At 62.0% G+C, this 56,489-nt stretch carries 50 protein-coding genes, 1 tRNA gene and 1 riboswitch (2 of these 52 only partly in view); of the genes, 21 read left to right on the top strand and 30 right to left on the bottom strand.

All coding sequences use genetic code 11. The features are described 5' to 3' along the window. Both ABD837_RS16835 and ABD837_RS16830 read left to right on the top strand, forming a co-directional pair. Positions 1-891: the 3' end of an alpha-amylase family glycosyl hydrolase gene (locus tag ABD837_RS16835; RefSeq protein ID WP_345056778.1), read on the top strand. Its footprint begins 933 nt before the window's first position; only the last 891 of its 1,824 coding nucleotides appear in the window; its start codon lies off the left edge, out of view; it ends in the stop codon at positions 889-891. A 96-nt stretch (positions 892-987) separates the two neighbouring features. Beyond that, entirely contained in the window at positions 988-2,616 is a 1,629-nt protein-coding gene (locus tag ABD837_RS16830) for an MFS transporter (protein WP_345056776.1), read from the top strand. Positions 2,617-2,698: 82 nt separating this feature from the next. On the opposite strand, the gene ABD837_RS16825 is transcribed toward ABD837_RS16830, so the two are convergent. From ABD837_RS16825 to ABD837_RS16790, 8 genes are all read right to left on the bottom strand, one after another. Continuing rightward, positions 2,699-4,009 (bottom strand): protoporphyrinogen/coproporphyrinogen oxidase, encoded by a 1,311-nt coding sequence (locus tag ABD837_RS16825; RefSeq protein ID WP_345056774.1) that lies wholly within the window; start codon positions 4,007-4,009, stop codon positions 2,699-2,701. 49 nt (positions 4,010-4,058) lie between these two features. Further along, on the bottom strand, positions 4,059-5,219 hold the full coding sequence (locus ABD837_RS16820) for a toxin-antitoxin system YwqK family antitoxin (RefSeq protein WP_345056772.1): 1,161 nt from the start codon (positions 5,217-5,219) through the stop codon (positions 4,059-4,061). Between the two features lie 78 nt (positions 5,220-5,297). Continuing rightward, positions 5,298-6,020 carry a c-type heme family protein gene (locus ABD837_RS16815; protein ID WP_345056770.1) on the bottom strand — a complete coding sequence of 241 codons (723 nt, stop codon included), beginning with the start codon at positions 6,018-6,020 and terminating at the stop codon, positions 5,298-5,300. Then, positions 6,013-7,443, bottom strand: coding sequence for a WGR domain-containing protein (locus ABD837_RS16810; RefSeq protein WP_345056768.1), 1,431 nt, complete (start codon positions 7,441-7,443; stop codon positions 6,013-6,015). The genes ABD837_RS16815 and ABD837_RS16810 overlap by 8 nt, the downstream gene beginning before the upstream one ends. A gap of 90 nt (positions 7,444-7,533) precedes the next feature. Then, entirely contained in the window at positions 7,534-8,829 is a 1,296-nt protein-coding gene (gene thrC, locus ABD837_RS16805) for a threonine synthase (protein WP_345056766.1), read from the bottom strand. Between the two features lie 139 nt (positions 8,830-8,968). Then, positions 8,969-9,904, bottom strand: a complete 936-nt coding sequence (locus ABD837_RS16800) for a homoserine kinase (RefSeq protein ID WP_345056764.1) — start codon at positions 9,902-9,904, stop codon at positions 8,969-8,971. Between the two features lie 92 nt (positions 9,905-9,996). Further along, on the bottom strand, positions 9,997-12,441 hold the full coding sequence (thrA, locus tag ABD837_RS16795; RefSeq protein ID WP_345056762.1) for a bifunctional aspartate kinase/homoserine dehydrogenase I: 2,445 nt from the start codon (positions 12,439-12,441) through the stop codon (positions 9,997-9,999). Positions 12,442-12,807: 366 nt separating this feature from the next. After that, a tRNA-Gly gene (locus ABD837_RS16790) sits at positions 12,808-12,880 on the bottom strand. A gap of 97 nt (positions 12,881-12,977) precedes the next feature. On the opposite strand from ABD837_RS16790, the gene ABD837_RS16785 reads away from it, so the two are divergent. Genes ABD837_RS16785 through ABD837_RS16775 form a run of 3 tightly spaced genes read left to right on the top strand, consistent with a single transcriptional unit; the run spans position 12,978 to position 14,876 of the window. Then, a complete protein-coding gene (locus ABD837_RS16785; protein ID WP_345056760.1) occupies positions 12,978-13,244 on the top strand; it encodes a hypothetical protein in 267 nt (88 codons plus the stop codon). Positions 13,245-13,273: 29 nt separating this feature from the next. Continuing rightward, positions 13,274-13,819: a GNAT family N-acetyltransferase gene (locus ABD837_RS16780; RefSeq protein WP_345056758.1), complete on the top strand. Its 546-nt coding sequence runs from the start codon at positions 13,274-13,276 to the stop codon at positions 13,817-13,819. Between the two features lie 34 nt (positions 13,820-13,853). Continuing rightward, on the top strand, positions 13,854-14,876 hold the full coding sequence (locus tag ABD837_RS16775) for a hypothetical protein (protein ID WP_345056756.1): 1,023 nt from the start codon (positions 13,854-13,856) through the stop codon (positions 14,874-14,876). A gap of 41 nt (positions 14,877-14,917) precedes the next feature. On the opposite strand, the gene ABD837_RS16770 is transcribed toward ABD837_RS16775, so the two are convergent. Then, positions 14,918-17,221, bottom strand: coding sequence for a B12-binding domain-containing radical SAM protein (locus ABD837_RS16770; RefSeq protein ID WP_345056754.1), 2,304 nt, complete (start codon positions 17,219-17,221; stop codon positions 14,918-14,920). 116 nt (positions 17,222-17,337) lie between these two features. Here ABD837_RS16770 and ABD837_RS16765 point away from each other — a divergent pair, with 116 nt between their 5' ends. Then, positions 17,338-17,844, top strand: coding sequence for a DUF1440 domain-containing protein (locus ABD837_RS16765; RefSeq protein WP_345056752.1), 507 nt, complete (start codon positions 17,338-17,340; stop codon positions 17,842-17,844). 92 nt (positions 17,845-17,936) lie between these two features. On the opposite strand, the gene ABD837_RS16760 is transcribed toward ABD837_RS16765, so the two are convergent. Continuing rightward, on the bottom strand, positions 17,937-18,509 hold the full coding sequence (locus ABD837_RS16760) for a helix-turn-helix domain-containing protein (protein WP_345056750.1): 573 nt from the start codon (positions 18,507-18,509) through the stop codon (positions 17,937-17,939). A gap of 462 nt (positions 18,510-18,971) precedes the next feature. Further along, positions 18,972-19,559 (bottom strand): thioredoxin family protein, encoded by a 588-nt coding sequence (locus ABD837_RS16755; protein ID WP_345056748.1) that lies wholly within the window; start codon positions 19,557-19,559, stop codon positions 18,972-18,974. Between the two features lie 151 nt (positions 19,560-19,710). Here ABD837_RS16755 and ABD837_RS16750 point away from each other — a divergent pair, with 151 nt between their 5' ends. Beyond that, positions 19,711-19,983, top strand: coding sequence for a hypothetical protein (locus ABD837_RS16750; RefSeq protein WP_345056746.1), 273 nt, complete (start codon positions 19,711-19,713; stop codon positions 19,981-19,983). A 329-nt stretch (positions 19,984-20,312) separates the two neighbouring features. Then, positions 20,313-21,467, top strand: coding sequence for a hypothetical protein (locus ABD837_RS16745; RefSeq protein WP_345056744.1), 1,155 nt, complete (start codon positions 20,313-20,315; stop codon positions 21,465-21,467). A 105-nt stretch (positions 21,468-21,572) separates the two neighbouring features. On the opposite strand, the gene rlmN is transcribed toward ABD837_RS16745, so the two are convergent. Genes rlmN through ABD837_RS16730 form a run of 3 tightly spaced genes read right to left on the bottom strand, consistent with a single transcriptional unit; the run spans position 21,573 to position 24,460 of the window. Further along, positions 21,573-22,652, bottom strand: coding sequence for a dual-specificity RNA methyltransferase RlmN (rlmN, locus tag ABD837_RS16740; protein ID WP_345056742.1), 1,080 nt, complete (start codon positions 22,650-22,652; stop codon positions 21,573-21,575). Between the two features lie 48 nt (positions 22,653-22,700). Beyond that, positions 22,701-23,570, bottom strand: a complete 870-nt coding sequence (locus ABD837_RS16735) for an energy transducer TonB (protein ID WP_345056740.1) — start codon at positions 23,568-23,570, stop codon at positions 22,701-22,703. A 38-nt stretch (positions 23,571-23,608) separates the two neighbouring features. After that, positions 23,609-24,460 (bottom strand): energy transducer TonB, encoded by an 852-nt coding sequence (locus tag ABD837_RS16730; RefSeq protein WP_345056738.1) that lies wholly within the window; start codon positions 24,458-24,460, stop codon positions 23,609-23,611. A gap of 275 nt (positions 24,461-24,735) precedes the next feature. Next, positions 24,736-24,833, top strand: a riboswitch (TPP riboswitch). Positions 24,834-24,914: 81 nt separating this feature from the next. On the opposite strand from ABD837_RS16730, the gene thiS reads away from it, so the two are divergent. The 6 genes from thiS (at position 24,915) to thiH (ending at position 30,729) form a co-directional block, all read left to right on the top strand. Then, the gene (gene thiS / locus ABD837_RS16725) at positions 24,915-25,118 is read left to right on the top strand and encodes a sulfur carrier protein ThiS (RefSeq protein WP_345056736.1); all 204 of its coding nucleotides are present in this window, start codon (positions 24,915-24,917) and stop codon (positions 25,116-25,118) included. Positions 25,119-25,267: 149 nt separating this feature from the next. Further along, a complete protein-coding gene (gene thiC / locus ABD837_RS16720) occupies positions 25,268-27,145 on the top strand; it encodes a phosphomethylpyrimidine synthase ThiC (protein WP_345056734.1) in 1,878 nt (625 codons plus the stop codon). A 154-nt stretch (positions 27,146-27,299) separates the two neighbouring features. Continuing rightward, positions 27,300-28,061 carry a hydroxymethylpyrimidine/phosphomethylpyrimidine kinase gene (locus ABD837_RS16715; protein WP_345056732.1) on the top strand — a complete coding sequence of 254 codons (762 nt, stop codon included), beginning with the start codon at positions 27,300-27,302 and terminating at the stop codon, positions 28,059-28,061. A gap of 6 nt (positions 28,062-28,067) precedes the next feature. After that, positions 28,068-28,694, top strand: a complete 627-nt coding sequence (locus tag ABD837_RS16710; protein ID WP_345056730.1) for a thiamine phosphate synthase — start codon at positions 28,068-28,070, stop codon at positions 28,692-28,694. Further along, complete coding sequence (locus tag ABD837_RS16705; RefSeq protein ID WP_345056728.1) at positions 28,691-29,473, top strand: thiazole synthase; 783 nt, start codon at positions 28,691-28,693, stop codon at positions 29,471-29,473. The genes ABD837_RS16710 and ABD837_RS16705 overlap by 4 nt, the downstream gene beginning before the upstream one ends. Before the next feature lie 143 nt (positions 29,474-29,616). Further along, positions 29,617-30,729, top strand: a complete 1,113-nt coding sequence (gene thiH, locus ABD837_RS16700; protein ID WP_345056726.1) for a 2-iminoacetate synthase ThiH — start codon at positions 29,617-29,619, stop codon at positions 30,727-30,729. A gap of 3 nt (positions 30,730-30,732) precedes the next feature. Here the strand turns inward: thiH and ABD837_RS16695 are convergent, their stop codons facing one another. Beyond that, complete coding sequence (locus ABD837_RS16695) at positions 30,733-31,344, bottom strand: thiamine phosphate synthase (protein ID WP_345056724.1); 612 nt, start codon at positions 31,342-31,344, stop codon at positions 30,733-30,735. A 6-nt stretch (positions 31,345-31,350) separates the two neighbouring features. Then, on the bottom strand, positions 31,351-31,776 hold the full coding sequence (locus ABD837_RS16690; RefSeq protein ID WP_345056722.1) for a thioesterase family protein: 426 nt from the start codon (positions 31,774-31,776) through the stop codon (positions 31,351-31,353). Between the two features lie 21 nt (positions 31,777-31,797). Between ABD837_RS16690 and mnmC2 the strand changes: the two genes are divergently transcribed. Next, a complete protein-coding gene (gene mnmC2, locus ABD837_RS16685; protein WP_345056720.1) occupies positions 31,798-32,520 on the top strand; it encodes a tRNA (5-methylaminomethyl-2-thiouridine)(34)-methyltransferase MnmC2 in 723 nt (240 codons plus the stop codon). A gap of 41 nt (positions 32,521-32,561) precedes the next feature. Here mnmC2 and ABD837_RS16680 read toward each other — a convergent pair whose 3' ends face one another. The 3 genes from ABD837_RS16680 to ABD837_RS16670 are packed head-to-tail and all read right to left on the bottom strand — an operon-like array spanning position 32,562 to position 35,755. Further along, positions 32,562-33,341, bottom strand: a complete 780-nt coding sequence (locus tag ABD837_RS16680; protein WP_345056718.1) for a LytR/AlgR family response regulator transcription factor — start codon at positions 33,339-33,341, stop codon at positions 32,562-32,564. After that, the gene (locus tag ABD837_RS16675; protein ID WP_345056716.1) at positions 33,338-34,387 is read right to left on the bottom strand and encodes a sensor histidine kinase; all 1,050 of its coding nucleotides are present in this window, start codon (positions 34,385-34,387) and stop codon (positions 33,338-33,340) included. Before ABD837_RS16675 ends, ABD837_RS16680 begins: the two co-directional genes overlap by 4 nt. 45 nt (positions 34,388-34,432) lie before the next feature. Beyond that, positions 34,433-35,755 carry an erythromycin esterase family protein gene (locus ABD837_RS16670; protein ID WP_345056714.1) on the bottom strand — a complete coding sequence of 441 codons (1,323 nt, stop codon included), beginning with the start codon at positions 35,753-35,755 and terminating at the stop codon, positions 34,433-34,435. 247 nt (positions 35,756-36,002) lie between these two features. On the opposite strand from ABD837_RS16670, the gene ABD837_RS16665 reads away from it, so the two are divergent. Further along, on the top strand, positions 36,003-37,301 hold the full coding sequence (locus tag ABD837_RS16665) for a DUF2157 domain-containing protein (protein ID WP_345056712.1): 1,299 nt from the start codon (positions 36,003-36,005) through the stop codon (positions 37,299-37,301). Then, entirely contained in the window at positions 37,294-37,863 is a 570-nt protein-coding gene (locus ABD837_RS16660) for a GDYXXLXY domain-containing protein (protein ID WP_345056710.1), read from the top strand. Before ABD837_RS16665 ends, ABD837_RS16660 begins: the two co-directional genes overlap by 8 nt. Positions 37,864-37,938: 75 nt before the next feature. On the opposite strand, the gene ABD837_RS16655 is transcribed toward ABD837_RS16660, so the two are convergent. The 3 genes from ABD837_RS16655 to ABD837_RS16645 form a co-directional block, all read right to left on the bottom strand. Then, entirely contained in the window at positions 37,939-38,769 is an 831-nt protein-coding gene (locus tag ABD837_RS16655; RefSeq protein ID WP_345056708.1) for an energy transducer TonB, read from the bottom strand. 3 nt (positions 38,770-38,772) lie between these two features. After that, on the bottom strand, positions 38,773-39,297 hold the full coding sequence (locus tag ABD837_RS16650) for an ExbD/TolR family protein (RefSeq protein WP_345056706.1): 525 nt from the start codon (positions 39,295-39,297) through the stop codon (positions 38,773-38,775). 136 nt (positions 39,298-39,433) lie between these two features. Further along, complete coding sequence (locus ABD837_RS16645) at positions 39,434-40,021, bottom strand: 5-formyltetrahydrofolate cyclo-ligase (RefSeq protein WP_345056704.1); 588 nt, start codon at positions 40,019-40,021, stop codon at positions 39,434-39,436. A gap of 353 nt (positions 40,022-40,374) precedes the next feature. On the opposite strand from ABD837_RS16645, the gene ABD837_RS16640 reads away from it, so the two are divergent. After that, positions 40,375-43,227 (top strand): PAS domain-containing hybrid sensor histidine kinase/response regulator, encoded by a 2,853-nt coding sequence (locus tag ABD837_RS16640; protein ID WP_345056702.1) that lies wholly within the window; start codon positions 40,375-40,377, stop codon positions 43,225-43,227. A 33-nt stretch (positions 43,228-43,260) separates the two neighbouring features. On the opposite strand, the gene ABD837_RS16635 is transcribed toward ABD837_RS16640, so the two are convergent. The 5 genes from ABD837_RS16635 to pheS all read right to left on the bottom strand — a co-directional run bounded on the left by ABD837_RS16635 (position 43,261) and on the right by pheS (position 49,760). Continuing rightward, positions 43,261-44,148 carry an FG-GAP repeat protein gene (locus ABD837_RS16635; RefSeq protein ID WP_345056700.1) on the bottom strand — a complete coding sequence of 296 codons (888 nt, stop codon included), beginning with the start codon at positions 44,146-44,148 and terminating at the stop codon, positions 43,261-43,263. A gap of 85 nt (positions 44,149-44,233) precedes the next feature. Beyond that, on the bottom strand, positions 44,234-45,829 hold the full coding sequence (gene bshC, locus ABD837_RS16630; protein WP_345056698.1) for a bacillithiol biosynthesis cysteine-adding enzyme BshC: 1,596 nt from the start codon (positions 45,827-45,829) through the stop codon (positions 44,234-44,236). A 182-nt stretch (positions 45,830-46,011) separates the two neighbouring features. Continuing rightward, positions 46,012-47,325: a 30S ribosomal protein S12 methylthiotransferase RimO gene (rimO, locus tag ABD837_RS16625; protein ID WP_345056696.1), complete on the bottom strand. Its 1,314-nt coding sequence runs from the start codon at positions 47,323-47,325 to the stop codon at positions 46,012-46,014. A gap of 127 nt (positions 47,326-47,452) precedes the next feature. Beyond that, on the bottom strand, positions 47,453-48,610 hold the full coding sequence (locus tag ABD837_RS16620; protein WP_345056694.1) for an acyltransferase family protein: 1,158 nt from the start codon (positions 48,608-48,610) through the stop codon (positions 47,453-47,455). A gap of 79 nt (positions 48,611-48,689) precedes the next feature. Then, positions 48,690-49,760, bottom strand: coding sequence for a phenylalanine--tRNA ligase subunit alpha (gene pheS, locus ABD837_RS16615; protein WP_345056847.1), 1,071 nt, complete (start codon positions 49,758-49,760; stop codon positions 48,690-48,692). Between the two features lie 106 nt (positions 49,761-49,866). Between pheS and ABD837_RS16610 the strand changes: the two genes are divergently transcribed. The 3 genes from ABD837_RS16610 (at position 49,867) to ABD837_RS16600 (ending at position 52,222) form a co-directional block, all read left to right on the top strand. After that, on the top strand, positions 49,867-50,508 hold the full coding sequence (locus tag ABD837_RS16610) for a hypothetical protein (protein WP_345056692.1): 642 nt from the start codon (positions 49,867-49,869) through the stop codon (positions 50,506-50,508). Between the two features lie 747 nt (positions 50,509-51,255). Beyond that, the gene (locus ABD837_RS16605) at positions 51,256-51,678 is read left to right on the top strand and encodes a hypothetical protein (RefSeq protein WP_345056690.1); all 423 of its coding nucleotides are present in this window, start codon (positions 51,256-51,258) and stop codon (positions 51,676-51,678) included. A gap of 166 nt (positions 51,679-51,844) precedes the next feature. Further along, entirely contained in the window at positions 51,845-52,222 is a 378-nt protein-coding gene (locus ABD837_RS16600) for a hypothetical protein (protein WP_345056688.1), read from the top strand. A 105-nt stretch (positions 52,223-52,327) separates the two neighbouring features. On the opposite strand, the gene ABD837_RS16595 is transcribed toward ABD837_RS16600, so the two are convergent. The 3 genes from ABD837_RS16595 to ABD837_RS16585 form a co-directional block, all read right to left on the bottom strand. Beyond that, complete coding sequence (locus ABD837_RS16595) at positions 52,328-53,587, bottom strand: M16 family metallopeptidase (RefSeq protein WP_345056686.1); 1,260 nt, start codon at positions 53,585-53,587, stop codon at positions 52,328-52,330. A 57-nt stretch (positions 53,588-53,644) separates the two neighbouring features. Then, positions 53,645-54,298: a hypothetical protein gene (locus ABD837_RS16590; protein WP_345056684.1), complete on the bottom strand. Its 654-nt coding sequence runs from the start codon at positions 54,296-54,298 to the stop codon at positions 53,645-53,647. 111 nt (positions 54,299-54,409) lie between these two features. Continuing rightward, positions 54,410-56,489 carry the 3' portion of a SusC/RagA family TonB-linked outer membrane protein gene (locus tag ABD837_RS16585; RefSeq protein ID WP_345056682.1) on the bottom strand. 578 nt of this gene lie beyond the right edge of the window, so only the last 2,080 of its 2,658 coding nucleotides appear in the window; its start codon lies beyond the right edge, outside the window; its stop codon occupies positions 54,410-54,412.

Genomic DNA, 56,489 nt, shown 5'->3' with positions numbered 1-56,489 from the left:
GTGCCCGTGGAATTCTGGGCCTGGGTGATTCCGGAGCTGAAAAAGGTGAAACCTGACCTCGTGTTCATCGGCGAAGCCTACACGCCAACGGAGTACAAGACGTATCTGGAAAAAGGCCACTTCGACTTTCTCTACGACAAAGTGGGCCTCTACGACAACCTGCGCAAGCTGATGCGCCAGGAGGGCACCACCGAGGACATCACCAAAGTATGGCGGGAAGAGAGCAATGGCTTTTCGTCGAGCATGCTGCGCTTTCTCGAAAACCACGACGAGCAGCGCATCGCCAGCAAGGATTTTGCCACCGACCCCCGGCGCGCAATTCCGGCCATGACCGTGACTGCCACCCTGGGCAGCGGCCCCGTAATGCTCTACTTCGGGCAGGAAGTGGGCGAGCCCGCCAACGGCTCCGAAGGCTTCAGCAGCGAAGACGGCCGCACCAGTATTTTCGATTACTGGGGCGTGCCCGAGCACCAGAAATGGCTGAACCAGGGCAAATTCGACGGCGGCAAGCTGGTGTACGAACAGAAGAAGCTGCGCGAGTTCTACAGCCGCCTGCTGAATGCCGCAAGCCAGAACGAAGCCATTCGCAAGGGCCGTTTCTACGAGCTGCAGGATGCCAACAACCTGGGCAAAGAGTACAACCAGAAGCACCTCTACACTTACCTGCGCTACACCGACAAGCAGCAGGTGCTGGTGGTGGTCAACTTCAGCGCCGAGAAAACTTACCGGCCCGTCATCACCATTCCCGCCGATGTGATGACCAAGATGGGCCTGAACAACAAGAAGTTCTACACCTACACCAACCTGCTCACCGACGATGAGCCGCGCAACAGCCTCAACCTCACGCTGGCTCCTATGTCGGCCTACGTGTTCGAGATAAAGCCCAAGTAGCCCGGCCAGACTGCCGGGCCGACCTGTTAAATCTGAAAACTGTGCCGCAATCGTTTTAGCGGTGCCCCTCTCACTACTTTCTCCCCCCTCCCACCCATGGCTGCTCCCACCGTAGCTTCTTCAGCAGATGTTCGCGAAAAGCCCCGCCTTAGCTTTTGGCAAATCTGGAACATGAGCTTCGGCTTCCTGGGCATTCAGTTCGGCTTTGAGCTACAGAACAACAACATCAGCCGCATTTTTGAAACGCTAGGCGCCAACAAAGACGATATTCCGATTTTATGGATTGCCGCTCCGCTTACAGGTTTGGTGGTGCAACCCATAATCGGCTATTTCTCCGACCGCACCTGGCACCCGTTTTGGGGCCGGCGGCGGCCCTACTTCTTCATCGGAGCCGTGCTGGCGACCTTGGCGCTACTCATCATGCCCAACTCGTCGGCGTTGTGGATGGCCGGCAGCATGCTTTGGATTCTGGATGCCAGCATCAACATCAGCATGGAGCCGTTCCGAGCTTTTGTGGGCGACAAGCTGCCCGGCGAGCAGCGCACGGCCGGTTTTGCCATGCAAAGCTTCTTCATCGGCGTAGGCTCGGTGATTGCGGCCCTGCTACCGTGGGTATTTACCAACTGGTTCCACTTTAGCAACACGGCCCCGAGCGGCGAAATACCGCCATCGGTGAAATGGTCGTTTTACCTGGGAGCTGGCGCATTCATTTCGGCGGTGATGTACACCGTGTTTACCTCGAAAGAAACACCGCCCGAGGACATGGAAGCGTTTCGGCGTGAAAATGCCCAAGTGGGAATCTGGGGCGGCATCAAAGAGTCGTTCATGGGCATTTTTAAGATGCCCACAGCTATGCGCCAACTGGCGCTGGTGCAGTTTTTTACGTGGTTCGCGTTGTTTTCGATGTGGATTTATGCCACGAACGCCGTTACCAGCAACATCTACAACATGAAAGTGGACAACGGATTGTTTGCTAAGATGAGCAGCCTGATTGATGGCCGGGCCCGGCAAGCACCCGCGCCCAAAGAAGCGAAGGAGCTACAAGCGCTGCAGCAGGACCTGGTGGAAATCAAGCAGTTTCAGGCCGATAAGACGGAGAAGATTCTCACCATCAACCTGGCCAATTATTACCTCACCAACGGCAACCCTTTGCCGGCTGAAAAGGCGACGCTGGAGCGCGTGAAGCAGCAGTACAACGACGGGGCCGACTGGCTAAGCCTAGCCTCATCGGTGCGCAACGGCGTGGCGGCCCTGTTTGCCTTCCTCATTCCGATGATTGCCGCCCGCACCAGCCGCCGCAAAACGCACATGCTGTGCCTGATTATCGGCGGCTTGGGCCTGTTGTCGCTCCAGGTTATTTCCAACCCCAATCTTATCATCGTGTCGATGGCAATGGTGGGCATTGCCTGGGCCAGCATTCTGTCGATGCCATACGCCATTCTAGCGGGTTCCTTGCCTGCCAATCGGATGGGCTACTACATGGGGGTGTTCAACTTCTTCATTGTTATTCCGCAAATCGTGGCGGCTACAATTTTGGGTTACTGTACCATGCATCTCTTCCACGGCAATACGCTTTCCACTATTAGCTTAGGAGGAGCCTCGATGGTGCTGGCAGGCCTGTTGACCCTGCGCGTAAAAGACACTGATGATTCTCACCAGGCATTTACGGAGCCAGCCGAAACGCTTGGCTACAACACCTTAGGCCAGCATAATCCGGAGGCTTAGCCGTAGTGCTGTTTTTCCGACAACAAAACGACCACGCCCGGATGAGCGTGGTCGTTTTGTTTCAAATGGATGCCTGCTTAAATCAACCCTTAATAATCATTTCGGCCACCTCACGCCCAGTGGCCAAGGCGCCATTCAGCGAAGGGTAGGAGGCCCAGTCGCCGCAGCGGTAGAGGTTATCGCCCAGTATCAGCGGCTGACGGGGCGGCTGGCCAGCCGGATACACCGGCAGGGCCGCTGCAATGCGGTAGGAGCGCAAGTGTTCCCAGTCGCGGGCAGCGGGACCAAACCAGGTGGCCAGTTCTTCTCGCAGGCGCGGCACCAATTCGGCTTCGCCCAGGCTACGCTCGCCGTGAGTGCTCACGGAGATGAGCGACCGGCCAGCGGGTGCATACGTACCGCTCACATCGGCTGGGAAGGCCACGTTGTGGGCCAGGGCGCCGGGCATGGCATTCAGGCGCAGCAGCTTGTCGTTGCGGCCCGGCGAGTGGCCACCGGGCGTGGCAAAGTAAGTGCAGGTGGTGATGCGCGCCGCCGTAGGGAAGCTGCCCGCTTCGGTCGTGGGAGCATCGTCGGGGTTGCCGCTGCGCCCGGCCAGCAGGCGCAGGGCGGCCAGGCCGTCGGTAGCGAGCACAATGGCCGAGGCCTGGAGCACCTTCCCGGTAGTCAGGCGCACCTGGCTGCCATCGACGATGCCCGCCACGGGCGTGTTCAGGCGCACGCTGCCGAGGGGCAGGCGCCCGGCCAGCTGCTCGGGCATTTCCTGAATGCCCAGCGCCGGAACGGCCGCATCGCCCGTTACGAACTGCTGGAAGATGAACTCGAAGAAATTGCTGGCCGTGGTCAGCCCACGGTCAAGAAAAACGCCTCCGAAGAAAGGGCGGAAAAACGTGTCAATAATGAGTTCGCTGAAGCCATAGTGCCGCAGAAAAGCCACCGTGTCCTCGGATGTTGTGCGGGCCAGCAGCTCTTCGGGGGTGTGCGTGAGCACGTGGCGCACCAAGCTAAGGATGCGCAGCTTATCGGGAAGCGTACCAATGGGTGAGGTCAGCGCCGAGAACGCCGCCAACGGTTTCTGCAAGGGGTTTCGCAGGGTGGTTTCGTTGCCATTAGGCAGCCGGATAACGGCCCCGGAATGGAAGCATTTCAGGTTTAGCGCCCCGTAGTCGAAAATGCGCCGGGCTTCAGGGTAGTTGGTTTGCAGCACCTGAAAGCCCCGGTCGAGTCGGAAGCCTTCGGGGGTAACGTCGGTACGCACGCGGCCGCCCACGGCGTCGGCAGCATCGAGCACGAGCACGGCGCGGCCGGCGCGGTGCAGCCAAGTGGCGCAGGCCAGCCCGGCCATGCCCGCGCCAATGATGATGATAGGGTTAGAGTTGACAGTGAAGCTCATTGGGAAGTAAAAGAAATAACAGCCCCGGTAGCAGGCTCACAACGGCAGGTCAGCGCGCCATCAGGGCTACGGGGTCTACCCGGGTTCGGTACGACATGTTGAGCACCGAGCCGCGTTTGCTGATGACCAGTTGCACCAGCCCGGGCACGGGCTTGCTGTTGTACGTAGCCGGCCTCCAGGCGGGTAGGCCGCTCACCACCTGTGTAAGGGCCGTGATGAAGCCACCGCCGGATTGGCCGCTCAGTAAATGCAGGTACCCTTTTTCGTCGGTCATTGCTTCCACCACAAACTCCCGGCCGTCGGCAATTATTTCCCAGTCATTGGTCTGGTTCGACTCGCTGAGTTGCCGCAGCACCGTCTGGACAAAGCTGCTTGGGTCGCCGGCAGGGGTAGGCGGCAGCGCGTTGCGCATTTGTTCCGCTCGGGCGGCGTCGGCTTGGTAGGCCGCTTGGCGCATTTCGCAGGTGGCACCCAGGCGAAAGCCCTCTGCTGCTGCCACCAGGTCGCCCACCTGCGGCTCTAGCAACGGCCGGTCCTTGTAGCGTCCCCCGATGCCATCGAGCGCCTTTCCTCCCCTGAAAATCCCCTGCTCGTACACTTCGGTAGTCAGCAGCTTGTTGGTGGTAGCGGCGCGGTTTTCCCACACGCCCTGGGCCAGGCCGTTCAGCACGGGGCCACCGAAGCGGCTGTGCAACATGGGCAGCACGTCGTGCCACACACCGTTGCCGTTTGCCACGCCCTGCTGACCCGTCGAGTCCCAGTACGCGAGAATGCGCAGGCGTGGAGCTGGCAGGTCCGTCCATGCCAACGTCTGGCGCTGCTGGCCGTTGGCGTACCAAAACTGCCAGGTGCCAGCTGGTTTTCCTTGGGCAAAAGTGCCTTGCACGGCGAGCTGGCCGTTGGGAAAGTACGTTTCATAGCGTCCCTCCCGCTTGCCTGCCCGGTAGTGCAGGCGCGCGCGCAGCTTTTGGGTGCGGGCATCGTAGTCGCGCGTTTCGCCGTTGAAATCTCCAGACGCTGTGATGCGGGTGAATCGCCGAATGGGTGCGCACGCCGGCGGGGTTAGCGCATACGTGGCGTCGTAAAACAGCAATACGCTGTCGCCTTTAATTATGCGCACGCATTGGGCGAGGGTGGCTTGCCCTGCCGCGGGCGCGGCGGGCGTTTGGGCCCAGCCGTGCCGAGCAGCCCCCACCAGCAAAGTAGCCACCAATAAAAAACGAAGAACGCATCCCTTACTCATCCCGAAACAGCTTGCATGGTTGGCTGCAAATCTACCAGGCTAGGCTCAGAACAGCTTGGGCATCTTGTGCTCCTTCCATTTTTTGCGCGTCTTCATCGTCCAGAATTCGGCCACGCCGGGGCGCTGCTGGCGCACCTGCCAGGCACCCATGGGCTGGCCCAGGTGGTAGCCAGTGGCTTGGTCCTGAGGGAATTTTTGCTTGATAAGAGCGTAGTCGGCTTTTGAAATATCCTGGCCGATTTCGCCGTGGCAACGCAGGCAAAGTTGGTTATTGAGCACAATGGGCCGCTGATAGAAAAATACTTCCTGCGACGGCCGCTTGATGGTGCGCATGGTGTCAGATTGCATTTCCGCCTCCAATAGTTGGGCCTGGCTGGTAGGGTTGCGCGGGTGTACGCTCACACGCCGCGCCGTGGCCTTCAGCACGCCAGCCAGCGAATCGACAGCGCGGTAGGTTTCGGGGCGGCAAAAGCTCATGGCCCGGGCCACGCCGCCAGCCGCCAGCTCGCGGGCCAGTGTGCGGCGCAGCAGCGAGTCGGCGGTGGCCGTTAGGGAGTCGCCGGCCCAGCGGGTAGCGCGCAGCAGGTCATTAGGCATGATGCGCTTTACCTCCCAGTTGGCGGTTTCGATGCCGATGCGCTTGCTGTCCTTCAAGTGTTCGACCTGGTCGGGGCGGCAGGCTGCGAAGGCCAAGGCTAGGGCTGGTAATAGAAAACGGCGTGCAAACGTGGCCGGCTGGCCTCGCAGGATATTGATGCAGTTAGTCATTGACGGCGTAGATGTTGCCTAATACGCGGTAGAAATCGCCTTGGGCGGCTGGCTCAAGACGTTCTGCCAAGTAGAACTGTCCTTCCTGGCGAAGGTTTTTCGGGAACTGCACGTGCCAGTCGTGGTACCCGGCCTGCGCGACCCGAACGCGCAGCTTGCCTCCTTCGCGAACACAGCGCAGCAGCACGCCCGATGCATTAGCCGGGGCCGCTTCCAGTACGTCGCTCTGCACGGCGGTTACGGCTCCGTTGGGGGCCTTCACCACCTGAGCCGGGGCGGCGGTACCCTGCTCGGCCTGGGCAATAGCGGCCTCGCTCACATCGAGGCAGGCGAAGGTGCCGCTGGTAGTCACCAGGTACAGGCGCTCGTTGAAATACTGCATTGAGAGCGCCGAACCGCAGCCAGTGGCCAGCTTCCACAGGCGCTGGCCATCTTCGCCGAAGCAGTAAACCGTCGATGAGCCATCGGCCGCGAAGACGTAGCGCCCGCCCGGCGCGGTGGCGCACGACAACACAGCCCCGTCGGCCTTATAGGTTTGCAGCAACTCGCCTGCCTGGCCAAATTTCAGGACCTGGCCCGTGCCGGTGCCGGCGTAGGCGTGGGTGCCATCGAACCAGCCAAACAGCACCTGGCTGGTGGGATAGCGCCACACCAGGGTTTCCTTTTCCCAGCCGTAGTAGCAGCGCACGCCCTGCGAATCGCCGTAGAAAATGCGGCCCACAGCGTCACAGCGCACCATCCAGGCGGCGCTGCCGCCGGTTTTTACGGCCCACTGCTCCTCGTCTTCGTAGTTGACGGTGGTAAGCTGGCCAGCGGCATCCGATACCGCCAGCAGGCCATTGGCGATGTCGAGCCAGAAAATATCGATGTGCGGATTGATTTCGTAAGCCAGGCGCGGGGTTTTACCGGTGAGGTTATACACATTGCCATCGTCGCAGCCCACGTACATCCACGCCCCGTCCGACACGATGCACTTCACGCCTTCGCTCAGCTGGTACTGCATGTGCACCTCCGCCTCGTGGCTGAGCTGATACACCCGGCCGTCCTGGTTGCCCACCCAGCAGCCCTGCTCGTTCACAAACACCCCAAATGCCGACGAACCGGTTTCGAAGCGCCAGATGGTTGGGGCCGTCCGTTTCGCCGTTGAGGGCCGGCTCTCGCCCCCGCGCCGCGTAATGGTGCGTTTCTGGCGCTGGCCCTTCACGGCCTCCTGGTAGCCTTTCCGCTTTTTCTCGGCTATCTTCTTCTGCGCCAGCTTCTCGGCCTCTGTCGGCGAGCTGCATTGCTGGGTGCTGCTGGCTCCCGGGGTGCCAATGCGGCCGTAGCTGAGGGTCACCGTCGGGCCCTCAACGGTCGCTTCGTAGAATTTGTGGGCGGTCCCAGCAGCTTCATCTTCAGAAAATTCGAGGTAGTACGTCGGCATAGCAAGACAGAAGTGGTGTGAAAGTATGTGTCTGAGGCACCGTTAAAAGTAAGTTGCCAGCTGTTTTCCTGAGAATTTTGCTAAGCTTGGCTACATCAAGTAGGCTTTCAGGGCCTCGTAGTCAACTGCCAGCGGTATGCTTCGTTTGGCGCGTCCCTGCAATGCCTGCACCACGGCCGGCAGCTCGATGGCGCGACCCAGGATGGGCTCGACCACGTCGGGAAACTTCACGGGGTGCGCGGTAGCCAGCAGAAAGCCGGCCGCGCCCGCGTGCTGCGCCTGGTAGCGGCGCAGGGCCGTGTAAGCCACCGCGCCGTGCGGGTCGAGCAGGTAGCCGTGCTGCTCCCACACCCCCCGGATGGCGGCTACCGTGTCGGCATCACTCACCGTGTCGGCGCTAAGCGCGGTGCGCAACCGGCCCAGGTCGTTGCCAAACAGCTCCAGAATGCGCACGAAGTTGCTGGGGTTTCCCACGTCCATGGCGTTGGAGAAAGTGGGCACAGCCGGGCGCGGCGTGTAGGTGCCCGTGCGCAGGTACACCGGCACCGGCTCGTTGGCGTTGCAGGCCGCGATGAAATGGCCCAAGCCCAGCCCCGAAGCCTGCGCCAGCAACCCGGCGCAAATGTTGCCGAAGTTGCCGCTTGGCACCGCTACCACCGGCGCAGGCGCTTCGGCCGGCCACTGCTGCATGGCAAAGCAGTAGTAGAGCTGCTGCGGCAGCCAGCGCGCTACGTTTATGGAGTTGGCCGAGGTCAGAAACCGCCGCTGCGCCAGCTCCGGGTCGAGAAAAGCCTGTTTCACCAGTGCCTGGCAGTCGTCGAAAGTGCCGGCCACTTCCAGGGCCGTGATGTTCTGGCCCAGGGTGGTGAGCTGCTGCTCCTGCACCAGGCTCACTTTGCCGGCCGGATAGAGGATAACCACCTCCACGCCCGGCACACCCAGGAAGCCACTGGCCACGGCCCCACCGGTATCGCCCGAGGTGGCTACCAGCACCGTTACGGGCGGGGTATCGCCAGCTTTGGCGAAGTGGCCCAGGCAGCGGCTCATAAACCGCGCGCCCACGTCCTTAAAGGCCAGGGTTGGCCCGTGGAAAAGCTCCAGAGAGGAAATGCCAGCTTCCACGGGTACCAATGGAAAGTCAAAATCCACCGCCTCGGCGCAGATGCGCTGCAAGTCGCTCTCGGGAATGGTGCTGCCCACGTAGGGCCGCATCACGTTCAGGGCCACGGTGGCTTTGCTCAGGCCGCGCAGCTCGCGTAGGAACCCAGCCAAGAACTTCGGGATGGTTTCGGGAAAGTACAGGCCGCCGTCGGGTGCCTGCCCGGTGATGGTGGCCTGCCGGAAATCAACCGGCGGCGACTGGTGGCGGAGGCTGTAGTATTTCATGGTCTTGGTTGCTTATGTCCTGTAATCGGCTGTCATCCTGAGCGCAGCGAAGGACCTTGTCACGTTCGCGCCAATTGAATTACTGCATGCTGTTCAGCAGTGATAAGGTCCTTCGCTGTGCTCAGGATGACAGCCGATTTTATTCACCCACTTCCACCACATACGCTCCCGTGGTCCCCACAGGGCCCACGTACACGTTGAACGCAATGCCCAATTCTGCAAACACGGAGCCGAGTGCCGTGCCCACGGCCTGCGCTGTTTCCTCCGTCTTATTCAGCATGAAGATGGACGGCCCTGAGCCCGAGATACCGCCGCCAATGGCCCCGGCTGCCAGCGCCCGGGTGCGCGCTTCGGCCAGGCCGGGAATAAGCGGCAGCCGCGCCGGCTCCACGATGTAGTCGGCCAGCGAGCGGCCAATCAGCTCATAGTCTGCCGTGAGAAAGCCTGCGGTGAGGCCGGCCACGTTGGCCCACTGGCGCACGGCCAGGCCCAGCGGTACGGTAGTTGGCAGCACCTTGCGCGAGTCGCTGGTCTTCACCTCAATCTGGGGGTGCACCACGGCTACCCACAGCGGCGGGGCCGGCAGGGCCAGAATGTCCAGCGCCGGCTCGAGGGCCCGTACCACCGTGAAGCCGCCGAAGATGGCCGGCGCGATGTTGTCGGCGTGCCGCGCGCCCGAGGCCACGGCTTCGCCTTCCATGGCAAAATCTACCAGCTCCATTTTGCTGAAGCGGTTGCCCAGCAATGCGTTGGCTGCCACCACGGCACCCACGGCGCTGGCCGCGCTGCTGCCTACCCCGCTGCCGGGCTTGATGCCCTTGGTAATTTCCAGGTCGAAGCCCAGCGTTTCCGGCACGGCTTTCAGCAGCGCCAGCAGCGCCACGCCGGCCACGTTGCGGGTGGGGTCGGTGGGCAGGTTATACGGGTCGAGGTGGCGGATGCTAACGCCCGGCGCGGCACGGCGCGTGAGGCGAATGGTGTCGTACGGTTCGGCCAGGGCCAGGCCAAATACATCGAAGCCGCAGCCCAGATTGGAGAGCGTAGCGGGTGAGTGAACGAGAACGGAATCAGGCATGAACTGTAGCGTGGACTCTGTGAGTCCGCGTGTGGCGTAGGAAGAAATGATGCAGCCTAAAACTAAGCAGGCACGGACTCGCAGAGTCCACGCTACAACCGTGCGGCACGGATTATGTCCGCAAATACCCCCGAAGCCGTGACTTCTGCCCCGGCGCCGGCCCCCTTCACTACCAGCGGTTGGTCCACGTAGCGGTCGGTATAAAAGAGCACCACGTTGTCTTTGCCGCGCAGGTCGTAGAGGTCGTGGCCGGGCGCCACCTGCTGCAGGCCCACCGTGGCGCGGCCGTCGGCGTAGCGGGCCACGAACTTCAGGCGCTTGTCGGCCTTGGTAGCGTCATCATATAGAGCTCGGAAGTGGCTTTCGTGCGCCGCCATTTGCGTGTAAAAGGCTTCCACGTCGCCGTCCAGGCAGGCAGGGGGGAGGAAGCCGTTGATTTCGATGTCGCTCATTTCCATCACCTGGCCGGCCTCGCGGGCCAGGATGAGGATTTTGCGGGCCACGTCGGAGCCGCTCAGGTCGAGGCGCGGGTCGGGTTCGGTGTAGCCTTCGGCCTGGGCCTGGCGCACTACCTCGGCGAAGGGCCGCGAGCCGTCATAATTATTGAACACGAAGTTGAGCGTGCCCGAGAGCACCGCTTCCATGCGCCGCACCACGTCGCCGCTACGCGTGAGGTCGTTAAGCGTGCCAATGACAGGCAGAGCCGCGCCCACGTTGGTTTCGAACAAATAGCTGGTGTTGAACTCCTTCGACAGGCTTTTGAGACGGGTATAGTGGGCATAGGCCGACGATGCCGCCACCTTGTTGCAGGCCACTACGGCTATGCTTTTCTCCAGCAACCCCGCGTAGATATCGGCCGCGGCGGGGTTGGCCGTCACGTCCACAAAAATCGAGTTGCGCAGGTTGCGCTCGATGATGAGGCGGGCAAACTCCTCCAGTATCAGGGCCGGGGCCTGTGCCAACTCATCTGGCCACACCGTCAGGTCGAGGCCGTTTTCGTTCACGAGGCAGTGGCGGCTGTTGGCAATGGCCACCACGCGTACCTGCAGGCCTAGCTTGTCCAGCAGGTGGCCTTGCTGCCGCGCCAGCTGCTCGAGCAGCTTGCTGCCCACGTTGCCCGGCCCGAGAATGAACAGGTTGACCTGCTTCACGGTAGCCTCGAAAAAAGCCTCGTGCAGCACGTTGATGGCCTTTTGCACGTCGGCGGCCCGAATCACCGTCGAGATGTTCTTTTCCGAAGCCCCCTGCGCAATGGCCCTAATGTTTACCCCGTTCTGGCCCAGCGCCCCAAACAGCTTGCCGCTGATGCCAGGGTGGTCCTTCATGTTTTCGCCCACCAGGGCCACAATGGCCAGCCCACGCTCGGGCCGCAGCGGCTCAATGCGGCCCGCCGCAATTTCGGTGGCAAACTCCTCGTCCACCACGGCCTGGGCCGGTGTGGTGTCCTGCTCGTTCACGCCCACACAAATCGAGTGCTCCGACGAGCTTTGGGTGATGAGTACCACGTTGATGCGCTCGCGGGCCAACGCCGCGAATAGCCGCTGCGAGAACCCCGGCACCCCCACCATGCCGCTGCCTTCCAGGTTCAGCAATGCCAGGTTGCCGATGCTGGAAATCCCCTGCACCACGGCGGCCGTGCGCGGTGGCTCCACTTCCACCAGCGTGCCGTAGTCGGCCGGCGCGAACGTGTTTTTAATCCAAAGCGGAATGCCCCGCTGCATTACCGGTTGAATGGTGGGCGGGTACAGCACTTTGGCCCCAAAGTGCGACAGCTCCATGGCCTCCTGGTAGCTGATGTGGGCAATGGGCCGGGCGCTGCGCACCAAGCGCGGGTCGGCGGTCATCATGCCGCTCACATCGGTCCAGATTTCGAGCACTTCGGCGCCCAGCGCGGCGGCCAGCAGCGCACCCGTATAGTCCGAGCCGCCCCGGCCCAGCGTAGTCGTCACCCCGTGGGCATCGGCCCCGATAAACCCGGGCACTACCCAGATTTGGGCCGGACCGGCCTTGCGCAGGTCGGCCACCTGCCGCGTGGTGGCGGCCATGTCTACCTCCGCCGAGCCGAAGCGGGAGTTGGTGCGAATGAGTTGCCGCGCATCGGCCCAGGCAGCCGTCAGGCCCTGGGCCTGGGCCGCGGCCGTTACGAGGCGCGAGGAGAGCAACTCGCCGTAGCTCATCAGCCGGTCGAGGGTGCGGGTGGAAAGTTCGCCAAGGGCAAAGATGCCGTCGCACAGTGTCTGAATTTCGCCAAACTGGGCCGTAATAGCCGCTATTTGCTCAGCTTGCGTGGCATCGGTCAGCAGCTCGCGGGCGGCCGTGGTGTGGCGCTCGGCCAGCTGGGCCAGGGTGTTGCGGTAGGCGGCGTTGCCGGCAGCGGCGGCGCGCCCGGCCCCAATCAGCAGGTCGGTGGTGCCGCCCAGGGCCGACACCACCATCACCACAGGGCCTTTGGTGGTTGCCGTAGCCACAATGGCCAGCGAATGGCGGATATTCTCGGCGGAGGCTACCGACGTGCCTCCGAATTTCAACACTTGCATCGCGGGTTCTGGTTAGTAAAGGTGGGGTGCCGCCTGGGTGGGAATCGCGAAACCAGAATATAGGAAAGTGCAGTACAGTAGGCTGAGGACGTAAAAAAAGCTGCCCAAACGATTGGCAGCTGGCCTGGTACATTGCGCCTGCACTGGCGGGCAGCGGCTGGAGCGTGCAAACAGGCCGGCGCAATGTAGTGCCCAAAGACTCATTTACCGCATTTTGCGCCTTATGCTGCTGGCTTTGTGGCAAGTTGCCTTCGCAAACCAGCGCTTCGACCAACCGATTAGCGGGACTTCTGCGATGCAGTGCACCGGCATTGGTAAAACCAAAACAGCCCCCCAGCGCAAATGCTAGGGGGCTGTTACTCAATGAGCGAGAAACGAGGTTCGAACTCGCGACCCTCAGCTTGGGAAGCTGATGCTCTACCAACTGAGCTACTCTCGCAGGGATACCTTGGTGGCCCAAAATTACGCCAAAGAACCGGATTAGCAACTGGGCTGCTGCTCAACCCATTTCCGGAGTGGCGCGTATCAGGGGCACCATGGCTACACCTCCGCTTCCACCCGCTACCAACCGCCTTGTGGGCCTGCTCCTTCTGTTTAGTGGCTTTCTGCTGGGCTTGGGTCTGCTCCTGAAAATTGGCGTAATGCTCTACCGCTGGAACACCGGCGAGGCCGAGTTGCCGGTGGGCCTACTGGCCATCAACCTGCTGGGCCTGTTGGCGGGCGGGCTGCTCATGCGTTGGGGGCTGCGCATGCGGCGCGGTACCAGCGACCACCGCAACCCCAACGCCGACGAGATACTGTAAGTCGGGCGTTGGTGCCCGACCTTTGCCCTATGTCATCACCCCTTCGCATTTCGCTGGCTAAAGCCAATGCCCCCACGGCCGCGCAACTGGCCGACCTGGGCCGCCAAACATTTCAGGATACCTTCGCCGCTACTAATACGGCAGCCGACATGGCCGCTTACCTGGCCGAAAACTTTGGCCCCGACATTCAGCTGGCCGAACTGCAGGACCGCGAAAACACCTTTCTGCTGGCGCATATGCAGAACGAGTTGGTGGGCTATGCCAAGCTGCGCGACAACTCGGCCCTGGGCCAGCCCGAAAGCCAGAACCCGGCCGGCCGCCTCGAAATTGAACGCCTCTACGTGCGCGACGACTGGCAGGGTACCGGTTTGGGGGCAGCGCTGATGCGCGGCATTCTGGCGCTGGCCGAGCAGCTGCACTGCTCGGCCGTGGTGCTGGGCGTGTGGGAGAAAAACGACCGTGCCCGCGCCTTCTACCAGCGCTTTGGCTTTCGCGAAATCGGGAAGCACGAATTCCGCCTGGGGCAGGACGTGCAAACCGACCTGATTCTGCGCAAGGGCATGGCCGGCCGCTAAGCCCTTACATTTGGCCATGCCGATACCTGCCCGGTTGCGTTTATTCCTTGGCCGTGCCAGCTGGCCGGCCCTGCTGCTGGCCCTTGCTGGGCTCGGCGCCTGCCAACCCCAGCGCCCGCCTGCTGATACCCCGATGGCCCCGCCCGTGGGCCATTACCAAGGCAGCATCGGGGTCACTGGCAGCCCGCAACTACGCGCCGCGCTCGATATTCGCCATCCCAGCGCCGGCCATTACGATGCTGAGTTGACCGTACCCGGAGCCCCCGCCCTCAGCTTTGTGGCCGATACGCTGCTGCTCACCGCCAACCAATTGCGGCTCGTGCGCCCGGCCCGGCTCAGCCAAACCCTGACGCTGACGCTGGACGGCGACTTCTGGCGCGGCTCCCTGGCCCTCGACTCCACGTCGGTGCCGCTTATTCTGCTCAAGCGCGGCGTGCCCGACCCCAGCAGCTACTCCGTTGCAGCCGTGCCACAAGAGGTAGGTGGCCAAAGCTGGCTGTTTGCGCCCACCGATACCAGCACACCCGGCGCAGCGCTGGCGCTGCTGCCCGATGCTGCCACCGCGCCCACTGCTGCACTTTGGGCCGATGCGCTGGCCCGGGCAGGCATCATCGTGCTGCTGCTGCCACCAGCCGACTCCGCCACAAATGCCAACGAGGCCCCGCGTCTGCTAGCCGCCCTGCAGCTGCTTCGCGCCACGCCTGGGGCCGATACCGCCAGCCTTGGCGCGTGGGCCGTTGGCCCCCGGGCGGTTGCGCTGGCGGCCGCCAACCCAAGGCTGGCCTTTCTCATCGTGCAAAATGCGGTAGTAGATGCGGCTTCTCGTTCGGCTTTCCGCGAGCTGCGCAACCGTAAAATGCCGGTGCTGGGCTTGTATGGCGGGACCGATGCCACAGTGCGCGCCGCCCAGCTACGGGCGGCCGTGGGCAGCCGGCGCGGCATCGTCGTGCGCAGCTACCGCGCCACGGGCCCCGCGCTGCTTACCGGCGAGGGGTTGAATGTACAGTTCGGCCCGGGCCTGCCGGGCGATGTTGTGCAATGGGTGGGAAGCCGCTAGGTTGGTACCTGCACCATCGGCGGCTCTAGTTAAACCAGCGGCTAAATCAGCAGCAGGCCTTTCTCGCGCAGCAGCTGCCAGGCAGGTGTTAGCACAAAGGCTTCAAACGAACCTTCCGAAGGCGGGAAGGAGGCCATTGCATCGCGCAGTAGCACTTTCGTGTCGAAATCCTGGCTGAGCCGGGTGAGGAGCTGGTGCAGCCATTGGCCGGCCGCCTCGGTGGTTTTTACTTCGAAATCCTCGGCCTGCTCGTAGCAGGTGAGCACGGCGCGCGGCGATTTTTTGCCGGCTTCCATTCGGATTTCGGGTGCGTTGCCCAGCCAGAACAGGCGCTGGTTTTGCCGGGCGAAGTCAAGTTTCTCAGGGGCTTGCAGGGCCTGCTGCACCAGGTGGCGCGGCGTGCTGGGACGCGGAGTTTTAAAATCGAACCAGCGGGCCAGGGGCTCATCGAGCGCCACGCCGTGCAGGTAGTTGTAGAGCGACTTGGCCAGGCCCGGCCCAAATGCCTCGTGGTCGGTACCGAGCGGGTCGTCGTGCCACAGGTCGTTCCAGGCGAAGCCGGCCGGCTCGGGGCCAATGGCCGCCACCTGATACTTCGCTGGGTTTTTGCCCACCGGCGAGTGGGCCGTCATCGAGAAGCGGTGCCAGTAGCCGCTTTGCACCACGCCGGCCGCAAACAGCTGGCGCACCACTTCGAGGCTGTCCACGGTTTCCTGCGCGGTTTCGGTGGGGAAACCATACATGAGGTAGGCGTGCACCATAATTCCGGCCTGGGTGAAGCCGTCGGCTACGCGGGCCACCTGCGCAATGGTCACACCCTTTTCCATCAGGGCCAGCAGGCGGTCGGAGGCTACTTCCAGTCCGCCGCTCACCGCGATGCAGCCCGAGGCGGCCAGCAGCCGGCACAGGTCGGTCGAGAAGGTCTTTTCGAAGCGAATGTTGCCCCACCAGGTAATGGGCACGCGGCGCTTAAGCAGCTCCACGGCCAAATCGCGCAGGGCCAGCGGCGGCGCGGCTTCGTCCACGAAGTGAAATCCGGTTTGGCCGGTTTGCTGAATAATCTGCTCAATACGGTCGACCAGCAGCGTGCTGGGCGCCGTTTCGTAGCGGCTGATGTAATCCAGCGTGACATCACAGAACGAGCAGCGCTTCCAGTAGCAGCCGTGGGCTACCGTAAGCTTGTTCCAGCGGCCGTCGCTCCAGAGGCGGTGCATGGGGTTCAGCACTTCCAGCACCGAGAGGTACTCAGTCAGGGGCAAATCGGAATAGTCGGGCGTACCTACTTCGGCGTGCGGTACGTCGGGATGGGGGTGGTTGATGTACTCGATTTGCCCTTGCGCGTTGCGCAGGAAGGTGCGCTGGAGCTGGTCGCGGCTGGGCGGGCTGTACAGTACAGCCTGCAGCGTGCAGTGTACTTCGTCTTCGGCTTCGCTGTCTCCCCAGCCCTCATGGCCACTCAGCTCGGCATGCCGTTGTTTCTGCTCCCTGGTCGTGCTCAAATATTCCAGCAGCCGGAGCCACGGTCCTTCGCCGTCATCCAGAGTCAGGAAATCGATGTAATCGAAGAAGCGCGGTTCCTGAATGGTGCGCAGCTCGGTGTTGGGGTAGCCGCCGCCCATCACTGTCGCGGTATCGGGGCTAATTTCCTTGATGCGCCGGGCCAGCCGCAACGCACCGTAGAGGTTGCCCGGAAAGGGGACCGTGAAGCCCACCATGTCGGGCTGCACGCGCGCCAGCAGGGGTTCCAGCTCTTCCAGCAGCATGCGGTCGAGCAGGTTAGGTGCAGCCGTCAGGGCCTCGTGCAGGGGCTCGAAGCTGGTAGCCGAGAGGGCCAGCTTTTCGGCGTAGCGTGAGAAGCCAAAGTGTGGCCCCACGGTCTCCTTGATGAGGTCGGCCAGGTCTTCGAGGTAGAGCGTGGCCAAGTGGCGGGCCTGGTCGGTGAGGCCCATGGTACCAAAAGCGGTTTCCAGGTCGGCCACGTTGTCGAAGCGGCTGGCCTCGGGCAAAAAGCGGCCGTGGCAGATACGCGGCGCCAGCGTGAGGTCCTTGTTTTGCAAAAAGCGGATGACCGGCCCGATAGTAGCCACGTAGCGGCCCTGCAGGCGCAGCATCCGCCGCGCGTTGTCGCTCAGGTTAAAGCTGCCGGCTTCAATCTCAGCAAATACCCGCCGCAAACCCTCGGCCGAGAACAGCCGGAGCACCAGCTGCAGGCCCAGGTCGGCCTGCGTCACGTTGTACCCCCGTCCCGACAGAAACCCCTTGATATAGGCCGTGGCCGGGTACGGGGTATTGAGCTGCGTGAGCGGCGGCGTAATGAGCAGGATGCGGGGCGAAGAACTAGACACAGTGGAGACTAACCCGGCCGCCAGGGTCGGGGTTCAATTTCGGCTGCAAAGGTCGGGCCTGGCAGCCGGTGCACCGCCATGCAAGCAATTCTCATCGGAAACACTTGCTTTTCCTTATGGAAACGCCACAGGTACCAGGCCCCGAGGGGCACCCAGTCGGCTGGGGCCGTGCTGCTTTCGTGACGGGCTTGCTCGCGGGCACGCTCGACATCACGGCGGCCTGTACCCAGTACGTACTCACGACGCACAAATCCCCGGTCGACGTACTGGACTTTATTGCCAGCGCGCTTTTTGGGAAAGAGGCTTTTGCCGGAGGGGTTGGCATGGCTCTGACGGGCCTGGTCGCTCACTACCTCATTGCGATAATGTTCGCGGTGTTTTTTTATTGGCTTAGCCCGCGGCTAACGTGGCTCTTGGAGCACCCGGTGCTGGCCGGGGTTTTCTACGGAATGGCCGTCTGGCTATTGATGAACCTCGTGGTGCTGCCCAACTCCCGGGTAGGAGTGCGGCCCCTCGAGCCGGTGCCGTCGGCCATTGGGCTCGGCATCCTGATACTGTGCATCGGCCTGCCCATTGCCGTCCGTGCCACTCGCTACTATAATCGCCGCCGTTTAGCGTTGTAATGCAAGCATCCACAACAGTAGGGCAGAGGATGTAAACAAAAGAGGCTTTCCAATGTGGAAAGCCTCTTTTCGTTATTCAATGGTAGTGTCGTTTATGCCAACGCGTCGAGCGACATGCGCTCAGGCAGCATCAGCCGGCGGAATTCACTTACCGAGTAGCCCGTTACCTGGCGAAACTGGTTGCTCAGGTGCTGGCCCGAGCTGTAGCGCATCTGGTCGGCAATCTGGTTCAGCGTCAGCTCGCCGTAGCTGAGCATCTCCTTCACGCGCTCAATCTTGAGGCGAATGAGGTATTTCTCGATGGTGAGGTGGGCGGTGCGCGAGAAAACTTTGCTCAGGTGCGAGTAAGTAGCCGCAAACCGGTCGGTGAGAAAAGCCGAGGTGGTGAGCGGCGAGCGCGCCGTGCGCAGGTGTTCGAGGTACTCGGCCAGGGTGCCTTTGATTTGTTCGGTGAGCTGCTCGGCGCGGCCGCGCAAGAGCTCGAAGCCGGCCGCGTGCAACAGTGGGGCCAGGTCCTCGGGGTCGGCGGGGGTAGCGTCGTCGAGCTCGGCTACGCCCAGCGAAACCGCTTTGGGCCGGTAGCCCGCACGCTCTAACAAACCGTGTACTGCCTCCACGCACCGGGGGCACACCATATTTTTGATATGCAGGAGATTAGTTTTCAAGGGCTTTAACGTGTTTGAGGCCGCCGTGAGGAGGCCGGTGAGGAAACTGTACGCGCGCTTGCTGCAGTGCCGGCCGACGCCGCTGCCCGCCGAGGGCGGGGCACCGGCGTTGAGGCTTCGGCCCAGCCCCGCCCGAACCAATTGGCCGTAGCCCAGGTCACAAACGGAACAACGGCCAGGAAGGTGACCGACAGTAGCCAGACGAATACGAGAAACGCGAAAAAAAGTCGACCAAAAAAATGGTCACTCACCCCAAACAGGTAGATTATTAGCATAAGTGCCAGCAGGAAGCTAATTCCGGCCAGCAACCCCACCCGCCGCCACGGCCACCGGGCCACGTACTGTTGAAAACGACGACGCAACGGTTGAAGCATGTATGCCAAATAATTGGGAAGGTGAAAATAGGGGAAATTTCTCGTACCACAACTTTTTGGCTTTGGGGCCTGTCGTGGTTCGGCCGGTTTAGGCTAGGGCCGCGAGCAGTTCCTGCTGCACCGACTGGCCGGCATCGGCCTCGTACCATTCGTTCATGCCCCTGACTACCTGGTTGGTGTGCAGGCTGGGGTCGGTGTGCAACTGGTGGCTGAGGGCTTGCGCGGCGGCGGGGCGGGGGCCCCAGGCGCCCAGGTCGGCCCCGGTTTCGGCATCGCGCCGGATGAGCTTGGGAATGCTGTCCTTGCCATTGGTCTGATAAGCAGCCATCAACTCGGGATGGTCGGAGCGGAGGACGACGTGCAGCGCCACGCAGCCCTGGCTCTGGGCGGCCAGGTGGGCCAGGATGGGCAGCGTGTGGGCCGTGTCGCCGCACCAAGCTTCGCCCAACAGCAGCCACTGCTCGGAACGGGGCAAACTGCGCAGGCGCTCCAGCAGGGCTGGCAGCAGGGGCAGCGCCAAGGCCCGGTCGAGGTGGGCCTGGTTCTGGTCGGTGTAGCGCACGAGGCCGGGCGTCTGGTCGGGGCCAGTGGTGCGGTGCTCGGCGGCCAACTGGCCCACCAGGGCTCGGAACTCGGGATACGTGTAGGCGGGCGTGGGCAGAGCGGCGTGAGGCATGGAAGCGGTGAAATGAGAAGGGCAAGCAGAAGGGTAGCGGAGTGGCCCGACTACCGGGTACAACCGCTGGCAGGGGTACGGGTTGCGCGGCGGCGGGTTATTTCTTTACCTTGCAGCATTGCTCTTGCATCATCTCCCAATTCTGTCCTTCATGTTTTCCCAACAATTCCTCCGTTCGCTGGCCGTTGCCGGCGTGTTGCTGGCTACGGCCAGTGCTTGTAGCTCCGGTACCAAAGAAGGCGACACCAACGTCGAGCGCGGCTACACCAAAAAAGGCCCTGCCGCCAGCCAGGACGGCGTTGCGGGCGGCGACTCGGCCACGGCCGGCCTCGCCCGCGACACCGTACGCGCCGTTACCGGCAAAGACCTGTACAAAGCTGCCGGCGACGCGAAAGACCGCAACCACGACGGCCTGGCCGACTAAGCAACAATCTTTTGCGCGAAGCATAAAAAAAGCCCGGCTGCTGAGTCGGGCTTTTTTTATGCTTCAAGGAGTATGCACGGAGTTAAGGCATTGGCCGACGTTGCTTCCACTTTTGCGACTAGCTGCCTACTATTTGGCTTGCTGCCGCGCGCTGTAAAATCCTTTTATGAACAGGGAAGCAAGGCCTGCCAACTGGCTTTGGCGCATTTTGCGCGGGTTTTTGCCCGCTGCTCGTCGTTGAAAGATGGAATTGAAAAGTCGAAATAATAAAGATATTAGTTTGCAATTAGTGCCGTGTAGGGTGGCATCTTTGGAAAAAAAAATTCGCTATGTCCCTCTTCTTACGCACCTTTCTCTGCAGTTTGGCTCTGGCATCGTTCAGTAAGTCGGCCTTTGCTCAAACGCCCGCCGAGCGGGTGCTCGTCGTCAGCCCCGTTGTGGGCGAAGTCATTGACGGGGCCGAAAAGGCCCGCTTTGGCCTGTTCCCCTACTACATGGCCGACGATTTTCAGGAGGCCCGCTTCGTGCGCGTCCTGGCGCCGGACAGCAGCATTACGCTGCGAACCCGCCTGCGCGACGGCCGTTTGGTGGCGCGGCCATTCACCGCGGCCGAATTTCAGGCGGCGCACGACCTCATCGAGCGCCGCCAGCGCGAACTCGACGCGAACCCTCAGCCAGCAGCCGGCGTCTTTACCCCGGCCGGCCAAGCCACACCCGAGCAACTGGGGAGTACCTACAGTGTCGAACTTAGGTCAGGCAATACGTTTATTGGTGTATTGCAAACAGTTAGCATCGAGGAACTGGAGTTTGCTACCAAAGACCTGGGTGTGGTGCGGGTGCAACGCACTAACCTGAAGCGCATGGTGCTGCTCACGTCGGAGCAGGCTGCCAAGGGCTATGGCGACGTGGGCAATGGTACCCGCCTGTTTTTTGCGCCCACGGCCCGCAACCTTCGTCGCGGCGAAGGCTATCTGCAGGACATCGACATTTATCTTATCGGCGTTAACTACGGCGTCACCGACAATATTTCGGTGGGAGCCCTCGTGCCCATCATTCCGGGGATAGGAGGCAACGTGTTTGCAATCACGCCCAAGGTGAGTGTGGCTATCACGGAGAAATTCCACGTGGGCGGCGGTGCGCTCTACGCACGGGCTTTTGGCTACGGTGGTGGTGTGGCTTACGGCGTGGGCACCTACGGCTCTGCTGATGACAACGTGACCGCCGGCCTGGGCTACGGCTTTGCCGATGGCTTCGAGGGAAGCACCAGCCCCATCCTGCTGCTGGGCGGCGCCAAACGGCTGTCGCGCAGTTTCTCCTTCCTCACCGAAACGTACATTGCCTCGGGCGGATTTTTGGGCCTGATAGGTGGGCGGTTGCAGGGCGACCGCTACGGCGGCAGCCTGGGGTTCATTTACGGCACTGAGGTCGGTGGCATCTACCCAGCCTACCTGGAGATGACCTACCGCTTTGGTAAGCACAAGTAAAGTAGAATTAAATACCCAGGCCAAAAAAGACCACCAAGCTTGGTGGTCTTTTTTGGCCTGGGTATTTAGGTATTTCGGAACAAGTTTCCTGCCCGACGAAATAGCTTAAGCGCCGGTCTTCTCCTCCTTCACGGCCAGCTGCCCGCAGGCCGCGTCGATGTCCTTACCCCGCGAGCGGCGGATGTTGGTTTGCACGCCGCGGTCGGCCAGGTACTTGTGGAAGGCGGTGATTTTATCGGCTTCCGCGTTCTGGTAGCTCGCGTTTTCGATGGGGTTGTACTCAATCAGGTTCACCTTGCAGGGCAGCCACTTGGCAATTTTGAGCAGGTGCTCGGCATCGTCGAGGCCGTCGTTGAAACCATCGAATACGATGTACTCATACGTGACTTTGCGGCCGGTTTTCTGGTGGTAATACTGCAGGGCTTCCTTCAGCGCGGCCAGCGAATTGGCCTCGTTGATGGGCATGATTTCGTTGCGCTTGGCATCCGTTGGAGCGTGCAGCGAAAGGGCCAAGTTGGCCTTCACGTCGTCATCGGCCAGCTTTTTAATCATCTTGGCAATGCCGGCCGTGCTGATGGTGATGCGCCGCGGGGCCATGTTTAGGCCATCGGGCGCGGTGATGCGGCGCACGCTTTCCACCACGTTGGCGTAGTTGAGCAACGGCTCGCCCATGCCCATGTACACGATGTTGGTGAGCGGCGTGCCGTATTGGGCCTCGCACTGCTCCCGGATGCGCACCACCTGGTCGTAAATCTCGGCCGCGTCGAGGTTGCGCTTGCGGTCCATGTAGCCGGTGGCGCAAAACTTACACGTGAGCGAGCAGCCCACCTGGCTCGAAATGCAGGCCGTCATCCGCGTATCGTGCGGAATGAGCACGCCTTCCACGATGTTGCCATCGAACAGCTTGAACGCCGACTTAATGGTGCCGTCGTTGCTGAGCTGCTTGTTCTGAACGGTTACGCCGTTGATGACGAAGTGCTGGTCGAGCAGCTCGCGGGTGGCCACCGAGATGTTGTTCATCTCCTCAAACGTGGCGGCGGTGTTCTTCCACAGCCACTCCGTTACCTGCTTGGCACGGAAGGGCTTCTCGCCGTGCTCCACCATAAAGGCCTTGAGCTCGTCGGGCGAGGTTTTGCGGATATCACGCTTTTTAACAACGGGGGCGAGGGGCAGTTCTAGCAGCATAGTGCAAAGATACAAGCCAACAGGGGGTTGGGTTCCCATCAAACATGGTTACTTGTCAGCCCCAATCAACTGTATCGTGAAACGTACCGGTACATTCCGGCCGCCCTGTGAGCCGGGAGTAAACGGAGCCAACCGATAGGCTGCTGTCACTAATGCTACTTCGCAAGGCAAAGGCATCTTCTGCAAGCTGCTTTTTTCGGCCGGGCTGCTTTGTTTGCTTGAGGTTGCTTTTTCTTGGCTGATAGGCGGTAGGTTGTTGGTGCTCGCAACATCGGCGATGTTGCCGTCTGGCCCTACCGTCAGGGAAACGAAGACAGGGAATTTTGGCACTTTACAACCCATTGCAGCGCTGGTCTTGTGAAACTCGCGTAGAAAATCTTCTGTAAGGCTCTTGCCATGGTATACTGGGAGCCGCTCAACGGAATAGTATATCTGTTTTAGAGAATCGTATACTACTGTCTTCGGAACCTGCAGCCGGAACGTAACCGGCACGGTGAAGCGCACTGGTACCGCCTGCCCCGCCTGCATGCCGGGCCTCAAGCGCGGCAGCAGCCGCACGGCTGCCACCACCACCGAGTCGCAGTCCGGCCGGAGGCCTTTCACCACGCCCACCTCCTCGATCAGCCCACTGGCCGCCACGGTAAAGGCGACAAAGACGCGGCCTTCGGCGTGGTCGCGCAGGGCCTGCGGTGGGTAGCTGACGTGCTGCTGAATAGCGGTGACAAGGGCGGCTTGGCCGCCACCGCCGGGCAGTTGGGGCATCTGCTCCACGTAGGTGTACACTTTTTCCACCGGTGCTGGCGGTACTGATGGTACGGTTTGAGCTTCCGCCCCGAAAGCGGCCGAAGTCAGAAAAAAGAACAGTGCCAGGACGCCGAAGCAGTTAGGCAGAGTAGCGGGCAGCATGAACAGCGGCATGAGAAATAGAACAGTAAGCAATTAACAGCAGCCAGCTGCTACTGCGGCGCGAGCAGCGTGAGCTGCACCTGCATGGCCACGCGCTGGCCGTTGGCATAGGCCGGCGACAGGCGCGGCAAGTGTCGGGCAGCTTCCTGCAGCAGGGCCTCGCAAGCGGCGGGCAGCTCGGGCTCTTCGCCCACCTGCACGGCTTCGCCAAATTCGGCGCGCAGGTCCTCTCCCTCTTGCGGGTCGCGCTTCATCTTCTCTACGTGGTAGATAGTACCACCGGGCCCAATGGTAAGGAGCACGCCCAAATTGGTTTTTGGGATGAAGCAACCGGTTTCGCCGCGCAGCTTCAGGTATTCGGTTTCCAAATCGGCGGCCAGCGCCTGGTAGCCTAGTCGGCCGTGGTAGAGCGGCAGCTGTTCTACAACCCGCACCAACTGGAGCGAGTCGGCTGCTGGTACCGGCTTTTTGCGCCGCGCCAACGGCAGCTGCGAATCGAGGGCAAACGTGACCGGGGCGGTGAGAATGCAGGCCACGGGTTTGCCAAATTGCGTAGCCGGCTGCAACAGCGGCAGTTTCCGCACGGCTGCTACAATGGCCCCGTCCAGGTCCTCGTTGATGCTGCGCTTTATCTTGATGTGGGTGACCTGCCCGGTAGGCGTCACTACAAAGCTTACCTCACCCTCGCCCTGCAGACCGTAGCGCAGCGAGCGCATCGGATACTTCACGCGCAGCTGAATGGCCCGTACGAGGGCATGCTGGCCGCCGCCTTCCGGCAGCTCGGGAAGTTTGAATGAGTAGGCTGTCGTGGGCCCCTCGGGGGCCGTTGACTGGGCCTGAGCCCCGCCCAGGGCAGCCAGCACCAATGCGCCGGCAGTGGCTAAACGAATATAACCAAACATGGAGTAGACAAAAAGTAGCAGCTGGAAAATAAAAAACTGAAAAGTATAAAAGCGGAAGGTTAAAAGTACGGCTATTGTTGCTATTGGCCGACGGACAAGTTCTCCTGCGCCGCCAGTTTTTGGATAGCAAGCGTGGCCCGTAGGTATTGTGGTCGAAGCAGAGTATTCCAGTTTGGATGCTTGGTGGTTTCAATAGGGCAGCCCAGACGTGCAAGCGGGCGCAGAGCGCTGGGTTCCCCAGATGGTTGTTTAAATATAGCGTCCTATCTTCGCCACATAAACTTTAGGGGTGCTGCGCATTGCCGCGGCTGAGATGATACCCTTGGAACCTGATTCGGCTAATACCGGCGAAGGGAAAAGTACTGGTCCGTTTTGCGGCTGCCTTTGCGGGCAGGCCGTGGCCGGCACCCACTATTGTTTATGGCTTTCTCCGTCCCAACTATTCCCTGGTTGCATGGTCTGCTATATAAACAACGTGGCTCTCGAAGCCGCTGATAACCACTTGCTAATCGATTTGCTCGCCGCGCGCGGCATCAGCGAGCCGCGCGGCCTTGCCGTGGCCGTGAACGATGCCGTGGTGCCCCGCGCCGAATGGCCCACTCACGCCGTGCAGCCTCACGACCGCATCACCATCATCCGCGCCACGCAGGGCGGGTAAAGAGCCGGAACTGTCATCCTGAGCTTGCGAAGGACCTTATCACGCTTGGGCCGATTGATTTACTGCGAATCGTTCATCGGCGATAAGGTCCTTCGCTGCACTCAGGATGACAACCGATTATAAACATTCACCGTCACGCTTTTTGATTGATGAAAAAGAAAGACCAGGCCCCGCAGCAGACGCTGGTGGAACGCCAGCCGCTTACCGGCTCCCGCAAAATCTACGTGCCCGGCAAGCTGCACCCCGAACTGCGGGTGGCCATGCGCGAAATCGCCCTGGCCGACACCGAGCGTAAGTTCGACTTTGGCTTTCCTTCGGAGCAGAACCCGCCCGTGACGGTGTACGACACCAGCGGCCCCTACACCGACCCCACCGTTGAAATCGACCTGAAGAAAGGCCTGCCCCGCCTGCGCGAAAGCTGGATTATGGACCGCGACGACGTGGAGCGCCTCGCCGGCACCACTTCCGACTACGGCCAGCAGCGCGCCGCCGACACCAGCCTCGACCACCTGCGCTTCGAGCACATCGCGGCCCCGTTGCGTGCCAAGCCCGGCTACAATGTGAGTCAGATGCACTACGCCAAAAACGGCCTCATCACGCCCGAAATGGAGTACATCGCCATCCGCGAAAACCAGCGTTTTGATGAACTGCCCGCTGATGACCCGCTGCGCAGCCAGCACCGCGGCCACAGCTTCGGGGCCAACACACCCGAGGGCCACATCACGGCCGAGTTCGTGCGCCAGGAAGTAGCCGCTGGCCGCGCCGTTATTCCGAGCAACATCAACCACCCGGAGAGTGAGCCGATGATTATCGGGCGCAACTTTCTGGTGAAAATCAACACCAACATCGGCAACTCGGCCGTCACGTCCTCCATTGAGGAAGAGGTGGACAAGGCCGTATGGAGCTGCCGCTGGGGCGGCGACACGCTCATGGATTTGAGCACCGGCAAAAACATCCACGAAACCCGCGAGTGGATTATCCGCAATTGCCCGGTGCCGGTAGGTACGGTGCCCATTTACCAGGCCCTGGAAAAGGTGAACGGCAAGGCCGAGGACCTGACTTGGGAGCTGTTCCGCGACACGCTCATTGAACAGGCCGAGCAGGGCGTCGACTACTTCACCATCCACGCGGGCGTGCTGCTGCGCTACGTGCCGATGACGGCCAAGCGCGTGACCGGCATCGTGTCGCGCGGGGGCTCCATTATGGCGAAATGGTGCCTGGCGCACCATAAAGAGAGCTTCCTGTACACGCACTTCGAGGAAATCTGCGAAATCATGAAGGCCTACGACGTGGCGTTTTCGCTGGGGGACGGCCTGCGCCCCGGCTCCATTGCCGATGCCAACGACGAAGCCCAATTTGCCGAGCTGGAAACCCTGGGCGAGCTCACCAAAATTGCCTGGAAGCACGACGTGCAGGTGATGATTGAGGGCCCCGGCCACGTGCCCATGCACCTCATCAAGGAGAACATGGACAAGCAGTTGAAGGAGTGCCACGAGGCGCCGTTCTACACGCTGGGGCCGCTCACGACGGACATCGCGCCGGGCTACGACCACATCACCTCGGCAATTGGCGCGGCCATGATTGGCTGGTTTGGCACGGCCATGCTATGCTACGTAACGCCCAAGGAGCACCTCGGCCTGCCCAACAAACAGGATGTGAAGGACGGCGTGATTGCCTACAAAATTGCCGCCCACGCCGCCGATTTGGCCAAAGGCCACCCGGGCGCCCAGTACCGCGACAACGCCCTGAGCAAGGCCCGCTTCGAGTTCCGTTGGGAAGACCAGTTCAACCTCAGCCTCGACCCCGATACCGCCCGCGAGTACCACGACGAAACCCTGCCGGCCGAAGGGGCCAAAGTGGCCCACTTTTGCTCGATGTGCGGCCCACATTTCTGCTCGATGAAAATCACGCAGGAAGTGCGCGACTACGCCGCCAAGCAGGATATGACAGCCAGCGAAGTGCTGGCCAAAGGGCTAGTGGAAAAGTCGCGGGAGTTTGTGGAAAAAGGCAGTGAGATTTATCTGTAAAGCGGATGCTGGGAAACGCCCGTCATCCTGAGCGGAGCGAAGGACCTTATCACGGCTGGTCAGCTTGATATTACTGCAATTCGTTCAGCCGTGAGAAGGTCCTTCGCTCCGCTCAGGATGACAAACATTCCCAACAACAAGGTGCCAATTGTCAATGCCCCAGCCACCCCGCCCTTATGTTCTCAGCATTGCCGGCTTCGACCCCAGCGCGGGTGCGGGCCTGCTGGCCGACGTGAAAACGTTCGAGGCCAGCGGGGTGTACGGGCTGGGCGTGTGCACGGCCCTCACCGTGCAGAACGACGTGGCGTTTGAGCGGGTGCGCTGGGTGCCGGCGGATGAAATTCGGGAGCAGCTGCGGGTTTTGCTGGCGCGGTTTGCGTTCGATTTCGTGAAAATAGGCCTCGTGGAAAGCCTGCCGCAGCTGCTGGAACTGGTGGGCTGGCTGAAAGGTCAGCGGCCGCGCCTGCAGCTAGTATGGGACCCCGTGCTGAAAGCCTCGGCTGGCTACGAATTCCACCGCTCAACCGACCACCAATTGATGAAAGCCCTGTGCGCCGAAATGGCCCTAGTGACGCCCAACAAGCCCGAAATGCTGCGCATGTGGCCCGGCGAAGCCAACGAGACCATCGCCGCGCAGGTGCTGAGTGCCTACTGCCCGGTGCTGCTGAAAGGCGGCCACGACGAGGGCGAATTGGCAACCGACGTGCTGTACGCCCGGGGCGAATGGCATTCGTTTTCGCGGCCGCGCCTGCCGCATGGCGAGAAGCACGGCAGCGGCTGCGTGCTGTCGGCGGCGTTGCTGGCGGGCCTGGCAAAGGGCGAAAATTTAGTGGAAGCCTGCTGGACGGGCAAGGAATACGTGAGTGCATTTCTGGCCAGCAACGACTCGCTGCTGGGGTATCATTCGATTCGATAGTCAATCATGAAAATCAGTTCTCTTCATTACATCACCACCAGCCCCGAGGCGGCCGAGCTGGCCTGCCAGGGCGGCGTGCGGTGGGTGCAGCTGCGCGTGAAAAACCAGCCGTACGCGGCCTGGAAGCAGCTGGCGCTGGAAACCCAGGCTGTGTGTCGTCGCTACGGGGCCACGCTGCTCATCAACGACAACCCGCGCCTGGCCCAGGAAATCGGGGCCGACGGGGTGCACGTGGGCCTGGCCGACATGCCACCCGCCGAGGTCCGCGCCATGCTGGGCTCCTGCTTCATTGTGGGCGGCACGGCCAACACCTTTGCCGACGTGCAAAGGCACGTGGCGGCTGGCGTCGACTACGTGGGGCTGGGGCCCTTTCGCTTCACCAACACCAAGGAAAAGCTGAGCCCGATTCTGGGGCTGGCGGGCTACGCCGACATCATGCGTCAGTGCCAGGCGGCCGGCATTACGGTGCCAATTATTGGCATTGGCGGCGTTACGCTCGCCGATGTGGCAGCGCTACGGGCCACGGGCCTGCACGGCGTGGCGGTGTCGGGCGCCATTGGCGCGGCGGCCGAGCCCACAGCGGTAGCAGCGCAATTTGTTGAGTTGCTCGCAACACCTGCTTTGGCTGTATGAGCACGCAACCGCTGGTTATTGCCGGGCGCACGTTTTCGTCGCGGCTTTTCACGGGCACGGGCAAATTCAGCTCGTCGGCCCTGATGGAAGAAGCCCTGCTGGCCTCCGGCTCGGAGCTGGTGACAGTGGCGCTGAAACGGGTGGACGTGGCCGACGCGGAGGACAACATCCTGCGTCACCTGGCGCACCCGCAGTTCCACCTGTTGCCCAACACCTCGGGCGTGCGGACGGCCCGGGAGGCGGTTTTTGCCGCCCAGCTGGCCCGCGAGGCCTTGGAAACCAACTGGCTCAAGCTCGAAATTCACCCCGACCCCAAGTACCTGCTGCCCGACCCCATCGAAACCCTGAAAGCCGCCGAGGAGCTGGTGAAGCTGGGCTTCGTGGTGCTGCCCTATATCCACGCCGACCCGGTGCTGTGCAAGCGCTTGGAGGAAGTGGGCGTGGCGGCCGTGATGCCCCTGGGTTCGCCCATCGGCTCGAATAAGGGCCTGCTCACGCGGGAATTTCTGGAAATCATCATCGGTCAAAGCAAGGTGCCGGTGGTGGTGGACGCGGGCATTGGTGCGCCTTCGCACGCGGCGGCCGCTTTGGAAATGGGCGCCGATGCCGTGCTGGTGAATACGGCCATTGCCGTGGCCGGGCAGCCGGTGGCTATGGCCACCGCTTTCCGCATGGCGGTGGAAGCGGGACGGCTGGCCTACGAGGCGCGGCTGGCGCGGCCGGTGGTACATGCCGAGGCAGTCGCCAGCTCGCCGCTCACGGCCTTTCTGGATATGTAGCGCGCAGCCTTTGCTGCGTGGCCCGAGCGCCGCAAGTATCACGCGGTGCCACGACAAAAAACGATTCACCCATTTTTCCGGCCCGGCAGCGAACGATTGATACTCGCGGCGCTCGGGCCACGCCGCAAAGGCTGCGCACTACTATGAGCTTCCAACCCATCTTCGAAGCCCACGCCTGGGACGACGTGAAGGCCAGCATCTACGCCAAGACGGCGGCCGACGTAGCGCGCGCCCTGGCCGCACCGCAACGCACGCTGGAGGATTTCAAGGCGCTGATTTCGCCTGCGGCTGCGCCGTATCTGGAGCAAATGGCGCAGCTCAGCCAGCAGCTCACGCGCAAGCGGTTCGGCAACACCCTGCAGCTGTACGCGCCGCTCTATTTGAGCAACGAGTGCCAGAACATCTGCACCTATTGCGGCTTCAGCTTGGATAACAAGATTGCGCGGCGCACGCTCAGCAGCGTGGAAATGTTGCTGGAAGCGGCCGTACTGAAAGATTGGGGCTACGACCACGTGCTGCTCGTGACCGGCGAGGCGAACGTAACGGTGGGCGTTGATTATCTCGAAAAAGCCCTGCGCACGCTGCGGCCGCAGTTCGCGCACCTTTCGATGGAAGTGCAGCCGCTCGACCAGGCCGACTACGAGCGCCTGATTCCCGAAGGCCTGAACACGGTGCTGGTGTACCAGGAAACCTATCACCGCGACGATTACAAAAAGCACCACCCCAAGGGGAAGAAGTCGAACTTCAACTACCGCCTCGACACGCCCGACCGGCTGGGCCGGGCCGGCATCCATAAAATGGGCCTGGGCGTACTCATTGGGCTCGAAGACTGGCGAACGGACTGTTTCTACACCGCGCTGCACCTCGACTACCTCGAAAAAACCTACTGGCAAACCAAGTACAGCCTGTCGTTTCCGCGCCTGCGACCAGCCGAGGGCCTGCTGCAGCCTAAAGTAGAAATGAGCGACCGCGAATTGGTGCAGCTGATTTGCGCCTACCGCATCTGGAACGGCGAAGTGGAGCTGTCGATTTCGACCCGCGAAAGCCCGGTTTTCCGCGACCACGTCATCAAGCTAGGCATCACCAGCATCAGCGCGGGCTCGAAAACCAACCCCGGCGGCTACGCCGTGGCCCCGGAGTCGCTGGAGCAGTTCGAGATTTCGGACGAGCGCAGCCCCGCCGAAGTGGCCGCCATGCTGCGCCGCCAGGGTTACGAGCCGGTGTGGAAAGACTGGGACGCGGCCCTGGCACAGTAGCGCTTACCGGCCGGCTGCTCGCAGCTGCCCGAGCGCACCCACAGGGTCGGGGCTTTGCCAAATGGACCCCAGCACGGCCGCACCCGCAAAGCCGATGTGGCGTACCATGGGCAGGTTTTGCGCCGCCATGCCACCCAGCGCCAGTACCGGCGGCTGGTAGCCGGCCTGGGCAGCTCGCTGCGCAAAAAACGCCCGCAGTGCTGGCAACTCGAAGCGGCTGGCGTAGCCCTGCTTGCTGATGCTATCGAAAATCGGGCTCAGAAATACGTATTCGTAGCGGCGCCGGTGCCCGCTGATTTCGGCCAGCGAATGGAAGGAAGTGGAAAGCGTTTGGTTGGGCAGAAGCAGCGGGCGGCGCCCCGCGGCGGCCCGTTGCACCCCGGTGAGGTGCAGGCCCCCGAGGCGGTAGCGGCGCACCAGCTCGGGGTGCCCGTGTAGCACCAGCCGCTCATGTAGCTGCTCGGGAATGGCCTGAACCAGTGTTTCGACTTGTGCGGTGGGCCAGTCGGGCTTGCGTAGGTGCAGGGTCTCAGTGCCAGCGCCCAATACGTCTGCCAGCAGGCGCGGCTCATCGGGCAGAGCTGCGGGCGCGCTGATGATGACGAGGCGAAACATACGTGGCTACTGCAGCTGCGCGGCTACCTCCTCGGGCAGCAGGCGCAGCTTGTGGATGTTGTAGTCGAAGCAGAGCATGCCGGTTTTGGCGCGGGCTATTTCCTTGCCCGACTGGTTGTGCACGTGGTACACCACGTCGAAACCGTACTTGCTGCGGTCGGTGCCGGCCACGTCGAAGCGCAGCACGTCGCCGTGGAAGGCCTCACCTTTATACTCCACCGCCACGTCGACCATGATGAGGCCGAGCTTGGTGACCACATCGTAGTCGTTCGGCACACCGATGGAGCGCAGAAAATGCACCCGCGCCTCGTGCAGCAGGCCCAGCAGGGCGTCGTTGCCCACGTGCCCCCCGTAGTTGAGGTCGGTGATGCGCACCGGGATTTCGGTGGTGAAGGAGAAGGTGTCGGGCAGGGCTACTTTTACGCGGGGCATCTTTGCAATGAAGAATTAGGAATGAAGAATGAGGAATTCTCCGTCGAGCCAAAGGTAGAGGTGCGCGTGACGGGCGACGGCTCGGCCACGCTTTTCGTGCCGGCCCTGAACGAGCATTACCACTCGCAGCACGGGGCGCGGCAGGAGTCGGCCCACGTATTTATCAGGTACGGTCTGGAGCCGCTGCTGGCAGCGGGCTTGGGGCAGTACCCCAATGGACATCTAAGTATTTTGGAAGTAGGCTTAGGCACCGGTCTCAACGCCTTGCTGACATTGGAAAGGGCATGGGAATTGGAAGCGCTTATCTGCTACGATGGCTACGAAACTTATCCGTTGCCGCCCACAGCCATTGCCGCTCTCCGACAACAATGGGCCGATGAACCCGCACTAAGTCGCGCTTTTGCACAACTGCACGCCGTGCCCTGGAACATAGCCACGGAGCTTGAAAACATCTTTCTGTTGAGCAAAATTCAGCAGCCGATACAAGCAGCTACTCTGCCCGCCGAGCACTATCACCTCATCTACTTCGATGCCTTTGCCCCCGAAAAGCAGCCCGAGCTATGGACGGAAGCCGTGTTTGCGCAGCTATATGCCGCTGCCGCGCCGGGTGCGGTGCTGGTGAGCTACTGCGCCCAAGGTCAGTTCCGGCGCAACCTGCGCGCCGCCGGCTGGCTGACGGAGAGGTTGCCCGGCCCGCCCGGCAAGCGCGAAATGACGCGAGCGGTTAAACCCATCGACGAGTAGTGAGGATGACGGGCTATAAATCTCAGTAAGCCGCAGGCGTCTCACCCTTCCAGCCAGCGGCGGAACTCGGGCGTTTGGGCGGCGCTGGTGGTGAGGGTGATGCCGGGAGCGCGCAGCTTCACGGCGAGGCGGTTGTTGAAGTAAGGCTCGGCCCGCTCGATGAAGGCCACGTTCACGAGCTCGGAGCGGTTGAGACGGCCGAAACGGCTGGGGTCGAGTTGGCGCTCCAACTCCGCTAGCGTGCCGTTGAGAGGGTAGCGGACGCCGGCCCCATCCACGGCGAAGGTCACGCCTTCGTCGGCTTGCAGGTAGGCGATGTTGTCGGTTTGCAGCAGGTAGAGGCCGTTGCGCATCCGCACCGAAAAGCGCTGCTTGTAGGCCGGCTGGCTGTGCTGGCGCAGCGCCTGGGTCAGCTCGCGCATCACGTCGGGCGGCAGGCTGGGCGCGGCTGCGGGAGGAGCGAAGCTGGTGCGCAGCTGCTCGTACTTGGCCAGGGCGGCTTGCAGCTGTTCCAGGGTGAAGGGCTTAAGCAAGTAAGCAATACCGTTGCCCCGGAATGCGGCCAGCAAGAACTGGTCGTAGGCCGTGGTGAAAATGATGGGGCAGGTAACCGGGAACTGCTCATAGAGCGAAAAAACGTTGCCGTCGAGCAGTTCGATGTCCGACAGAATAAGGTCGGGCATGGAATGAGCCTGGAGCCAGGCCAGGGCCTTTTCCACGCTGCGAAGCACGGGCGGCGCGGTGGGGTGCCCGGCCTGGGCCAGCAGCAGCGTGAGCTGGCGGGCGGCGGGCTCTTCATCTTCCAGAATCAGCATGTTCATGCGCTAACGAGCGGCTGAGCTACTGCCGCCCGGCGGGTTTGGCGCAGCAGTGGGATGGTAACCGTGAAGGAATCAGCGAGGGCCTCAACCCGAATTTCTTGTTGAAATAACAGCCGATACCGCTCGCGCAGGTTGGCCAGTCCCGTGCCGGCCGACTCCACGGGTGTGCGCTTCGGGCGGCGGGCGTGGCACACGGTAAGGGCCGTAGCTGTTGCTTCGAGGTTGATGAGCAGGGGCGCGTCCTCGTTGCCGGCGTTGTGCTTGATGGCATTTTCGAGCAGCAGCTGAATGGTGCCGGGTACCAGCAGCAGCTCAGCCACCACGGCCGCCGGGGGCAGCGTCTGGCGGAATTCGTAGGCATTTCCGAAGCGGTGGCGCAGCAAATACACGTACTCGTCGGCAAACTGCAGCTCCTCGGCCAGCGGCACCACATCTTCGTGCTGGTGCCGGATGAGGAAGCGGTAGAGCGCCGCCAGCCGGGTCACAAACTCGTTGGCTGCCGCCGGGTCTTCCTGAATGAGGCCGCGCAGCACGTTGAGGTTGTTGAACAGAAAGTGCGGGTCGAGCTGGGCCTTGAGGTTGCGCAGGGCACTTTCGGCCTGGGCTTTTTGCAGCAGCAGCACGTGGCGCTGGGCCTCGAAGTAGCGCTTGCCGGTGAGCAGCACGGCCAGCAGCCCGTAGCTTTTGGCGTGCTGCACGGCCCCTAACACCACCCGCGCGCCCGCCAGATTGATGGGATGCCCTAGCAGCCCGCCGTAGAGGCCGAGGTAGGCGCTGCCGCTCAGCAGCAGAAATGGCAGCAGCAACGCCAGCCCCAGCCAGTGCCGCCCCCGCAGAAACAAGGGCAGCAGCCCGCCCACCAGCAAGGCGACGGTAGCGGTGTCGAACAGCACGGTGGCCCCTACCACGGGCAGCACCCGCCCGGCGCTCCAGCCGGTATCGGCCCGGTATTGCAGCAGCAGCACCGGGGCTACCACCAGCCAGTAGGCCGCCACCAGCCGCAGGTCGGAGCGCGAAGGACGCTGGCTGGCAAAGAGAGAATTCATGAGGGATGGCAAAGGCTGGCTGGCAATATGCACCCGGATGCGTGGTTAGCGGCGGCTAGTGGCCCCGGTAGCGGGCTGCAACGGCTGAACCGGGCCCGACTCGCGCACCAGCAGCAAGTACTGTGCGTAGGCCGCCGCGGGCACCTGCGCCTGAAACTGCAGCTGCTGGTCGGCGGGCATGCCGGGGGCATACCGCAGCCGAATGGGTTGGCGCGTGCTGGCTGCCCCCGGCGCATCGAGCCGGAACAAGGTGCTGCTGCCGGGCGCGGTGCGCTGCTTCAACTCGGCCAAGCCTTCGAGCACCACCAGCGGGCCATCGTGGTTGAATTTGTCGGTGATGGTGAAGGGTTGGCCGGCCGTCTGCCAGGGCGCGGGCAGGCCCGCGCTTGGATACAGCATCTGACAGCCGCTGAACACGCACAGCACCGACACCACCTTATCGTGCAGCGGCAGCGTGCTTTGGCGAATACGGGCCGCCAACATGCTGAAATTTCCCTGCACGGGGCCTTGCAGCACGTGGGCGAGGCCCCACATGCCGTAGAGCTTCTCGCCAGCTAGTTGCTTAGTGAGGTACTGAGTTTCAAAGTTCGCAAACAGCACGGCCTCGCGGTTCAGGCCCTTTTGGGCGTAGCCGAGGTTGCGCAGCAGCAGGGCTAGGTTATCGTAATTCGCCATCCCGAAGCTCTGCTGATAGCGTGCCGCGTGCTGCTCCAGCTCCTGCGCAGTACGCGCCCTGAGGGCCGCTAGCGAGCCGGCTGTTCCGCCCCGCAGCAAGGCCATCACCGAATCGAGCTGGCTGCGCAACGGGGCTGGCACTGGCCGCCGCGGCAATAGTGTCTGCACATAGTCGGCGGCCAGGGGCAGGTCTTGTAAGCCGTCGATGCCCACGAAGCGAATGCGCCGGGAAGCTGGCAGGGTCTGGTTCAGCGCCCGGATGCGCTGAATTTTTTGGTAGAACTCCTGGTTGCCCCACTGCGCCCGGCCGGCCACCCAGCTCCGAAACACGCGCCGCAGGGTGCTGTCCTGGCCCGTGCGCAGGTACTCGTTGAGGTAGTAGGCTTTGGGGGCATCTACTTCGGCTAGGTAGGTGCGCACGCCGACGCGTTGGTTGAGGTGTTTGAGAAGGGCAAAATCCAGCTCCTGGGGACGTTGCACGCCGTGCGACTCACCCAGAAAAAATAGCTGGTTGTCGTAGAACTTTGGGTCGAAGAGCTTGAAATCCGGGGCCTCGCCCGCAATGGTTTCCTGCGGTACGCCAGTGAATACCGTTTCGGACTGTGTTGCGACGGGCGTTTGGGCAGAGCTAGCCAATGGTAGCCAGAGCAACAGGGCCGTGGCCAGCCGGCAAAAGGAGAGCAGCAGTTTCATGAGCGTAGGGCTTAGGTGTGAAGGATGCCCAAAACAACCCGCTACCGGCCCCTCGCACCCCCCGGAATCTAGCCAATCCACTCAAAAAAAGGTTAAACCCAGGCAAAATTCCGATGAGCTTGGGCCACGTTTTCATCATTGAGACGGGCGGCTCGGCGGTTATTGCCCGGCAATTTTGCCACCCATAAGCCGCCGGTAGCCCATTGCCCACCCAACTCAGGGCCAAACTTGGCAGTACATTTCGGTCATGTCCCGCAAATTTCTCGATACCGAAAGCCCCGGCTGGGTCACCGATGGCCTCATCAGCGAAGCGCAGCGGCAGCAACTGTTGGCCCGCTACCCGCAGCAAGCCCCGGCCCTGGGCCTGCTCCCCATCCTGGGAAGCGTGCTGGTGGGCCTGAGTGGCTTGAGCGTGGTGGCGGCCAACTGGCAGGGGCTGCCCACCGCCCTGCGGTTGGCGCTGCTGCTCGCCAGCCTGATGGGTAGCTACGCGGCGGGCTCCTACTTCCTGCGGCGCGGCAACCCCGACCTCGGCCACGGCCTCATCGGGCTGGGGCTGATTTTGTTCGGGGCCAGCATCATTCTCACCAGCCAACTCTACCAACTGGTGGGCTACGATGCCAGCGGGCTGCTGGCCTGGGTGGTAGCCGGCGTGGGCCTGAGCTACGTGTACGGTTCGCGGCTGCTGGTGCTGCTCACGGTGCTCATCGGTGCCGCAGTGCAGACGTACTGCGTCGAGTCGCTGGGGATTTTCAGCTACGTCACGGCTTGGCTGATAGCGGGCGGGCTCGGCTACTACTGGTGGCGCCGGCCCGACGTGGTGGGCAGCTACGTGCTGGCCGCCGGCCTGCTCTGGCAGGCGGGTCTGCTCATAATCGTGCTCCACGCCAAGATTACCTGGTTTTTTGTGCCCACCATGCTCATTTACGCAGCCGGCGACTGGCAGCCCAACCGCCTTGGTGGCCGGGCCTTGCAGGTGCCGCCGCTGGTAGCGGCCTACCTGTTCATGTTCGGGCTGGCCATTTTTGGCGAAGCCGATGCCTACGCCAACGTGCTGCGCCCGCCGCTGCTGCCCTATCTGGGGGCGCTGGGGGCGGTACTGGCCCTATCGGTGGCGGGCAAGCGGGCGCGGGGCCGCCTGGCTAGTCTGCCCGATTGGCTGCTGCTGCTGCCGGGCTTCTACCTCTCAGGCGGGTTGTCGCTGGCCGTGGCCACGCTGGTGGTACTGTACGCCCACGCCGGCTCGGTGCTCACCCGTGCCAACCGCGACCACGACCCCGAGCAGCTCACCATTGGCGCGGTGCTGTTTGTGGCCGCTACCGCCGTGGCCTACTTCAAGCTCACCTGGGGCTTTATGGATAAGTCGCTGTTCTTCCTGATTGGCGGGATTTTGCTGCTGGGGCTAAGCTGGTACCTGCGCCGCCGCAATGCCCAGGTACTGGCCGCCAGCCCGGCCGTGGCCCAGCAGGCCGGTACCCCAGCCGTAATTGCCAACGAACCCGGGGCACCTGAATCAACTCAACATTCATCCCTGCTGAATGACTGACCTGCTCTCCTGGTTCTCGAACCCCACGCGGCGCCGGCCCATGCTGCGTGCCCTGGTAGCGGCGCAGGTGCTCTACGTGCTGGGGGTGGCCGGCGCGGGCTACGCCACCACGGCGCTGGGCCATCAGGTGCAACTGGCTACCACGCCCATCGACCCGCGCGATTTACTCTACGGCGACTTCGTGCGCCTGCACTACGCCATCAGCGAAATCCCCTTAAGCCGCTGGCACGGCGAAGCGGCTCCCAAGCGCCGGCAGTCGGTTTTCGTGCTGCTGGCGGCTGGCCCCGATAGCCTCAGCACCGCCGTCGGTGTGTATCCGCAGGCCCCCAAGCCGAGCTTGGGCCAAGCCGTGCTGCGCGGCTGGGTGACGGATGTGTACGCTTCTTCCTTCAATCTGCGCTTCAATCTGGAGCGCTACTACGTGCCCGAAGGCAGCGGCCTGCGCCTCGAAAAAGCCGGCCGCCTGCATCCGTTGCGAGTACGCGTCAGCATCGCGCCGTGGGGCCAGGCCCGCATCACGGATGTGGCCGCTGAGAAGACACCTTCTATTCATTCGAAATAAATAAAAAAGCCCCTGCCAGTGATGACAGGGGCTTTTTTGCAAGAAGCTGCAGCTATAACTACCGTTTCTGCCTGGTTACTGGATTTTATAGGTAATAGGCACCGTAAAGGCGACGCTTACCTCGCGGCCGTTCTGCTTGCCCGGAATAAACCGGGGCAGCGTTTTAATGGCGCGGATGGTCTCCTCGTCGAGCCCCGAGCCCAGGCCCTTCACGATTTTAACGTCAATTACCTCGCCCTTGGGGTCCACCACGAAGCTCACAAACACCTTTCCTTCTACACCATTGCGCAGGGCGTTGGCGGGGTAGCGCACCGCCTTTTGAATGGCCGCCACAATAGCCATCTGGCCACCGCCACTTGGCAGCTCGGGCATTTGCTCCACCGAAAAGTAGGGTTTGGAAACATCTGGCACTACGCCGTCGTCTTTGCCCTTTGGCAAGTCGTTGGGAATAGCTGCAACGGCGGTGGGGTCGCCTTCGGTAGTGCGCACGCTCGATTGAGTGGTTTCCAATTCCTTCTGGTCCGGTATTTTGTCTTCCGGCGTTACTTCATGGTCTTTTGCCACCACTGGCACCAGGTTCTTGATGGTGGGCAGTTGCGGTGGGGTCGTAGCCGGCTTGGTGGCAGCAGGTGGCGGCGGGGGCGTGATGATTCTGTCATCCGGGTGATAATCAAACGGCTTGACTGTGATAATAGTCGGCACTACGGCCACCGTTTTGTCTTTAAGCAATTGCGCCATAAGCGGAAACACCAGTAGCACCGCACAAGCGGCTGTGGCAATGACCAGGGCGCGCGACATGTGGCGCTGATAGAGGGCACGGAGCTCATAGGCTCCGTAGTGGCGGTTGCGACCATCGAACACGATGTCGTCGAGGCTGGCCGTGGCCAGCTGGGCGTTGGTCATCATAATTTATTTGTTTTTGAGAAGGTTAAGGTCTTCCTGCGTGATTTTCACGAGGGCGTATTTGGGCTGTTTGGTGATGTTCATCTCGTCCAGGATTCCCACCATATCCTGGTACTTCGATTCGGCCGAGGGCTTGATGAGCACCACCAGCCCGGCCGTGCGGCGCTGTCGCTCCCGAATGGCCTGCCGAATGCCATCGGCCGCAAACGTGGTCGTGTGCAGCTCAGGCTTGGCAGCCGTCAGGCCCGGGGCGTTGAGGCCAGCGAAGTAGTACACTTGGTGACCGGCTCCCAGCACGATGGTCATCGCCTGCGATTCACGCACTTTCGTCACATCGTCGGTCCGAGGCTTCACCGGCATGTTCAGCTCCATGGTGTAGGGCCGGGCGAAGGTGGTGGTGAGCATGAAAAAGGTGAGGAGCAGAAACGCCAGGTCCACCATCGGGGTCATGTCGATGCGCGTCGACATCTTCTTCGCTCGTCGTTTGCCGGGCTTGCTTTTGCCGGCGGCTTGCTGCTGGATTTCGGCCATGGGTTCTTTCCTTTAGAAGGTGAGATTTACCCTGCCAACGCTAGCTTTGAAGCGCTTATTGTGAGGTTTTTATGAAAATATATTTTGATGCGACGCGCATACTAAACCACTCACGCCAACGTTGCTCCCGGATGCCTCAGAAATACCACACACCACCTGGCGTGAGGCAGGCCGTGAGCGGAACATCGGTGGGCAGCACGTCGGCAATGCGCCCAAGTGGCGGCTCGTCCAGCACATTCAGTCCAATGAACTGCGTGCCCGGCCGGCACTGGGCCAGCAGCCGGTCGTAGAAGCCCCCGCCGTAGCCCACGCGCTGCCCCAATTCGTCCACGGCCAGCAGCGGCACCAGCACGGCATCCAACGCTCCCGGCAATACCTCTGTAAGCGGGTTGGCTGCCGGTTCGGGAATACCCCAACGGTTTGTCAGCAGTGGCGTGCTGGGGGTTAGCTCGTAGTTTTTCAGCGAAACGCCATCGGCCTGTACCACGGGGGCCGCCAGCTGCAAGTCCGGAAATTCAGCCCACATGCGCCGGATAATGGGCCAGGTATCGGGCTCGTTGCGCCGGGCCAGCGGCAGAAACAAGTGCAGTACACGCCATGCCGCCACCGGGAAGTGTCGGAAAAGTTGCTCGCACAGTTGCTGGCTGCGCGTCGTCACCTCTGCTGCCGGCAGCGCTTGTCGACGCCCCAGGGCATCATGACGCAGCAATTTTTTGGGCAGCATAGGCAAAAACGAGCGATAATACGAAGCGGCTTAAAAGTACGGCACCCCACCCCTAAAAAGCGCCCTCCCTATGCTGCGGCTGGCCATTAGGCAACTCCAGGTCCGCTGTGGCGCCCTGGCCGTCCGGCCCGGTGCGCGCGTCGTTGGCTTGGCGGAAGGCAGCATTGGCACGGCAGGCCCGCTCCGAAAGCGCGAACAGAATATTTTTGGAGGATTGTTTCGAAATTGCAGCAGGTCTACCCGCTGTTGCGCAGCCTGTGGCAGGAGCAGGCCGCGATGAAGGCGCTACCAGCCGTATTGTGGCTGGCAGCGCGGTGTTGGCAGTATAGCTTGTTATTTTTTTACCTGTGTTCGTGACCTCTTCTACCACCAGCTCTACTTCTACGCTCGACCCGGCCGTGCAGGCCCGCCTCGAGCAGCTGGAGCAAGAGTTGGCTCAGGCCCGTGCCAACGAAACGGCTGCCCTCGACCGCCTGCAACGCCTAATGGCCCTGACGGCCAACCGCCTGGCCGACCCGGAGCGGGATGTCCAGCGGGCCTTCTACGAAACCATTCTCGACGAGCTGCCCGTGGAAGTGGTGGTGCTCGATGAGCAATTTCGCTACATCTACTCCAACCCCCAGGCCGTGCCCGACCCCGAGCACCGCGCCTGGCTGATTGGCCACACCGTGATAGAGTACTGCGAGCGCTACGGCTTCCCGATGGCGCTGGCCGAGCACCGCTCGCGCATGTTCGAGCAGGCCCTGCGCAGCTCCGAGCCGGTGGTGTGGGACGACTGCACGCCTTACCCCGAAGGCCCGCGCTACCACCAGCGCCACTTCAAGCTGCTGGCGCAGGTGGGAGCCGGCGAGCCCTTTATGCTGGGCTACGGCCTCGATGTGACGGCCCGGGTGGAAGCCGAAGCGCGCAGCCAGCGCAGTGAGGCGGCCCAGCGCGAGCAGCAGGAGTTCATGCAGCAGGTGCTCGACACCAACCCCAGCGCCATTTATGTGCGCGATGCCGAAGGGCAGTTTGTGTTCAGCAACCGCGCCATGGCCCAACTGGTGAGGACCAAGCCCGACCACCCCCAAGCGGCCGACAATGCTGCCCGCGACGCCGCCCGCTATGCCGTCGGCGACGACCTGGTGCTCGCCACCGGCCAGGAAATCACTTCGGAAGACTGCTTGCCCTTGGTTACCGGCGAAATGCGCTGGTTTCATTCGGTGAAGCGGCCCCTGCTGCGCCCCGACGGCAGCGTGCACGTGCTGGGCGTGAGCACCGATATCAGCGACCTGAAACAGGCCCAGGACACGCTGGCCCGCAGCGAGAAGCAGTACCGCGACCTGATGCACTACGCGCAGGCCCTAATTTGCACCTACGACCTGGCCGGCAACATGCTCTCGGTGAACCCGGCCCTGGCCAACCTGCTGGGCCACCCCGCCACCGACGTGGTGGGCCAGTTCATGACTACCTACCTGCTGGCCGAAGACCAAGCGGGCTTCGCCGATTTCCTGGACCGCATCAGTGTGCGGGGCGAGGCCCAGGGCGTGTTGCGGGTGCTGCGGGCCTTGCCGCGCGGCAGCTTCGAACTGCGCCATCTGCTTTACCACACGTTTGTGGTGCGCGAGCCGGGCCAGGAGCCCTACATTATTTCGCACTCGCACGACATCACCGACCGCATTTTGGCCGAGCGCGAAAGCCAGCGCGCCCGCGACGAAGCCGAAGCCTCGGCCCGCGCCCGCGAAAACTTCCTGGCCAACATGAGCCACGAAATTCGCACGCCCATGAACGGCGTGCTGGGCATGACGGCCCAATTGGCCAAAACCCGCCTCGACGCCCGCCAGCAGGAGCTGGTGCGCGTCATTAGCTCATCGGGCCGCCACCTGCTGGCCGTGCTGAACGACGTGCTCGACATGGCTAAAATCTCGGCCGGCAAGCTGGAGCTGGAGGCCGCTACTTTCAACCTCTGCGATTCCATCTCGGAGGCGCTGGCGCCGCTGGAGGCGCAGGCACGCGAAAAGGGCCTGGCCTTCAACCGGCAGGCTCTACACGATACTTACTCCCAGCCGTGGGTGGTGGGCGACGCGCACCGCCTCAACCAGGTGCTGCTGAACCTGGTGAGCAACGCCATCAAGTTCACGGCGGCGGGCAGCATCACGGTGAGCAGCTCGCTCATGGACGAAACAGTCGACGCCCTTAGCGTGCGGTTTTGTGTGGCCGATACCGGCCCCGGCATCGAAGCCGACAAGCAGGCGCTCATTTTTGAGAGCTTCACGCAGGCCAACGCCGATACTGCCCGCCATCACGGCGGCACTGGCCTGGGCCTGAGCATTTCGCGCGCTTTGGTAGCGCAAATGGGCGGCCAGTTGCGCCTGGCCAGTACTCCGGGCCAGGGCAGCAGCTTCGATTTTGAGGTGAGGTTTCCAAAAGCCCCTGTACCTACTGTAAACGACGACGCCGACGCAGCCTACAACACCGGCCGCTTGGTGGGCGCGCGGGTGCTGCTCGTCGAAGACAATGAAATTAACCGCACCGTGGCCCGCATGATGCTGGAACCCTGGGGCGTGGAGCTGGACGAAGCCGAAGACGGTGCCACCGCCCTGGCCCGGCTGGCCGAAACCGACTATGACCTTGTGCTCACCGATATTCAGATGCCCGGCCTGAGCGGAATTGACGTGACGCAGCGCCTGCGTCAGATGCCGGAACCGCGCCGGGCGGCCACGCCCATCATCGCCCTCACCGCCAACGCCTTCCGGGCCGACGTGGAGCGCTACCTCGCCGCCGGCGTCAACGCCTGCCTCACCAAGCCCTACGACGAGGTCACCCTGTACCAGACCATGGAAGCGCTGCTGCCGGCCCTGCCGCCCGCCGCGCCGGCCTACAACCTGGCGCCGCTGCGCGAGATGGCTAAGGGCCGCGAGGCCTTCGTGCACAAAATCGTGCGCTCGTTCCTGACCAATATGCCCCGCAGCCTGGCCCAACTGAAAGCCGCTGGCGCCGCTGCCAACTGGCCCGAGGTAGGCCGCCTGGCCCATCACATCAAGCCCAACCTGCACACGCTGGGCATTTGCGACGTAACTTCTGCTCTGGAAGTACTGGTGCAGCTGCACAGCGAGGAGCCCGCCGCTGTGCCCGAGGCGCCTGCCGTGCTGCGCCATGCTCTGGCCCAGCTGGTGGCCGGTGTGGAGCGCGCCCTGGCCGGTCTCTGCGCCGAACTGAAAGAGTAGCAAGCAGTAGTTAGGGTAGCCACCGCGCCGTTATTACCGACAGGCGCTCGCCTTGCGCTCAACCAACTGCCGCTTTTTATCGTCCCACCGGTAGCAGTGCTCAGCCACCAGCACCATACGGTTGTGCACTAGTTTATATTCGGCTTCCACGACTGAAGTGCCAGCGCAGCAAGTGTTGTTCTCATAGATGCGCTTTTTTCGCGCATCAAACTTCAATGACGTGCCTTCAAAGCCGCTGTTCATGTACCGTCTCGTTACGGGGTTGAAGAGGAAGTAGAGGCTCGACGTATTTGGCCCCGCGTAGCTGCTTTCGAACACAGAGAAATCGGGGTATCCGTCAAAGTTGAAGTCGCCGACGGAAACGCTGTACAGGCCATGTGATTGGCAATCTACTGGCACCTGTTGTACCAGTCGGTTGGTTTTTTTATCAAAAACCCGAACGGCCTTAATGTGGCCGTCGTAGGCATCGGCCCTGCCAGTGAGCACAATCTTAAAATAGCTATTGGGGAGAGAAGTTACTTGTAGCAGCTCGTGCGGCGCTTCTGCTGCGTCGGACGACGGCTCTTCGTCTTCTAACCGAACAAGTGCTACCGGAAGCTGTTGGCCAGTGACCAGATTTTTCCAGGTGCCCGCCACCTTCTGGGCGGTCGTGGTGAATTGGGGAATCGTTAGGGCTGCAGTCGCTTTGCCGTGGCTGTTGCTTTCCACCAATCGGCAGCTACCCTGCTTGAGCGTCCCGTGCAGCGCAATTGGGGTATTGAACCTGGTGTAGGCATATACCCCCTCAAAGGAGCCATACTCCTGGTCCACCAGCGTTAGTTCGATGGGCGCGGACCCCACCACGCCCGTGTAGCGCACCTGGCCCAGTGCGGTGCGTGCGAAAACTAGGCAGCAACAAACAAATAGAATCCGGTAGGCCACGGCGTTGGCAGGAAGGTGCGTCGACAATCGAAGTTGCGAATAAAGTCGACAGTTAGCGCAACTTCCTAATCAAGCAGCGTGGGCCTTATTCTTCCTCGAGCACCGTGAACTCCAACGCCAGCGGCTCAAAAGCATCCAGCAGCTGCGCGATGAAAGCGGGGTTGTTGATAATAATGCTGAGCACGTTTTCGCTGCGTTCCTGCAAGCCGCCGCCGGGGAAGAGCTTGTCCTTGAGCGCGGCCAGCTGGGTATAGGCGGTTTCGTGCTTGGTTTCAGCGGCTTTACTCAGGCGCTTTTCGAGGCCGGCGAGGCTGGCGGCGGCTTTCTGGGCTTCGGCAGCCACGGTTTTCACCAGCGTGGGGTCGAGGCGCTGGGCCACGTCCTGCACCTGCTGGAAAGCGGCGGCCAGGGCCTGCTGCTGCTCTTTCAGGCTCACTTCTTCCTGGCCCAGGGCCGCGCCAACTTGCTTTTTCAATTCGGGCAGTGGCCGGAAGATTTCGTGCGTCGTGAGCCCCAGTTTCCTCATTTTGCCGCCGTTGGCACGGCTGATGTACTCGGCCGAATTGCGCGGCAGCACAATGGGGTAGGGCACGCCGAACGCGGCAAACACCTCCTTCAGCTGGAACCAGTACGCTACCTCAGCCCCGCCCCCAATGTACACGAGGTTGGGCAGCAGGATTTCTTGGTACACCGGCCGCAGCACCACGTTGGGGCTGAAATGCTCGGGGTGGGCCTGGGCCAGGGCCAGCAACTCGGCCTGGCTGTGGCATTTGGCCGTGTTGCGAATGGTGACCTCCACGCAGTCGGCGCCGCTGGCGTCGGGTTCCAGCCGCTCGCGCTTGCCCTCGTCGGTGATGAAAAACAGGTTGATGGGACGCGAATACACCTGCGGTTTGTAGCCAGCGGCGGCAAGGTGGCTGTTGGTGGCCTGCACGGCGGCATTCGATACCTGCTCCTGAATCTCCTTCGTCAGCAACGGTATCAAAGCCTGCTTTAGTGCCGGCTGGTCGGCATCCAGCGTTACCAGTCCGAACTCGCCAAACAGCGAATCGGCCAGCTTGCGGGTGGCTTCGGCCAGGTTTTTTGAGGTGGTATACGCCTCGTGAAAAGCCGCTGGTACTTCGAGCGGCAACTGGCTCAGCAGCTGCTCGCTGATGCCATCCAGCGCGAGGCGGCCCACCGGCCCACCCGTGCCGGCCGCATCCCAGGCGTAGGTTTTGCCGAACAGCGAAAAGTGGTTGATTTCGGCGAAATCATGGTCCTCGGTAGCCATCCAGTACACCGGCACAAAATCATATTGCGGGTACTTCGCCTTCAACTCCCGGCTGAGTTTGATGGCCGACACGATTTTGTAGATGAAGTACAGCGGCCCGGTGAGTAGGTTGAGCTGGTGCCCGGTCGTCACGGTAAAAGTGGTATTCTTCGCCAGTAGCTCGATGTTGGCGGCCACCGCGGCCGGTGCAGCGTCGGGGTATTGCGCCTGCAAAGCCGTTACCAGCCGCTGCCGCGCTTCGGGCGAGTAGCTGGCTTGCTTCTCCTCAATCTGGGCCGCGAAGTTCTCCAGCGCGGGCCAGCGGTTGTAGAACGGTGCTAGGGCGGGCTTCTGGGCGATATAGTCAGTCAGCAGGCCCGAGAAGGCGCCAGTTTCGGCGTAGGGCAGCGTGGTGCAGCGAGTAGGCATGGGGGTAGTACGAGCGGGGCCGGGTTCGGTGCGAACCTCAGCCAATGGCAAAAGTCCGCACAAAACCCGGCCCCGCCGGAAAAGTTGCTTTTAATCGTCAGAACGGTGTAGAGACGCATACTTGCGTCTCGCCTACCGCGCCGTGTGGGAGTCGTTCAGCGACGAGACGCAAATATGCGTCTCTACACCAAGTGGCCGTACAAATCGAAGTCCGAGGCCGAGTCAATTTTCACATTCGCGAAATCGCCGAGGCGCACAAACGTGTCTTTCTCCACCGGCACCAGCACTTCGTTGTCCACCTCGGGCGAGTCGAACTCGGTGCGGCCCACAAAATGGCCGCTTTCCTTGCGGTCGAACAGCACCTTGTAGGTCTGGCCCACGCGGGCCTCGTTCAGCTCCATCGAAATGCCTTGCTGCAGCTCCATAATGGCGTCGGCGCGCTCCTGCTTCAGCTCAGCCGGCACGTCATCGACGAGGGTATGCGAGTGGGTGTTTTCTTCGTGCGAGTAGGTGAAAATGCCCAAGCGCTCGAAGCGGGTCTGCTCCACGAAATCATACATTTCCTGGAAGTCCTGCTCCGTTTCGCCGGGGTGACCCGAAATGAGCGTGGTGCGCAGGGCAATTCCCGGCACGCGTTGCCGAATGGTATCCACCAACTCGATGGTGCGGCGCTTGGTGATGCCGCGGCGCATGCTTTTCAGCATGGCGTCGGAACCGTGCTGCAGGGGCATGTCAAGGTATTTGCAGATGTTTTCGCGCTCGGCCATCACGTCCAGCGCATCCAGCGGGAACTGCGAGGGGTAGGCGTACTGCAGGCGAATCCAATCGATGCCGTTCACGTCGGACAGGTTGCGGAGCAGGTCGGCCAGCTTGCGCTCGCCGTAGGCCTGCAGGCCGTAGTAGGTCAGGTCCTGGGCAATGAGAATCAGCTCTTTGGTGCCCATGCTGGCCAGGCGCTTGGCTTCCTTCACCAAGTCTTCAATGGGCCGGTCCACGTGCTGGCCGCGCATCAGCGGGATGGCGCAGAACGAGCAGGGGCGATTGCAGCCTTCCGCAATTTTGAAGTAAGCGTAGTGGCGCGGTGTGGTAATCAGGCGCTCGCCGATGAGCTCGTGCTTGTAGTCGGCGTTCAGCACCTTCAGCATCTGGGGCAGCTCCAGGGTACCGAAATAGGCATCTACCTGCGGAATTTCCACCTCCAGCTCATCCTTGTAGCGCTGCGAGAGGCAGCCCGTTACGTACAGCTTGTCGAGGCGGCCGGCCTCTTTCTCATCCGCGTAGCGCAGAATGGTGTCGATGCTTTCCTGCTTGGCGTTATCAATAAAGCCGCAGGTGTTGATGATGACAATGTTGGCGTCGGACTTTTCGGCCTCGTGCGTCACATCGAAATCGTTGGCCTGCAGCTGGCCCATCAGGACTTCGCTGTCCACGATGTTCTTGGAGCAACCGAGGGTGATGACGTTTACTTTATTCTGAGTCTGATTTCTAACTTTCACTATCGCTGATTTTAACTGATTAACCGTGGTTTCGCTGCTGCAGTAGGGTAATAAAGGCGTCAGCAGCTTCGGGGAAAAGGGCCGCGAGCGCGAATAGGATAGATTGCTCTTTAGCCGAACCCCAAAATTACGACGTAGCCAGTCCCCGACCACCAGTGAGCACCGCATAAATGCCTGGCACCAACCCGCGCAGCAGCGCACCAAGCCCCACGCTCACAGCAACTACCAGCAGCGGCAAGGCGAGGTAAGTAAGCAAATGGATGTGCGGGATGGCCCTGCCATAGCGCAACGCCAGCTCGGTGGCATAGTTCACCAACGGCACATGCACCACGTAAATCATAAACGAAAAGCTCGTCAGCCAGCGAAACCAGCCCTGCGCCATGCACCAGCGCACCAGCCCGTTCAGTCCAAACCAGGCGGCCAGCATGCCGCTTACCTCGCCAACTTTGTGCAGCGCCAGCATTCCCAAAGCCATTGGGAACGAAAACGGCGGCCCAACGTGGAACGCCAGCCAGGTTTTGAGGGCGGCGCTACCCAGCCACAACGCCACCCACAGCATGGGCCGGAACCAGGGCGGGGGCGCCAATACTTCCTTTTGGCGTAGCGCCAGCCACATGCCCAACCCAAAAAACAGCAGCCCTTCGCCCTCCACTACCGGCAGCGGCGCCATGAAAAACCACAGCAGCCCGGCCACCCCAAAGTAGATGGCGGGCCTGCGCAAAATAGCTGTGCGCAGCCACGGATAAGCCACATTATACACCAAAAGGCTACGCAAAAACCACAGTTGAAACGGCGCCGGTGCCACCAGCCAGCGCTGCACCAGTTCGCCCACCGAGTATTGGCTGAGCAACTGCCGGGGCCAGAAAGGGCTGATTTCGGCATCAACAACGGCTTGGCGCGTCACCGGGAATTGCTCTAGCGCCCAGAGCAGGGCCAGCCACAGCAGGCTCCAGAGCAGGTAGGGGAGGCCCAGCGTGCGCAGGCGTCGCCACACGCGTTGGCCGTGCGGCTGCGCTCCTTCGCGCCGGGCAAAGAGGTAGCCGGAAATGGCAAACAGAATGGGAATCCGGAAGCGCAGCACCCCATTGGCCAGGAAATATTGCAGCCAGGTGCCCGGCCCCAGCGGCTCATCTACGGGCGTGAAGGGCTGCAAATAGCGCGGGTGCAGGTTATAGGCATGCACGTAAATCAGCAGCACCATGGCCACCAGCGACCAAAACCGCAGCTTCTGGCTGAGGAAAGGGTCTAGGGAAGTTGGGGCAGAACTAGCAGGAGAGAGGGGCATGTCCGCAATGATGCAAGAAAGCGGCGAACAGTTGGTAACCAACTATTCGCCGCTTTCCAGGGAAGAAGTTTAAGCCTGCTTACAACGCCTCAAACTGCCGCAAAAAGCGCATGTCGTTTTCCGTGAACAGGCGCAAATCCTTAATCTGGTATTTGAGCATGGCGATGCGCTCGATGCCCATGCCCCAGGCGTAGCCAGAGTATTTCTCGGCGTCGATGCCGGCGTTTTCGAGCACCGCCGGGTCTACCATGCCGCAACCACCGATTTCGACCCAGCCCGAATACTTGCAGATGTTGCAGCCCGCGCCCTTGCAAATCAGGCAGGTGATGTCGATTTCGGCGCTGGGCTCGGTGAAGGGGAAGAAGCTCGGGCGGAAGCGGATGTTGATACCAGCCCCGAACAGCTCCTGCACGAAGTAGTACACCGTTTGCTTCAGGTCGGCGAAGCTCACGCCTTCGTCAATGAAAATGCCCTCTACTTGATGAAACATCATGTGGGCCCGGGCCGAAATGGCCTCGTTGCGGAACACCCGGCCCGGCATCACCCGGCGGATGGGCAGGGGTTCGGTTTCCATCACGCGCACCTGTACCGTGCTGGTGTGGGTGCGCAGCAGGTGCGGCAGTTCGGGGGCGCCGGTGGGCACGTCATCCGGATTAGCTGTGCGCGAAGCGGGAGCCACAAAAAACGTGTCCTGCATGTCGCGCGCCGGGTGGTTTTCGGGGAAGTTGAGGGCAGTGAAATTGTGCCAATCATCCTCAATCTCAGGCCCTTCGGCTACGGCAAAACCAATGCGGCCGAAGATGCGCAGCATCTCCTCGCGCACCAGGCTCAGGGGGTGGCGGGTGCCCAACGCGTTGGGTACCACGGGCAGCGTATAGTCAAAATCGGGGTTGGCCGGAGTATTATCTGCCGCCGCTTCGGCGGCCTGCTGGGCCTCGTCGAAGCGGGCCTGGGCCTGCTGTTTTAAGGTGTTAAGCTGCTGGCCTACTGCACGCTTATCTTCGGCAGGCACAGCCTTGAGCTGGTCGAACAAGTCGGCCAGCCGGCCCTTGCGGCCGAGGTAGGCAATGCGAAACGCATCGAGGTGTGCGGCGTTGCTAAGGTCAGCGGTTGTAATTTCGGCCGTCAGCGCGGCAATGGAGTCCTGCATCTGCATCATATCCCGCAAAGTTACGGCAAGGCTTGCGCCGCGCCGAACGTTTCAGTCCCGCTTTCAGTTAGCTCCCCGAAACCACTATATTCCCCCTCTATATCCCATGAAACGCGCTCTATTCTTCCTGTTCTTTGCCGCTGGCCTCGCCAACTCTGCCGCCGCCCAAAGCGGCTGGGATACCGGCGGCGGTTGGGATGCTCCCAAAAAGGCTCCTGCTAAGAAATCGACCAAAACTACTTCAACCAAAACCACGTCGACCAAGGCCACCGGCCAGCAAGCGGCCAGCAACGGCGGTGCGGCCGAAATGCCCGCCCCCGCCGAAGCGCCGGCTGCAGCTGCTACGGCCGGCCCAGTCCCAGCACCTGCCAGCGGCTTTGGCGGCGGTGGGGGCGGCAACACCCCCAGCAGCATCGGCATGTCGGTAGCTCCGGGTGCCCCAATTGTGATGCGCGGTGGCCGTAGCGTAATGGCCGACGACGCCGCCGCTGCTCGCGAGCGCCGCATGAACCGCAAAGTGCGCCGCGAGAAGCCGTGGCCCCCGCGCCCATCTGTAGCCGTAACCATTGGGGCACCAGCTCCGGCGGCCCCGGCTCCGGCCCCGGTCGTTGATGCTGCCAGCGGCAGCGCGACGCAGGCTGTTGGCGGCGCCCAGGCGCCGGCCGCTTCGGCCAAAGCTTCGGCCCCGGTTAAAGCTGCTCCCAAGGCTGCTCCCAAGAAAAAAGCTGCTGAGCCCCTGGGCTGGTAGTTCTATAGCCGCAGCTGTTGCCTCAATCAGCAGCTGCGGCACAAACACGTTAGATTCCAAGCCCGCTTCCCTTTGGGGGGCGGGTTTTTTGCTTGTGTTTGGTTGTGAGCGGTATGCCGTCCGCCTTGGTCGGGTTCGCGTATGCCGTGAGCTTGGTATGCTGGCTTTGCCAAAGCTGCTTTCTTTTTCACTCCTAATTCACCTGCTATATGCTACGCGCCCTGCTTTCTTGCCTGCTTTTGCTGGCTTTCGCTGCCGATTCTTTGGCTCAGACTACGCCGCCCGCGCCTGTAACAGCGCGTCACACTACTACCCAGCAAAAAACCACTACCCGCCGCGCTGCTAGCAAGCCTACCCGGACCACCGTGCGCAAAACCAGTTCGAAAAAAGTGGGCGTAGCTACGCCAGCTGCCCGTACGGGCGCAGTGGTAAGTAGCCGGCGAGCTGCCGCGCCCGGCCCCGCCAGCGGCAAAGGCCAGGGCGTGTATGCCGCGCCAGGCGAGCCCGTCGATGTTCAGAACGGAGCTACAATGGGCTACAATGGTGCCGCTCCCCGCCGCGCTAAAACCAAGACCACGACGACGCTCACGCCGCGCCAGGTTTTGCCAGCAAAGGCAAATGGCCCAACCAAACGCCGCTGGTGGCTTGGTCGAGCCATTTTTATATGGGAAACAGAAGTTGGCACGCTTTTCGAATTGCACCACTCAGCAACCGAAAATAAACGTCTTACTTCTCATTTCTTCAGCCATGTTCCGCACCGTTTTTACCCTCGCTCTGTCGATGCTCCTGCTGGCTGAAGCCAGTGCCCAAACCACGCCGGCCACCACCAAAAAGGCTTCGGCTAAAGCCACCGCCCGCACCACGCGCCGCGCCGCCAAAAAGGCCCGCAAGGTGGCCATCAAATCGGCCCCGGTAGTGCCTGCCCTCAACGACGGCTGGCCCGCCGAAGAAGCTCAGACGGCTGTGGCCTCGACCGGAACCGTGACCAGCGACGGTTGGGCTGCAGCAGCCGCGTCCAGCAGCAGCAACCGCGGCGAAATCGACAACGCCAACGTTTATGCTTCGCCCGGCATGCCGGTGCACATCCGCACCAGCAACGGCATGGTTCCCTACAGCGTGCGCCCGCCTCGCAAGCCCGCCGTTGTTACCCAGACCACCCTCGGCAATTAATTTGATAGCGGCGGCCCGGCGAAAGCTAGGCCGCCGCTTGCTTTTGCCAGCTTCCATTGTCGCTCAAACCCCTCGTGGGCCTTGGTGCGTATGATGGAAGCTGCAGCCTTTACAGCCCGGGCGAGCTACTTGGTCTTACTTGAAACCCTTTCAATTTTTGTCACTTATGCTACGCACTCTTCTCACTTCGCTATTGCTGGTTGCTGCCGTGGTTGGCAGCGCCGATGCCCAGACCCGGCCGCGCAAAAAGGCCGTGCCGTACTCGGTGCGGGGGCCGCGCAAAGTCAAGGCCAATATCAATCCCCACACGGGCAAGCCTTACGGTGCTGGCGTACCCGAAGATATTAAGAACGGCACCATGTCGTACCTGGCCCCCAGCGTGCCCATGCGCAGGCAAGTGGGCTACCAGGGCAACGGTGGTTACAACGAAAACCGCACTCCGCGCCCGCGCTATGCCAAGCCCGCCAATAGCAGCCTAAACCGCGATAACGCCAGCCCTGTGGCTCCGGGAAAAACCAAGGTTAAAGTCAAGGCCAAACGCTAAGCTGACGCAGAAAGCGAGTACCCCGCCTTTTCCTTCCGGGCCATTGAACGATGTTGTTCAAACAGGCCAGATGGAAAAGGCGGGGTACTCGCTTTTTATTGGTTGCTAGGCCGCTATTTCGGCCGTGGCCGGCACGGCTTGGTAGTAGAGCGTGCTGCAGTTTTCGGGGCGTAATACTAGCTGGGCGGCGGCGCGTACGTCGGCTGCCGTCACGGCCTGAATGCGGCGGCTTTCGTCGTTCACCAAGTTTGTGTCGCCCTGCAGCTTGCTGTACGCCAAGTTAAGAGCTCGATTCAGCAGGTCGATTTCGCCAAACACGAGGCTGCTTTCGGCCTGGTTTTTTACTTTGTTGAGTTCCTGCGCGTCCACATCGTGGGTCAGAAATTCGGCTACTACGGCCTCTACGGCAGCATCAGCTTCTTCGAGGCTCACGCCCTCATTCAGCTTGCCGCTGATGACAAGCAGGCCGGGGTCGAGCGAGCCGGTGAGCGAGGCCGAGATGTTGTTGAACAGGGCCTGCTCTTTCACCAGGCGCTGGTGCAGGCGGGCCGACTTGCCCCGGCCCAGCACGTCGCTCAGCAGGTCGACGGCGTGGTACCGCTCATCGGCGCGGGCCGGCATATGGTAGGTTTTGTAGAGGGCGCTCAGCGGCACGGAGGCAGTGGCCGTCAGGTGGCGGGGTTCGGTTTGAATGGGCTCGGCGGGGAGCAGGCGCTGGTAGGGCGCACCGCCGGGAATGGGCCCGAACCACTTTTCGGCCAGGCGGCGCACTTCCGCTTCGCTCACGGCTCCGGCTACTACTAGCACGGCATTCTGTGGGGCGTAGTGCTTCTGGAAAAAGCCGCGTACGTCGTCCATCACGGCGTTTTCGATGTGCGAAATCTCCTTGCCGATGGTGTTCCACTGGTACGGATGGGTGCGGTAGGCCAGGGGCTTGAGTTGCAGCCACACATCGCCGTAGGGCTGGTTGAGATAGCTCTGCTTGAATTCTTCGACCACCACTTTGCGCTGCACCTCGAGGCCATTTTCGGAAAAAGCCAGATTGAGCATGCGGTCCGACTCGAGCCAGAAGCCGGTTTCGAGGTTAGCCGCTGGCAGCGAGAGGTAATAGTTGGTGACGTCGGAGCTGGTGAAGGCGTTGTTTTCGCCGCCCACGCGCTGCAGTGGCTCATCGTAGCTCGGAATATTAACCGAGCCCGAGAACATCAAATGCTCGAACAAGTGGGCAAAGCCCGTGTGCGTGGCGTCTTCATCGCGCGAGCCCACGTCGTACATCACGTTGAGCACGGCCATGGGCGTGCTGAAATCTTCGTGAACGATGCAGCGCAGGCCGTTGGCGAGGGTAAATTCGGTGAAGTGAATCATGAAGCGAAGATACGGCCCGGGGCCGGTCACAGGCGACGGGGGCCTAAGTAGGGTGCCCTATTGGGGCCGGGTCGGCTGGTGCAGGTACACGTTGAGCGTAGCGCCCAGCCAGCTATAAAACTCGTCGTGCGAAGAACTATTCCGTTCCGTGGGGTAGGCCGTCAGGCTGCGCGAGAAGCTACGCCGATAGGTAAGCGCAAAAGTGGTTTCGAGGCGTTCGCCGAGGGGTAGCACACGCACTTCCACGCCCGTCATGCCGGTTACCTCCACCGGATGCGTGGCGTAGCGCCCCGCGAAATTATTGGGCGTCTGGCCGCCATTAAGCCAGAAGGTGGGGCCGGCTCCCAACAGCAGGTGCAGGCGCGCCTTGGGCAGGCCGCTGCGCAAGTACACCGGCACAAACAAGCTGCCGTTGTGCGTACCGGGCGACTGCCAGGGGCGGGCGGCGCGGTAGGTGGCCAGCATGTCGGCCTGCAGCGAGAGGAGGGGCTCGGTACGCGCCAGCAGGTAGCCACCCGTAATGCCCCCCGTGAAGTACGACAGGTTGTGCGGCGGTACAACAACGGCGTTAGAGGACACGAATTCCATGCCGGTACCCGCTTTAAGGCCAATATTCCAGCGACGGGCCGGGGGCAGCAACCGGGGGGCAATGTTCTGGGCGTGGCTGGCCCCAGCTAGTAGCAGCGCAGCAAAAAACGGGAGGTATCGCACGATAGGACAGGGCTAAGTGAGGGGGATAGTCAGCCTTAGTACGATGCCCGGGGGGACATAAGTTCGTGCGGCCCTGTTTTCCGGCCAGTACTCTTCGGGCGCCGGGCCTGGCTAAAGGGTTGCTCGCACGCCCAGCGCTACGGTACGCGCCACCGGGTAAGCGGCCAGGTCGAGGCCGGCCTGGCGCGGGTCGGCTTCGGCGGCGCTCACGTTGGGGTCGAAGCCCCGGTAGGCCGTGAGCACCAGTAAATTGGTGCCGGTCAGAAACACCGAAACCGCGTGCGGGGCCTTGCGCCATACCTCGGCCGATACCACCACGTTGCTGAGCCGCAGGTGGTTGCCCGACTGCAGCGTGTAGCTGGACACTCCGTTGGTGAGAGAGCCGGTCGTGGTCCCGGCTCGGGGTACGTCTGTGTTGGTGTTCGTCGGTGTCCAACGGTCGCGCACGCGGGTGGTGGCATTGAAGCCCCCCCGGGGCACATCCAGCACCTGCAGGTTAGCGTCGAACATATCGTAGCTAAACATCCCATCCAATTGCAGCTGCAGGTCGAACCGCCCGTAGGTGAGTTGCTGGGTGAGCCCAAGCAGCTGGCGGGGCACTCCCGACCCCAGTATCTGGGGCGACGGCAGGTTACCGCCATTAGAAGCATCGAAAAGGGGGTTGCCGGTGGCATCCAGGCCCAGGAAGCGGTTTCCGTAGAACGAGCCCAGCGGCTCGCCCGAGGTGTAAGCAAAGTTGCGGCCCAGCACGTAAAAGCGTATCCCGGTGTCGGTGGGCTGGTCGTAGCGGTTGCGGTTGAAGGAGGCCGTGAGCCCGGTGCTGCCGTGCAGGCGGCCGGCCTGCCAGGTGCCGGCCAGGGTCAGCTCAAGCCCTCGATTGCGCACGTACACGGCGGGCAGCTGTTGCCCAGGATAACCCAATCTGGCCCGGGTATCGCGCCGGTAGGCCGAGGCAGTGAAAAACAGCCGGTCGTGGGCCAGGCCCAGCCGCAGGCCGGCATCAACTTGGGCGGTTAGCTCATCCAGAAATAAAAAGTAGGAGTTTGCGCCGGTTGCGCCGCCGCGGAAGTTTAGCCCGTGGTCGCCGGCATAGTTGCCGCGGTTGCTGGTCTGGCCCCAGCCGGCTAGCAGGTCGAAGGTGCTGATAGGGCCCTGGCCCTTCAGCCACTTCTCTTCGCCTGCGTGCCAGGTAGCCTGGGCCGCTGGGAGCCATTCCCGGGCTTCGGCCGACGGCGCGTGGGTTGAGTTGTCGGCCCGCAGGCTGCCCTGCAGGGCATACCGATGGTCGTAAACGTAGCCCGCCGTCAGCTGGTAGCCAAAGAGGTTGTACTGTTGGGTAAATGTGGACCCGCCGCCTCCCTGGTAAACAAACTGAGCTCCTCGGGGCGCTCCCTTTGGCTGGTAGGTTCGGAAAGTCTCCGCCCACTCGTTGCGCCAGCTGTTGGCTTCGGCCGAGGCCGTAATGGCGTGGCGCAACCCCAGGTTACGGGCATAGCGCAGGGCGGGGTTGAGAATGGTCTGCTGATGAAAAGCGCGGCGGGTGCTGCCCTCATACCCTCCAACCCGCTGATAGTAATTATTTGGCCCCAGGTAATCGCGCGCAACCAGCGAGTCGCGTTCCAGCGAGGCGCGCAGGTTCAGCCTCAGGCCCGGCAGGAACTCATAATTCAGCTCGCCGTGCGCCAGCAAGCGGCGGTTGCGGGTATTGCTCAGGTTTTGGTTGGCTACCTGCACCGGGTTTGGGTTGCCATAATCGGTGGCGTAGTCACCGGTGGCGTCGTACACCGGCACAGTGGGCAGCAGGCGCAACGCCAGGGGAAGGGCGTTGGCCGTGGGGCGGTGCTCCTCCACCTGGTTGTAGTTCAGCCCCGCGCTCAGGCGCAGGTGCTGGCCGATATTCTGGTCGAGGTTCAGGCGCAGGCCGTAGCGGTGCAGGTCGGAGCTAAGCACAATGCCTTGCTGGTTGAGGTAGTCGAGCCCGGCGTAATAGCGTGTGCCGTAGGCGTTGCTGCCCTGCAGGTTCAGGTGATGCTCCTGTATGGCTGCGGCGCGCAGCACTTCGGCTTGCCAGTCGGTACCGGCCCCGAAACTGGCTATTTCGGCCGGTGTGAAGTCAGGGGCATAGCCGTTGTTGCGGGCGGCTTCGTTGGCCAGCTCGGCGGCTTCGCGGGCGCCCAGCAGCTGGTAGCGG

The organism is Hymenobacter glaciei (assembly GCF_039539585.1).
GTDB classification, from domain to species: domain Bacteria; phylum Bacteroidota; class Bacteroidia; order Cytophagales; family Hymenobacteraceae; genus Hymenobacter; species Hymenobacter glaciei.
The sequence above is the reverse complement of the archived record's forward strand: the minus strand, read 5'-3'. Positions and strand labels throughout refer to the sequence as shown.

Excerpts from the sequence above, each read along its gene's own strand:
- ABD837_RS16830 (WP_345056776.1), top strand. The coding sequence starts at position 988 with ATGGCTGCTCCCACCGTAGCTTCTTCAGCAGATGTTCGCGAAAAGCCC.
- ABD837_RS16825 (WP_345056774.1), bottom strand. The coding sequence starts at position 4,009 with ATGAGCTTCACTGTCAACTCTAACCCTATCATCATCATTGGCGCGGGC.
- ABD837_RS16815 (WP_345056770.1), bottom strand. The coding sequence starts at position 6,020 with ATGACTAACTGCATCAATATCCTGCGAGGCCAGCCGGCCACGTTTGCA.
- ABD837_RS16810 (WP_345056768.1), bottom strand. The coding sequence starts at position 7,443 with ATGCCGACGTACTACCTCGAATTTTCTGAAGATGAAGCTGCTGGGACC.
- thrC (WP_345056766.1), bottom strand. The coding sequence starts at position 8,829 with ATGAAATACTACAGCCTCCGCCACCAGTCGCCGCCGGTTGATTTCCGG.
- ABD837_RS16800 (WP_345056764.1), bottom strand. The coding sequence starts at position 9,904 with ATGCCTGATTCCGTTCTCGTTCACTCACCCGCTACGCTCTCCAATCTG.
- thrA (WP_345056762.1), bottom strand. The coding sequence starts at position 12,441 with ATGCAAGTGTTGAAATTCGGAGGCACGTCGGTAGCCTCCGCCGAGAAT.
- ABD837_RS16785 (WP_345056760.1), top strand. The coding sequence starts at position 12,978 with ATGGCTACACCTCCGCTTCCACCCGCTACCAACCGCCTTGTGGGCCTG.
- ABD837_RS16780 (WP_345056758.1), top strand. The coding sequence starts at position 13,274 with ATGTCATCACCCCTTCGCATTTCGCTGGCTAAAGCCAATGCCCCCACG.
- ABD837_RS16765 (WP_345056752.1), top strand. The coding sequence starts at position 17,338 with ATGGAAACGCCACAGGTACCAGGCCCCGAGGGGCACCCAGTCGGCTGG.
- ABD837_RS16755 (WP_345056748.1), bottom strand. The coding sequence starts at position 19,559 with ATGCCTCACGCCGCTCTGCCCACGCCCGCCTACACGTATCCCGAGTTC.
- ABD837_RS16750 (WP_345056746.1), top strand. The coding sequence starts at position 19,711 with ATGTTTTCCCAACAATTCCTCCGTTCGCTGGCCGTTGCCGGCGTGTTG.
- ABD837_RS16745 (WP_345056744.1), top strand. The coding sequence starts at position 20,313 with ATGTCCCTCTTCTTACGCACCTTTCTCTGCAGTTTGGCTCTGGCATCG.
- rlmN (WP_345056742.1), bottom strand. The coding sequence starts at position 22,652 with ATGCTGCTAGAACTGCCCCTCGCCCCCGTTGTTAAAAAGCGTGATATC.
- ABD837_RS16735 (WP_345056740.1), bottom strand. The coding sequence starts at position 23,570 with ATGCCGCTGTTCATGCTGCCCGCTACTCTGCCTAACTGCTTCGGCGTC.
- ABD837_RS16730 (WP_345056738.1), bottom strand. The coding sequence starts at position 24,460 with ATGTTTGGTTATATTCGTTTAGCCACTGCCGGCGCATTGGTGCTGGCT.
- thiS (WP_345056736.1), top strand. The coding sequence starts at position 24,915 with ATGGTCTGCTATATAAACAACGTGGCTCTCGAAGCCGCTGATAACCAC.
- thiC (WP_345056734.1), top strand. The coding sequence starts at position 25,268 with ATGAAAAAGAAAGACCAGGCCCCGCAGCAGACGCTGGTGGAACGCCAG.
- ABD837_RS16715 (WP_345056732.1), top strand. The coding sequence starts at position 27,300 with ATGCCCCAGCCACCCCGCCCTTATGTTCTCAGCATTGCCGGCTTCGAC.
- ABD837_RS16710 (WP_345056730.1), top strand. The coding sequence starts at position 28,068 with ATGAAAATCAGTTCTCTTCATTACATCACCACCAGCCCCGAGGCGGCC.
- ABD837_RS16705 (WP_345056728.1), top strand. The coding sequence starts at position 28,691 with ATGAGCACGCAACCGCTGGTTATTGCCGGGCGCACGTTTTCGTCGCGG.
- thiH (WP_345056726.1), top strand. The coding sequence starts at position 29,617 with ATGAGCTTCCAACCCATCTTCGAAGCCCACGCCTGGGACGACGTGAAG.
- ABD837_RS16695 (WP_345056724.1), bottom strand. The coding sequence starts at position 31,344 with ATGTTTCGCCTCGTCATCATCAGCGCGCCCGCAGCTCTGCCCGATGAG.
- ABD837_RS16690 (WP_345056722.1), bottom strand. The coding sequence starts at position 31,776 with ATGCCCCGCGTAAAAGTAGCCCTGCCCGACACCTTCTCCTTCACCACC.
- mnmC2 (WP_345056720.1), top strand. The coding sequence starts at position 31,798 with ATGAAGAATGAGGAATTCTCCGTCGAGCCAAAGGTAGAGGTGCGCGTG.
- ABD837_RS16680 (WP_345056718.1), bottom strand. The coding sequence starts at position 33,341 with ATGAACATGCTGATTCTGGAAGATGAAGAGCCCGCCGCCCGCCAGCTC.
- ABD837_RS16675 (WP_345056716.1), bottom strand. The coding sequence starts at position 34,387 with ATGAATTCTCTCTTTGCCAGCCAGCGTCCTTCGCGCTCCGACCTGCGG.
- ABD837_RS16670 (WP_345056714.1), bottom strand. The coding sequence starts at position 35,755 with ATGAAACTGCTGCTCTCCTTTTGCCGGCTGGCCACGGCCCTGTTGCTC.
- ABD837_RS16665 (WP_345056712.1), top strand. The coding sequence starts at position 36,003 with ATGTCCCGCAAATTTCTCGATACCGAAAGCCCCGGCTGGGTCACCGAT.
- ABD837_RS16660 (WP_345056710.1), top strand. The coding sequence starts at position 37,294 with ATGACTGACCTGCTCTCCTGGTTCTCGAACCCCACGCGGCGCCGGCCC.
- ABD837_RS16655 (WP_345056708.1), bottom strand. The coding sequence starts at position 38,769 with ATGATGACCAACGCCCAGCTGGCCACGGCCAGCCTCGACGACATCGTG.
- ABD837_RS16650 (WP_345056706.1), bottom strand. The coding sequence starts at position 39,297 with ATGGCCGAAATCCAGCAGCAAGCCGCCGGCAAAAGCAAGCCCGGCAAA.
- ABD837_RS16645 (WP_345056704.1), bottom strand. The coding sequence starts at position 40,021 with ATGCTGCCCAAAAAATTGCTGCGTCATGATGCCCTGGGGCGTCGACAA.
- bshC (WP_345056698.1), bottom strand. The coding sequence starts at position 45,829 with ATGCCTACTCGCTGCACCACGCTGCCCTACGCCGAAACTGGCGCCTTC.
- ABD837_RS16620 (WP_345056694.1), bottom strand. The coding sequence starts at position 48,610 with ATGCCCCTCTCTCCTGCTAGTTCTGCCCCAACTTCCCTAGACCCTTTC.
- pheS (WP_345056847.1), bottom strand. The coding sequence starts at position 49,760 with ATGCAGGACTCCATTGCCGCGCTGACGGCCGAAATTACAACCGCTGAC.
- ABD837_RS16610 (WP_345056692.1), top strand. The coding sequence starts at position 49,867 with ATGAAACGCGCTCTATTCTTCCTGTTCTTTGCCGCTGGCCTCGCCAAC.
- ABD837_RS16605 (WP_345056690.1), top strand. The coding sequence starts at position 51,256 with ATGTTCCGCACCGTTTTTACCCTCGCTCTGTCGATGCTCCTGCTGGCT.
- ABD837_RS16600 (WP_345056688.1), top strand. The coding sequence starts at position 51,845 with ATGCTACGCACTCTTCTCACTTCGCTATTGCTGGTTGCTGCCGTGGTT.
- ABD837_RS16595 (WP_345056686.1), bottom strand. The coding sequence starts at position 53,587 with ATGATTCACTTCACCGAATTTACCCTCGCCAACGGCCTGCGCTGCATC.